The sequence below is a fragment of the Snodgrassella sp. W8132 genome, assembly GCF_016100865.1.
In the GTDB taxonomy this organism is placed as follows: domain Bacteria; phylum Pseudomonadota; class Gammaproteobacteria; order Burkholderiales; family Neisseriaceae; genus Snodgrassella; species Snodgrassella alvi.
Map to the genome: position 1 here is coordinate 1 of NZ_JACFRQ010000002.1, position 57,671 is coordinate 57,671.

Genomic DNA, 57,671 nt, shown 5'->3' on the forward strand with positions numbered 1-57,671 from the left:
CCTGCAATGGAATGGCGGTATTAGTGCATATGATGCCAGTCATGGAAGCGGAAGTGCACAAAGAATTACCCATGTAGCAGCCGGTGATGTATCAGCACATTCAACTGATGCAATTAACGGAGGTCAGTTCTTTGCTCTGTCCACCTCAGCTTCAACCGGTCTGAGCAGTCTGTTAACAACTGTTTCCTCAACTGTTTTCGAAAATGTTTCTCCTCAGATCTCCAGTATAAGTAGTTCTCTGTCCACCGGATATCAAGGTCTTTCAAAGAGTGTAGAAACCTTGGCAAGCACTTCTAAATCCATAAAGGGACGAGTGGATTATCTAGAAGAGCATACGATCACATGGAATAGTGATAAAGACGGATTTGATGCAGGCCAAACCAACAACGGTATGACTCGTGATGGTTCTACTCCTTATCGCAAAATTGTGAATCTGGCAAATGGTGATCTTACTCCAGGTTCGCATGATGCGGTAAATGGCGGCCAGTTATACGAAGTAAAAACTTCGCTGTCTACCGGTCTGAGTTCTTTGTCAACATCTTTGGGTGGCACAAACTTGGGCAGTATGAGTACCAGTATTTCTAATATGCTTACCAGTATCTCTGATCTGAATGCGAATGCGTTACAATGGAATAATAGTAGTAAAGTTTATGATGCTGCTCGCGGAAGTATTGAAGGACAGAGAATTACCGGTGTTAAAAGCGCTAGTATAGCAGCCGGTTCTCTTGATGCAGTGAATGCTGGTCAGTTGTGGGATGTACAACAAAGTATCAATACCTTGTCAACTGGTTTGTCAAGCCTGTCAACAGCAGTAGACGGTCTGCCCGCAGGCACTGGCACTATTTCTAGTGATGCACTGTCGAGTCTGTCAACTGCAATCAGTAAAAGAACAGAAAGTCAGCTTTCTAGTATAACTGCCGGTTTGGGTAAGCCAAGCGGATATGATCCAAGTACAGGTCAGATTACACCGCCTAAATATGAAACTACTACGCCGACAGGCAATATAGTAACTGCTGATAATGTGGCTGACGCTCTGCGGAATATTCAGGATTACGGCACTAAATATGCAAAGAGTAACTCAGCAAAAGCAGCCTCAATCGCTCAGGGAGTTGATTCAGTGGCAATAGGCGGTGCATCAATGGCCAGCGGCACCTCAGCAGTTGCCATCGGTGATTCTGCCAGCGCATCGTCAGCCAATGGTGTTGCTCTGGGCAGTCAGGCGAAAGTAACTCAGAACGGAGGCGTAGCACTTGGATCCGGATCGGTGGCAAATACAGCAGCCGGTAAAGAGGGCTATATACCGGTAACGGCAACGCAGCAGCAGGCAGCAGCAATCCGGGCAACGAAGAGTACAGAAGGAGCGGTATCTGTAGGAGATGCATCGAAAGGTGTATACCGTCAGATAACCGGGGTTGCCGCGGGTACGGCTGATACTGATGCAGTCAATGTGGCTCAGCTTAAGGGTGTGAATAATCAGATTACCAACATCAATAAGTATGTAAATCAGGTAAATGATCGTGTTCAGCGGACTGAACGCCGCGCCTATTCCGGTACGGCACTGGCCATGGCTCTGTCCGGCGCTTATCTGCCTTCTCTGAATGCCGGTGAACAGGCTGTCGGTGTGGGTGTAGGTACTTATCGTGGCTATACTGCGGTAGGAGCTAATTATAAAGCCATGAGTAACAGCGGTAATATTGGCTGGGGTGCAGGTGTTTCCACTACAGGCAAAGAAGTTGGCTTTAATGCCGGTGTCGGCTTTAAGTGGGGTCGAAATTAAACTGTTTTTACTCAGTAGTCTGACTAACTTCCGGATTTATCTGAATCCGGAAGTTTTTTTATGGTTTGGAAAAATGTTAAGAGATAAAAGATGGCGGATATACTGTATCTTCCCGGTTTACGGATGAATCAATTGGCATCGATTTTATGGATAAAGTGGTTCCCAAGCACAGGATTAATCTGAAAGTATTTAGTTATAATTGGTATGGTTCAGATTGAAAAAATCATAAAATTCTAGTGTGTGTACCGGATATTGGCAGGCTGATTTACACATACAGAAGCCGTAGAAGATATTAATATTTAGATACTGTGCGCCGGCTGGCTTTATTGATTTACTATAGTCAGTATTATATATTTAATAACATTAAAATATTATTACATAAACATAGGAATGCTAACATGCATGCTAATCAGCAGACAGCCGGAAAGCAAACTGCACTGGTTGTAGAAGGCGGTGGAATGCGTGCTGCATTCAGCAGCGGTGTTACTGATGCTTTCTTACAGGCAGATTTTAACCCGTTTAGTTTACTGGTCGGAGTATCTTCCGGAGCCAGTACTATTGCCAGTTATCTGGCCGGACAGGAAGGGCGTAATCTGGCTATACTGCTTGATCAGTCCTGCCGGCCGGAATTTATCAGCTGGTCACGCTTTATCCGTGGCGGCGACCTGATGGATATTGACTGGTTGTGGCAGGTTGTACAACAGGAAAATCCGCTGGATTGTGAGCGTATGTTTGCACGACAGCGTGATTTCAGAGTTGTTTTAAGTAATGCTGTTAGCGGTGAGCCGGAGTATGCTGTGGCTCAGCCCGATTCTTTTCTGGAAGTACTGCGTGCTTCGAGTTCAATTCCGTTTATGATTCGTAAACCGGTAGCAATTGGCGGAGGATTTTATTTTGACGGCGGAGTAGCTGATGCCTTGCCGGTACAGTGGACTCTGTCTCAGCCGGACATCGGTTGTGTGATAGTAATTCGTACCAGAGCGCACAATTATGTGAAGAAAGGTAGTCTGGGTGACAGTCTGCTGGCAAGGCGTCTGCCGGTCAGCGGGTTTGCTCAGGCATTACGGCAGCGAGTAAAGCATTATAATACTATCCTGACATGGATGCGGCAGCCTGAGAACTGCCGGTATATTATTGAAATTAATCCTCCGGATGATGGCAAAATGGCCGGACGTCTGTGCCGGGATGCCGGCCGTTTACGCTACAGTTATGCAGCCGGTCTGGAATGCGGCCGTGCATTATTGCAGCAATGGCCGGTAAATTAATAGTTTTTTTGCCTTAAAGGTAAACGAGTAATTTGGTGAAGTAATGAAAACGGATTCGACTGTATCGAAAACACAGCACCGGCTTAGTCTTTTTGTTGCTATTCTGGCTTTGGCATTTGTTTTACGCGGCCCGCTGACTGGTGTGGGTCCCCTGTTACAGAATATTCAGACGCAGCTGCAGATAAGCAGTACGCTGGCCGGCATGCTGACTACGGTACCATTGCTGACATTTGGTCTGTTTTCGATTTTTATCCCCAGGCTTGCAGCACGTCTGGGCTCGGAGCAGATGGTCTTTTTTGCTTTGTGGATATTAACGCTGGGGCTGGTGCTGCGCTGTGGTTCCGGGCTGTTTCTGCTGCTGACTGGTACGGCTTTGCTCAGCTGTGCCATTGCTGTTGGCAATGTACTGATTCCCAGTATGGTAAAGCAGTATTTTCCGTTTAAAATGGGACTGGTTACCGCATTATATGCACTGGTGATGAATATGGGCGGTGCGGCCGGTTCTGCTTTAAGTGCTCCGCTTGCTCACAGTAATCTGTGGGGCTGGCGCGGTGCTCTGGTAATCTGGGTACTACCGGCGCTGATGGCCATGGTTATCTGGTGGCTGCCTTTTAAAGCGGCCAATGCTGTGCCCAAGGCGGCTGTACGTGCACGTCAGGTAAAGATACACCTGTGGCGTAATCCGCTGGCCTGGCAGGTAACGCTGTTTATGGGATTTCAGTCGTTTCTGTTTTATTCTACCGTTAGCTGGCTGCCGCAGATTGTAGCCAAAGCCGGTGTATCAGCAACGGAAGCCGGTGGCTGGCTTGGGCTGATGCAGCTGGTGATGATACCAACCAATTTGCTGATACCGATTTATGCAGCCAGATTAAAGCAGCAGCACTGGATAGGGTCGATGTGCGGCGTAGCTTTAATTTTGTCGGTATTATTGCTGATGTCGCCATGGCGCAGCTGTTATTTTCCGGCAGTGCTGTTGCTGGGGCTGGGCATCAGCGGGGCTTTCTGTCTGAGCATGATGTTTTTCAGTTTGCGCAGCAGCAGTGTTACTGAAGGAGTGCTGCTATCCGGAATGGCACAAACCTGTGGCTATCTGTTTGCGGCTGTGGGCCCTGTCCTGATGGGCGCTCTGCATGACATGATGCATTCCTGGTTTCCGGCATTGTGTCTGATGTTTATTGCCGCGGTCGTTATTACTGTGTCTGGCTGGAATGCCGGTAAAGATCGCAAGTTATCTGATTTTCAGGAATAAAAATATCCACAGTTTTATCCACAAATTTCTGTGGATAAAACTGCCTGCCCGCATACCGGACAATCCAGATTGGCAGCCAGCTGCAGGCGCTGCCATTGAAAAGAACAGGCGTCAAAACAGTGTAGCCAGCAGCCGTCAGGGTGAATACCGGCAATTATCTGCAATGCTTCACTGGCCTGTGCCGCGCCCATAATACCGAGTAAAGGCGCAAAAACTCCGTTTTTGGCACAACTGGCTCCTTCATCATTCATTTCTCCTTCAAACAGGCACTGATAGCAGGGGCCGCGACCATCACGAAAATCATATACTGCCAGCTGACCGGCAAATACCAGTGCAGAGGCTGAAACCAGTGGTTTGCGTGCATTAAAACAGGCCTGATTAATCAGCCGGCGGCTGGCAAAATTGTCGGTACAATCCAGAATGATATCGGTATGCTGAACCAGTTGCTCTAACATGCTGGCATCAGCTCTGGCTACAATGGGCTTTAATCCGGTTTGCGGATATTGTGTATGTAGCTGCCGGCACAATATCGCGGCTTTTGCCTGACCGATATCTTGATCATTAAACCAGAACTGGCGTTGCAGATTACTGATTTCGATAGTGTCGTTATCCACAACGGTAATATGCCCTATTCCGCTGGAAGCCAGATAAGTCAGAGCCGGATGTGCCAGGCCGCCGGCACCGATTACCAGAGCACGGGCAGCAAGAATTGCTTCCTGTCCGGCAATATCCAGCTTATCCAGTAATATATGACGGCTGTAACGCAATAGTTGTTCATCAGTAATCATGATTGTCTCTGGTGGTTGGGTGGCTGTGACCGGTACGGGTGTAGTCTGGTTTATTCTGCCCTGCTATTATAATAGTTTAGTCCAGTTTCTCAGAATATTTATGCGCCATCCTGCCCGTCCGTCCGGCCGGTTTTTATATCGTCTGCGCAGCCATCTGCATCGTGGCGGTTTGATTGCTTATCCTACAGAAGGCAGTTATGGGCTAGGCTGTCTGCCTGATTGTGTGCCGGCGGTGCGTAAAGTCATTGCATTGAAAAAGCGACCGCAACATAAAGGGCTGATTGTTATTGCTGCTGATTTCACTCAATTACAGCCTTTGCTCGCACCTTTGTCCACAACTGATATAGCGGCTGTCAGCCGGCAGTGGCCGGCACCCAGAACTTTACTGTTACCGGTACGCAAACAGGTTTCACCTGTGTTACGCGGGCGTGGTCGGCAAACTCTGGCCGTACGGGTTCCGGACCTGGCAACTGCCCGGTTTTTATGCAGAGCAGCAGGTACAGCGCTGGTATCTACTTCTTGTAACCGGGCAGGAAAAAAAGCTTGTTGTACAGAGCGTGAAGTCAGACGCCAGTTTGGAAAACAGGTGATGATTCTGGGCGGGCGCACTGGCGGAAGAAAGCAGCCCAGCCAGATTATTGACTGGGCTTCCGGTAAGCGGCTGCGTTAGTTATTTTATGAATAAGCTGATCTGTAAATAAGTTATATCTGTCATTAACTGAATTACTGCGCAGACAATGTTTATATATTTGTAGTTTGCTGTTGCTTAGCACATTTTTAATGATTGCGGGCAACGACAAATTGCGCCAGTGCGCGAAGATGAGATGCACGCTGGTCAAAATCGCTTAAAGCATCAATAGCCTGTTGTACCAGATTTTCTGCATACTGGCGTGCTGTAGTCAGCCCCATCAGACTAACGTAGGTAGGTTTATTAGTCCGGGCATCTTTTCCGGCGGTTTTACCCAGTGTGCTGCTATCCTGCTCGTAATCCAGTACATCATCAATAACCTGAAAAGCCAGACCCAGATGAGCGGCATAATGGTCGAGTGCGGTTAATGCCTGCTGGCTGATATCCTGACAGCAAAGTCCGCCCAGTGTAACTGCTGCTCTGATCAGCGCACCGGTTTTCAACTGGTGCATGTGTTCCAGTTCGGCCTGATTCAGACCTACCCCTACGCAGGCTAAATCGATAGCCTGTCCGCCGGCCATGCCATGACAGCCGGCAGCCTGTGCCAGAGTCTGTATCATTTGCAGCTGACGCGCAGCGTCCAGACCGGTTGGACGGCTCAGCAGGCTGAATGCCATACTTTGCAGGGCATCACCAACCAGTAAGGCTGTTGCCGGTGTATATTGTATGTGACAGGCCGGTTTTCCGTGACGCAGACTGTCGTTATCCATCTCCGGCATATCGTCGTGCACAAGCGAATAGATATGTATGCATTCGATTGCAGCCAGAGCATGATCTGCGGCTTCTGTAACCGCATTACCCAGCTCCGCCGCCGCCAGAACCAGCATTGGCCGCAACCGTTTACCGCCATCCAGCGCCGCATAGCGCATAGCTTCAATCAGTGGTGCGGGAAGTTGTCCGGCCGGGGGGAGTAATCGGGTTAATGTCTCTTCTGTATGTGTCTGTACCTGTTTTTGCCAGTCGGCAAAATTACTCCCCTGTTTCAAGCTTCAGCTCCTTTAATTCACCATTATCCAGTACCTGTAGTTTTTGTTCTACCTCCGCCAGCTTCTGCTGGCAGTATTGCACCAGTTCCTGACCATATTCATATGCAGCCAGTGATTCTTCCAGGGGAAGATCATTGTTTTGCATGGATTCAGTTATTTTTTCCAGTTGCTGGATAGCTTCTTCATAGCTTTTGGGGGTTATTTTCTTCATATTATAGATCTTTACATGAATTTATGGCTATTGTAACACTCGCACTATGGCTATTGCTGCGGATATCTGTATCATACAATTAGTCAGAATTAGCTGATAACCGGATGAAGTATATTTCAGTTTGTGTTATTAAAAGTAATGTGCTTATATAATCAGTAATAATATTTTTATATGCAACAGAATTTATTCATGTAATGAATAATAGTACAGATATTTTATTCAGATAAGGGCAAATTTAAATCAATATCTGCCTCTCTAAATATAAAAATTGTTTTTTAACCGTAAGAATAAAAAGTTATTTGTAAAAATTAATATATTTATATATTAATTATATAAATTGTTATCTTATGCTGATGTTTGAAATAGCAGGCGGAAAACAGTTTTATGTAAAAAAATCAAATAAATTTTGATTTTTTGTATTATTTTTTTAGCATATGTTTTAATTTTCGGTAATACTTACTATTGTTGCCGGTTGTACGGTGTATAACTTTATATATATCGAAATATTTCCAGCATATTATGCTTTTGGAGTTTTTTAAAATTAGTTCATTATTATGGATTTTATTTGTCAGCAGGTATTTTTTTGCTGTTTATTTATCTGGTTTTAAAGCATAATGTTGTTTAAAGCATAATTATATTGTGCTAACTTTAAGTAATTGTTTTAATGGAAAATTAAAACATGGAATTATTTAATTTGTATGATTTGACAATCGGATATATGCAAAACAGGGAAGCCTGAGGAGGAATAATGGTGAACTATTTATACAGATACGGTTGTCTGGAACAGAGTAGCAGAGCAGGCATAGAAGCGAAGATTGAGTACTGTCGTTTATAATCGAATAAATAGTGGTTTCTGAATCTGTTTTACAGATTACTTGAGTAGTTTCTTTGTTTTAAGTAGGCGTTATGGGTAAACAAATTTTTTATGAGGAGTCAGGTCAGTTTAAAGTAGCGGAAATAGTTCAGGAAAATGATGCTACTTTTCTGGTTAATACACAACATGGTAAGCGGGCAAAAATCAAGGCCAGCCACGTTTTTCTGGTGTTTGATGGTGATGCTGCGCAATTTTTACAACAGGCTGCTGAAGCAGCTGCCGGTATTGATATCAGTCTGCTCTGGGAAGCGGTAGGCAATGAAAATGAATTTACCGCAGCCAGTGCAGCCAGTGAATATTTTGGCGATAGCAGCGGGAATATTGAGCTGGCAGCCACACTGATGGCTCTGTATGCAGCGCCTATGTATTTTTACAAAAAAAATAAAGGTGTATTCAAAGCTGCGCCGGCAGAAACATTACAGCAGGCGCTGGCAGCCATTGAACGGCGCAAACAGCAGGAAGAGCAAATCAATGGCTGGATACAGGAATTACTGGCCGGTCGCCTGCCGGATGAGATTGCTGCTGAAGCCAAAATGATTTTGCATGCACCTGATAAACAAAGTCTGAAATACAAAGCAGTGGTCAAAGCTGCTGATCAGAAAAAAACCTCACTGTTTGCCCTGCTCCGGAGTGTTGGTGCAGTACCGCCTCTGCCTGAATATTTTCTGGATGGTTTTTTACTTACCCAGTTTCCCAAAGGTGCGGATTGCGGTAACTATCCTGTACCGGTTATGCACAATCTGCCAGATGCCGATACCGCAGTACGCGCATTTTCCATTGATGACATTGAAACCAGTGAGGTAGATGATGCATTCAGTGTGCGTGACCTGCCCAATGGCAACAAACTGGTCGGAATTCATATAGCTGCCCCGGCTCTGGCAATAGATGCTGAGTCTTTGCTGGAAAAGCTGATATTTGAACGTTTAAGTACTGTGTATTATCCCGGCAGTAAAATTACCATGCTGCCGGATAACTGGATAGCTGCTTTCAGTCTGGATGAAGGAGCAGCACGACCGGCAGTCAGTCTGTATGCAGAAATCAATCCGCAGTTTGAGGTGATACGTTATGAATCACGAATTGAATCGGTGTATATAGACTGTAATTTACGTATTGAAAATATTGAGCAGGCATTTCAGCCTTTGCAGCCACGCGGTGATACTGAAGCTTTTGCACATCAGCATGAAATGAACTGGTTATATGATTTTGCTGTGGCCAGAATGCAGGCGCGGGGTAAATATGATCCGGAACGTTTACCGCAGTACGATTATGGAATTAAGCTTGGGACAGATAATACTGTACATATCAGTGTGCGTGAACGCGGAGCACCAATTGATACGCTGGTCAGTGAGCTGATGATTTTTGCCAACAGCACCTGGGCGCAGATGCTGGACGAGGCTGAAATGGCGGGATTATTCCGTGTACAGCCTACCGGCAGAGTACGGATGAGTACTCAGTCTGAACCGCATATTGGTCTGGGGCTGAAACATTATGCCTGGTTTACTTCACCACTGCGCCGTGCTACTGATTATATTAACCAGAAGCAGCTGATCAGTTTACTGGATCCGGACGCAGAGCCACGTTTTGAACCGCAGGATGCCATGCTGTTTGCGGTATTGCGTGATTTTGAATCGGCTTATGCAGCCTACAATGATTTTCAGCGCCATATGGAAGCATACTGGAGTCTGATATATATTCAGCAGGAACAGTTGCAGGAGCTGACCGCTCAGTTAATACGTGATGATTTAGTGCGTATTGAAGGCCTGCCACTGGTAAGCCGTGTTAACGGTGTACCGGTTGATGCCATGCCAAAATGCCGGATGAAGGTATCGATAACCGGAATCGATCCGATACAGGTAAGTGTCGGACTAAACTATATTAATGTTTTGCTGCCGGCAGATAATGCCAGCCAAATATCGGGCTGAATTATTTAAAATGCTTTGAAGATTACATGATGGATGGTGCACGATTAGATTGGCTACTTTGCTGATAGTATAAATATACGGGTGTGACCGTTGATTCTTTGTCTGTCTGATTGTTTTCAGGCCGTATATTGTGCTTCGGTCAGAAATAACTTTTACTTAAAACCTTGTTTTTATACATGCAGCCCATATATGGGTTGCATTTCTATTATCTATCCGGTTTTGCTGTTCAGGCATCCTGCTGTTTAAGAGCAGGTTGCCTGCAAACCTTTGGAATAAAATTATGACTGAAGTAGATTTTTATGAAGTACTGGGTATAAGCCGTACTGCAGGGGATGAGGAAATCAAAAAAGCTTATCGTAAGCTGGCCATGAAATACCATCCTGACCGTAATCAGGGCGATAAAAACGCCGAAGAAAAATTTAAAGAAGTACAGCGTGCTTATGAAGTATTGTCTGATTCTCAAAAACGTGCTGCTTATGACCAGTTTGGACATGCCGGTGTAGACGGCAATATGGGAGCCGGAGCCGGCGGCTTTTCCGGCGGTTTTGATTTTGGTGATATTTTCAGCCAGATGTTTGGCGGCGGAGCCGGCGGACGGTCGCAGCAGAATAATCAGGGCGCTGATTTACAATATAATATTGAAATCAGTCTGGAAGAGGCTGCGCGCGGTATTAAGAAAAAAATCACTATTCCTACTCATGAAGAATGTGATGTCTGTCACGGCAGTGGTGCTAAAGTCGGGACTTCAGCTACTACCTGCAGCATGTGTGGAGGCAGTGGTGTCGTTCAGGTACGGCAGGCCATTTTTCAGTTACAGCAGACCTGCCCGACTTGTCACGGCAGTGGTAAACAGATTAAGGATCCGTGTGTTAAATGTCATGGCGACGGACTGGTAAAAACCCGCAAGACTGTTGAGGTTTCTATTCCGGCCGGTATTGATGACGGTCAGCGTATCCGCCTGAGCGGTGAAGGTGAACCCGGTAAGCATGGTGCGCCTGCCGGTGATTTATATGTGATGGTGAACGTGCGCCCGCATCCGGTCTTTGAGCGTGACGGCATGGATTTGCACTGTGAATTGCCTATCAGTTTTACGATAGCAGCGCTTGGCGGGGAGGTTGAGGTGCCTACGCTGGATGGTAAAGTTAAACTGAATATTCCGAAAGAAACACAAACCGGTCGTCGCATGCGGGTACGTGGTAAAGGAATTAAATCTGTACGTTCGGCTGCTGTGGGTGATTTATATTGTCATATCGTGGTAGAGACACCGGTAAATCTGACCGATCGTCAGCGTGAATTACTGGAAGAGTTTGAAAAAATCTCTACCGGTATGGACAGGGCTCAGACGCCGCGGCAAAAATCATTCATGGACAAACTGCGTGATTTATTTGAATAAAATACGAAAGTACCACAGTTCAGAAGTGTTTATTCCGGATGTATGAATAATTAATACTGGTTATACTGTGTAAAAGCCCGCAGAGCATAATTTTTCTGCGGGCTTTTGTTATCAGAAGAAAAGATACAGGCCGGTTAAGGCTTGCTTCTGCTGAAACCGGCAGAAAAAAATGATTTGTCGCATTTCCTGTTGATGAAAAGCGTAAGCAGGCGTTTTAGTGAATTAAGTTCCGCTAAATATGCAGGATATGGCTAGTCTGTAATCACAAAGGCGTTTAAGCTGAAACTGACTGAACAATTTAATCTGTATTGACCAGGAAATAAATTATCGCTCCGTTTACCGAAAGGTGCAGGAGCGACAGGGAGATTTGGTACAACAACTGAATGATTGTGGACAAATTTGTAGTATTTAACTGGATAAAAATCAGTCTTTATGCTTAATTCCTTATAAAACAAGGGTTATAGCATAATAAATACTATTTATTTTACTGATTATCTGTGGATAATTCTGTGGATAATTATTGAATCAAAAAATGGTCAGGCCAGTTCTGCACGTAATTGTGCAGCCAGTTGCGCCAGTTCTGCCTGATCAGCAGCCACACTTTCATGTTTACCCAGTTCATGGATATGTCCGGGAATCAGATGAATGTGATAATGAAATACAGACTGACCGGCCTGTTCGCCGGACAACTGTAATTGCACAACGCCATTACGATGTAACACTTTACGTTGCGCATTAATAATCTTTTTGGCTGCACTGAATACGGCAGCAAGGTAATCTTGCGGCATGTCAGTTAACTCTATTGCTTCACATTTAGGAATCACCAGTACATGGCCGCGTGCCTGTGGCATCACATCCATAAAAGCCAGTGTCTGCTCATCCTCATAAACTTTATGGCAAGGAATTTCACCACGGATAATTCGGGCAAAGATATTGTTACTGTCGTATTGTTGCATGACTGTCTCCTCTCAGGCTTTTGCTTACCAGCCGTTACCTGAGCAATTGTTTAAGAAATAATACTTAGCTTGCTTTTGGCAAATACGGTATCCAGCTCTTTAATCCCCTGTTTACCGAAATTGATGGTCAGGCGTGCCCCTTCAGCTTTCCGGGTAGCATCTATGATGACACCTGTGCCAAAACGTTCATGATAAACATTCTGTCCTAGCTGAAAGCCGTCAAAATCTGTGCTCTCCTGTATTTCTGCCAGTTTGCTGCGGCTATGAAACGGATTGGTTCGCTGCGTGGACTGTTGCCGGGCTATCAGAGAGTTTCTGTGTGCAGACAGATATTGCAATACCTCTTCCGGTATTTCATCCACAAAGCGTGATGGCAGGGCAAAATGCGTTTGTCCGTGTAACAGGCGTTGTTCTGCCATTGTTAAATACAGGCGCTTACGTGCTCTGGTAATTGCTACATACATCAGGCGCCGCTCTTCTTCCAGCCCGTCGCGTTCGGCCATGCTGTATTCACTGGGGAATAAACCTTCTTCCAGCCCTGTCAGAAATACACCGTCAAATTCCAGCCCCTTGGCTGCATGTACAGTCATTAACTGCAAGGCGTCTTCACCCTGACCGGCCTGATGCTCTCCTGCTTCCAGTGAGGCAGTACTTAAAAAAGACAGTACCGGAAATAAAGGATCGTTTTCATCATACTCAGGTTCCATATCATAACCGGATTCCTGCGGTTTAAATGCCACTGCCGCATTCAGTAATTCTTCCAGGTTGTTGATGCGTTCCTGCTGTTCACCTTTCTGGGTACGGTAGTGTTCCATCAGACCGCTATCATAGATGGCAGCAGCCATCAGTTCCTGCAGAGAAACTTGCGCAGCCTGTTGCTGTAAATTTTCAATCAGGCGGATAAAAGCAGCAATTTTACTGTTTTTCGCTGACAAGCTGATGGCCGCCTGCCATAACGAAGTATGGGCTTCATTGGCTGCCGCCTGAATGTTTTCAACACTCCGCGCGCCGATGCCGCGTGCCGGCACATTGATTACCCGTAATAATGCATTATCATCATTGGGATTAACCGCCAGACGCAGGTAAGCCAGTGCATGTTTGATTTCCTGACGCTCATAAAAGCGCAGGCCGCCATAAATTTTGTAAGGTATACCGGCGCGGAACAGAGCCTGTTCCAGAACCCGCGACTGGGCATTACTGCGATACAGTACAGCCATCTGCATATAATTCAGCCCTTCGCGGTGTAAAGCTTTCACTTCATCAACCACAAACTGCGCTTCTTCAAGATCATTAATTGCCTGAAGCACACGGATTTTTTCGCCATCGCCGGTCTGAGTGCGCAGATTTTTACCCAGACGGCTGGCGTTGTGTGCAATCACCGCATTGGCTGCTGTCAGAATATTGCCTACCGAACGGTAATTTTGTTCCAGCCGGATGGGTTCGCCAACATGAAATTCATTCAGAAAGCGGGTCATATTGGCTACTTCGGCACCGCGAAAGCGATAAATACTCTGGTCGTCGTCTCCCACGGCGAAAACCGCTGCATGCTCTCCGGCCAGTAATTTTAGCCATGCATACTGTAATTTATTTGTATCCTGAAATTCATCAATCAGCACATGATTAAAACGGTTCTGGTAATGATTGCGCAATATTTCATTACTCTGCAGAATTTCATAACTGCGTAACATTAATTCCGCGAAATCCACTACCCCTTCATTCCGGCACAAACTGTCATAGGCGGCATAACATTCAATCATTTGCCGTTCATGCGGGTCGCGGGCCGATAAACGCGAAGCACGCAATCCGTTTTCTTTTTGTGCATTAATGAATCCTTGCAGACTGCGCGGTGAGATAATTTCTTCAGCAATATTCAGTTGTTTGAGCAAGCGCTTGACTACGGAAAGCTGATCACCCATATCCAGAATCTGAAATGTCTTGGGCAGTGCTGCTTCCTGATGGTGCAGTCGTAAAAACCGATGGCACAGCCCGTGAAATGTCCCCAGCCACATCGCCCGTACCGAAACCGGTAACAGCGTGCTCAGGCGCAATTGCATTTCTTTAGCCGCCTTATTGGTAAAGGTAACGGCCAGAATGCTGTGTACACTGGCCTGACCAGTCTGCAATAACCAGGCAATACGTGTGGTCAGTACTCTGGTTTTACCACTTCCTGCACCCGCCAGTACCAGTGCCGGTTGCGCAGGCCAGGTAACGGCGGCTAATTGTTCACTATTAAGACCGGTCAGCAGACCGGCAGAAGATAAAATTTCCATAGTGCTTATTGTAGCTGATTAAGCCTGAAAAATCGCTTTGAAAAATATGCTTATGGATTATTTTATGGTATTTATGCAGCACAAGAAGATTTATCTGACATCTGCACAAACTGAGCTTAAGCAGGACAATGGATGTTGCGTAAAATTCTGGCTGACGATACCAAACAAGAGCAGAGCAAAATATCAGCGCTTTGCCGAATATCTGCCCTGCTCCTTTAATAAATCAGATTGCCGGTTGCAGACTAGTCCGGCGTGCTGAGCGGGCTGAGTCCGGGTAAGTCGGCAAAGCTGCGTTCGCGCACAATCTGGCAGAAATTATCCAGATAGCTTTTATTACTGTCTGTTTCGCGCATGGCGGCATACAATTCACTTTGCAGCGGTATATCGCCAATCTGCCGTGCTACTACATAGCCTTTTTCCAGATACGGCATAACCGTCCAGTAAGGCAAAGCAGCAATGCCGCGCCGGCTGGAAACCAGTTGAATAATGGCTATCGTCAGTTCACTGTTACGCCGTGCCGGCTGTACCCCGGCCGGTTTTAAAACCTTACGCAGTAAATCCAGCATATCATCCGGTACCGGATAGGTGATCAGTGTTTCATTCTCAAAATCCTGAGCCTGCCACACACTTTTAGCCGCCAGCGGGTGATCCTTCGCGCAAATGCCGACCATTTCATAGGCAAACAATGGCTGAAAAATAATCCCCGGCTGCGGAGCATATTCGGATACGATTGCCAGATCAGCACGGTGAGTCAGCAATAACCCAACCGGATCGGCCTGAAAGCCGGAAACAATATCCAGCTCTACTTTAGGCCACAGCGCCCGGAAAGCATCCATGGCCGGCATCAGCCAGTCAAAGCAGGTATGGCACTCTACCGCTACCCTCAGCTCCCCTGCCTCACCTTCAATTATCTGCGCTATATCCAGCTCTGCTACTGTGACCAGCGGCGTGATTTCTCGTGCCAGCTGTAACAGCCGCATACCTACCGGAGTAAAGTGAATCGGGTTGGATTTACGTTCAAACAGGGGGGTACCATAGAAATGTTCCAGAACACGAATCTGGTGTGACAGAGCAGACTGGGTCAGAAAAACCCTTTTTGCCGCCATCGATACGCTGCCGGTTTCTTCCAGAGCCAGCAAAGTGCGCAGATGGCGCAGTTCAATAATCGACTCCATGTATTCCGCCTTTGATGAGTATTTTTAACTACAAATTCAAGTTAAAAAATTCATAAACAGCCAGACTGCTTATAAATATCATTTATATGAATAGAACAATAATTACCTTACTGATAGCCAGTTATCTATTTACAAACCGGACACCTGTATACCATATCATACTCTTGGATTACATTAGTCTGAAATATAGTATTAAAAAAATTCATACAGAACTGCAAAATTTATCGCTTGTCGTAATGTCATAACTCACGCACACTGGTCGTTATTGAAATCCATCATTCGTAATAGGGAGAAACAAATATGAATACATTCCATCTGTCTGGTTATCCGCGTGTTGGTGCCAAGCGTGAATTAAAATTTGCCGTTGAAGCATTCTGGAAAGGCGCAAAAAGCGAAGCCGAGCTGCGCCAGACAGCGGCAGATATCCGCCAGAAAAACTGGGCAACCCAGATTGCCGCTGGTGCCGATCTGCTGCCGGTAGGTGATTTTTCATATTACGACCACGTACTGGATACGCTGTGTGCACTGGGCGCTATTCCGGCACGTTTTGGTTTTGACGCAGATAAACTGACCCTGTCTCAGTATTTTGAACTGGCACGCGGTAATGCCAGTCAGGTAGCAATGGAAATGACCAAATGGTTTGATACCAACTACCACTATATCGTACCTGAATGGCATCAGAACACCAGTTTCAAGGCCAATGCAGCCAGTCTGATTGCCCAGATAGAAGAAGCCAAAGCCACCGGACATGATATTAAACCTACACTGGTGGGTCCGCTTACTCTGTTGTGGCTGGGTAAAGAAAAAGATGCCGGTCATAATCGTCTGGAATTATTGCCGCGTCTGCTGCCTGAATATCAGAAACTGTTACGTGAACTGGCCAATGCCGGTGTTGACTGGATACAGATTGACGAACCGATTCTTGCCGTAGATATTGCCCGTGAGTGGCTGGATACCTTTGCTCCCACTTATCAGGAGCTGGCGATTACCGGTACCCGTATTATTATCGGCACCTATTTTGGCAGCGTTGCCGAACATATTAATCTGCTCAAAAACCTGCCGGTTAACGGCGTACATATTGATTGTGTGCGGGCACCTGAGCAACTGGCTGAATTTGCCAATGCATGGCCGGAAAATAAAGTATTGTCGGTTGGTCTGATCGACGGACGTAACGTATGGCGCGCCAATCTGCGTGAAGTGATAGAACTGCTGGCGCCGGTAGCTACTCAGCTGGGTAATAATTTATGGATTGCGCCGAGTTGCTCACTGTTGCACAGTCCGCAGGATTTAAGTGTAGAGGAGAAACTTAACCCTGAAATCAAAAACTGGCTTGCCTTTGCTGCCCAGAAACTACAGGAACTGGGTATCATCAAACAGGCACTGGCACACGGTAAAGATTCCGTACAGGAAGCTCTTGCCGCTTCTGATGCTGCGGCTGCCGGACGCAAAACCAGTAAACTGATTCATAATGATAAAGTTGCACAGCGCGTAGCCAGCCTGCGCGAACATGCCGACCAGCGTCATAGCCCGTTTGCACAACGGATTGAAAAACAACAGCAATGGATGAATCTGCCTTTGCTGCCAACCACCACTATCGGTTCGTTTCCGCAAACACAGGAAATTCGTCAGGCACGCGCCGCCTTTAAAAAGGGTGAACTGAGCGCTGCCGATTACGAAGCGGCCATGAAAAAAGACATTGCCTACTGTGTTGAGCAGCAGGAACAGCTGGATATCGATGTGCTGGTACATGGTGAAGCTGAGCGCAATGATATGGTTGAATACTTTGGTGAACAGCTGGATGGTTACTGCTTTACTCAGTATGGCTGGGTACAGAGCTATGGTTCCCGCTGTGTTAAACCACCGATTATTTTTGGTGATGTGGCACGCCCGAAAGCCATGACTGTTACCTGGTCTTCTTATGCACAATCTCTGACCAAACGTCCGATGAAAGGCATGCTTACCGGACCGGTAACCATGATGAAGTGGAGTTTTGTACGCAACGATGTACCATTAAGTCTGGTGTGCAAACAGATTGCGCTGGCACTGAACGACGAAGTACTGGATCTGGAAAAAGCCGGTATTCGTGTTATTCAGATTGATGAACCGGCCATTCGTGAAGCCTTGCCGCTGAAACGTGCGCAATGGGATGAATATCTGGCCTGGGCATGTGAATCATTCCGCCTCACTTCCACTGATGCGGATGACAGCACTCAGATTCATACACATATGTGCTATTCTGAATTTAATGATATTCTGCCGGCTATTGCCAGCATGGATGCTGATGTAATTACCATTGAAACTTCCCGTTCTGATATGGAATTACTGGATGCTTTTGTTAAATTCAGCTATCCGAATGATATTGGCCCCGGCGTATATGATATCCACAGCCCGCGTGTGCCTACTGAAGCCGAAGTCGAACATCTGTTGCGTAAAGCACTGAAAGTCATTGATCAGCGTCGGTTGTGGGTGAATCCGGATTGCGGACTGAAAACACGCGGATGGCCGGAAACCAAAGCAGCACTGGAAGTTATGGTTAATGTAACCAAAAAACTGCGTGCAGAATTAACTGCATAATTCAGATTTAGCTTAACACACCGCCCCGGTTTGCCGGGGCGGTTTTGTATGCCTGATTTTCAGAATATACCAATAATATTAAGTTAATTTTACTTTTAATCAAACAAGATAATCAGTTATCTGTATGTTCTTATAAATTGAAATATATCTGAGTAAGTGCTCAGTTTATCATATAAATATACTTATATAATTATGTATATGGCATTAAATATTACTGATGGCAGATAAAAAAACATATTATTCAATATCAGACAAGACCTATTCTTTATTGTTTGTTCTAAATAACAAATTTTAATTTAATTAAGTTAATATAAAATAATAATTGTTTATTATTGTTGTAAAATTTATTTATAAGTAAATATAATGTTAAATTTACGTTTGTCTGATGAAATTTTTTAATTACTTGGAGAAATAAAGTTGGCTAAAGGATATTTTTTAAGAGTTGGGGATCGTACGACTTGTGGCGGTAAAATTATCAGTGGTGACAGTATGATCTTATGGCATGGTAGCGCTGCCGCATGGGAGGGCGATTGGGTTACCTGTGGAAGACATAGCGGAACCTACCGTATTACCGGAGGAGTCGGCAATATGTTTAATCCATCAAAAAAATTAGCTGGTTCAATCAGCAGTATCAGTACTTGTCCATGTAAAGCACGCTTAATTCCTTCCATAACTGACAGCTATATTGAAGACAGACTAACTAAATCTGTTAGCAGTATGCCGTATTCCCGCAGCTTTCATATTAAAACCCCGGAAAACGTTAATACTTATGGTGTGGCTTATGCTATCAAAACAGCTTCGGGTATTGTAACGGGAGAATCAAACCGCGATGGACATATGCATACCGTACAAACTTCGCAGCCTGAGCAGGTAGAAGTAAGCTATTTAGTTCAAACTAAGTTAGGAATTTAATTATGGCAGAATTAAAAACCCACACTATGAAATCAGCGCCCAAGACTACTCTGAATGCAGATATTTTCACCATAGACCAGATTCCTGCTGCTATGGATAAAATGGGCTGGAAAGTTGCCCCACAACTGATGCGGCACTGGTTTAGCGGAAAACCGGCTAAAGCTTTCACTGAAAAGGAAAAACATCTTTATGTAAGAGGACCGGCAATAAATATACCATCAAAACATGTAAATGATTCTATTGTAAAAATGCAATGGGCAAGGCAATTTAAACCCGTGCAGAAGGGGCTTAATATATTATTGAATAATTGGGCAAGTTATAAAGGAAAAAAAGAACTGATAAATCAGCTTGCTAAGAGTAATGGTATTCTCACGAATCGTAGAGATATTAGGGAAATTGATACATTTAATTCAGTAAATTCAACTACGATAGGCGATTATTTAAAGGGTTTTGGAGAAACCATTGATGATTATTTTGGTGCAATAGGCAAGGCTAATTTAAAACTTGCGGTTCAGGGGTATCAGGATAGATCTGGGGGAAAAAATGTCTTTATTACGAAACAAATTGGTTTTTATATAAAAGATACCTATGATTTTCTCGGTAATGAATTTTTAGGTGTCTGGCATAAAGATGGAGTACTTAACAAAAAACAGATGCTACTATATGTAGGCTATCAAGGAAGTCAAGATTGGGTAAGCATTGCTAATATGAATATGCAGTGGGCTGCGCAAGTTTATAATAGTGATTTCAGGAGATGGCAGCAAGTGAGAAATACCGGTGTTGATTTTATGGTTTTTTCAGATGTTCTCTGGCTTCCTCCTCTAGAAAACCACAGGCGTATTGATTTAAACATTAAAGAATAATCTAGAAAGATTTTTTCAATTTTATGGGTGGTTTTGATTTTCTGTACCTTTTACAGGAAATTTAATCAGAAATTTTTAATTCTATGCTGAAATTGAATGAGAATGTAAATTGTTTATTTATAAATATTTCCACAGAGTTGGAGCTTATTCAGTTTGGCTGTTTCCTGAATAGATATTGATGCCGGGTTTAAATCTTCCGGGAGTAATGAAAAATATTTAGCTTTTTAGAAAAAGTGATGGTTATGATGGTATTAATATCAATATAAAATCAAATAAAACCATAGGAAATAAAATGAAACATAATATCCATATATTTTTTGAAAATATACTACGCAAAAATGCTGTATTTAAAAAAAATATATTAGTACTAATTATGGTGCTGTGGTGGTGGTTTTTCTCGTCCTCCAGTTTTTATGGTGATTTTAATCTGTGCGAGACAATAAACGGTGAGGATCGTGAGTATTACATAAATGTATATGAGCATCTGCCAACAACCCCGTTGGCGGTCTATGAATTGATACAGGGGGATCGATATTTTTATGTTTTATATAACAAACAAGGTAAAAAAATTTGGCGTTCACCCCATTATGCTTATCTATACGATAATGTAGATAGTTTTTCGATACCGACTAAAAAAAGTAATTCATTCAAATATTATGATAAAGAATGGAAAACAGTTAATATAACAATAAAATAAATTAAGTATACAGTAATATAGAACACAAACAGTATTAAAGATGGAAGCCAGTCTATAATAAAAGTATGGAGCGACGGATTATGAAAAAAAGCATAAAATGGATAAAAATGATAGGTTATTTTGCATTTTTCTATTGGCTATGTCTGTTTTCGCCATCCAGTTTTTACGGAAATTTTAATCTTGATTCAACAGTAAAAAGTGAAGATGGTGAGTACTATGCCAATATATACAAACATCTGCCCACTTCACCAATTTCAATTGTGCAAATATTAGGCGGTGATAAATATTTCATTGTCTTATACAATAAAAAGGGAGAAGAGCTATGGAGAGTATCTTATTTTGAATATATTAGCGAAGAAGCACTGTCTACTATGATGTCTTTTCCTGATAAAACAAATAACACTTTTATTTGCCCGACAAATCATGGCGTAGACGGACACGATTTTTCTACAACCATACGTAATCATAAAGTAGTGCCAATCAAGTAATTTAAACCGGGTTAGCAAAATTCTTGGATGCAGGATAGAATTAAGTTAATTTAACTCAAAAATCAAACGAGATAAAATATTAAATAATAAAAGCCTCCTTTTTTGCTTGCATATTTCATATCATAACAAATGACAAAAATTTATTTTATACGATAAATATTTGTAGTAAGTTGGAGCTTATTCAGTTTGGCTGTTTCCTGAATAGATATTGATGCTGGGTTTAAATCTTCCGGGAGTAATGAAAAATATTTAGCTGTTAGAAAAAGTGATGGTTATGATGATATTAATATCAATATAAAATTAAACAAAACCATAGGAAATAAAATGAAACATAATATCCATATATTTTTTAAAAATATACTACGCAAAAATGCTGTATTTATAAAAATTATATTAGTGTTAATTATGGTGATGTGGTGGTGGTTTTTCTCGTCCTCCAGTTTTTATGGTGATTTTAATCTGTGCGATACAATAAACGGTGAGGATCGTGAGTATTACATAAATATGTATCAGCATCTGCCAACAACCCCGCTGGCAGTCTATAAATTGATACAGGGGAAGCGATATTTTTATGTTTTATATAACAAACAAGGTAAGAAAATTTGGCATTCACCTTATTATGCTTATGAATCCGATCATTTAATAACTGATTTTGTGCTACCTACTAAAAATAGTAATTCATTTAAATATTATGATGAAGAATGGAAAACAGTTGATATAACAAATCAAATAAATTAAGAATGCAGTAAGAGCATAATCAGCATTAACGGTGAAACCAGTCTATAATAAAAGTATGGAGCGACGGATTATGAAAAAAAGTATAAAATGGATAAAAATAATAGGTTTATTTGCTTTTTTCTATTGGCTGTGTCTGTTTTCGTCATCCAGTTTTTACGGAAATTTTAATCTTAATTCAACAGTAAAAAGTGAAGATGGTGAGTACTATGCCAATATATACAAACATCTGCCCACTTCACCAATTTCAATTATGCAAATATTAGGCGGTAATAAATACTTCGTCGTTTTATACAATAAAAAGGGAGAAGAACTATGGAGATGCTCTTATTTTGAATATCTTAGTAAAGAGGCGATATTATATCAAGAAATTTTTTTTCCTAATAAAACAAGAAATGATTTTCTATTTTTTACAGATCATGGTTTAGAAGGACACGATTTTTCTACAACCATACGTAATCATAAAGTAGTACTAATCAAGTAATTTAAATCGGGTTAGCAAAATTCTTGGATGATTATTTATTTTTGTTTCATTTATAAAAAATCATCTTAGCTTAAGAAGTTTCTTAAATGTAGGGCAGTAAATATAAACTCTGGTTTAACTGATATAGAGGATATACAAGTATCAATAAAGCAATACCAGATGAATCAATCATTAAAATATCGATAAAACCAATTTGTAAATTGTGAAGTTAGATATATTCATTTTGATATTGCTGATATAACACAGATAGCAGCAACTAAGACATAGCATTAACCACAAATTCAATAAAAATATTGTGTTTTGACGGCCGTTGTCTGTCGGCTGTATAAAGCAGATGTACTTCTTTTTCCGGTGGTAAAAAATCTTGTAATATGGGGAGTAACTTATTTTGTCTGATGGCATCGCTAAGCATGGATTCGGGCAACATAGTAATACCCAGTCCTTCAATTGCGGCTTTTGCTAATACCAGAGTCTCATTGCTTTGTAATGAACCTGATATAGAAATGTTAACTTTTTTTCCATTTATCATAAATGGCCAAAGGTAATCATTTTTATTTGGATTCATATACTGATAAATAAGACAATTGTGCTTCTCTAAATCTTTTGGTACAGACGGAACACCATGCTGAGCCAGATAAGAGGGAGAAGCAGCAAAAGTGAGTTGATAGGGTTTTAATTTTCGCGCAATTAAACCTGAATCAGCTAACTGGCCAATACGAAACACAACATCAAAATTGTCCTGAACCAAATCTACATAGCGATCACTTAATTGAATATCAACTTCCACTTTGGGATAGCGTTTCATAAAATCGCTGATTACCGGTATTAAATTGTAATAACCATAGCTTACGGGAGCACTAATTCTTAAATTGCCTTTTGGCTCTTCACTGAATTGTTGTGCAAGTACTTTAGTTGCCTGGATTTCCGCTAAAATAGATAAGCATTTCGGGTAATATTGTTTGCCGAATTCAGTCAGATTTTGTGATCGTGTGGTTCGGTTAAGCAGTTTTAATCCTAAATAATTTTCTAAAAATGCTATGTATTTAGCAATCATTTGCGGTGATGTATTTAATGAAACGGACGCTGCGGCAAAAGAACCGGTTTTTACGGTCAGAATAAATGCTTGCATACATCGGAATAAATTCATATTGCCAACTTTCAGTTGTTAATCAATCAATTTTATTTGTATTTATTGCCTTTTAATTTGTACTGATAATACAGCGCACTATTTAGAAAAGGAAATATTACGATGAAAAAGATTGGCATTATCGGAGCAGGATTTATCGGTCAGGCCTGGGCAAAGCTATTTATGCAGGCTGGCTATCAAGTGATGGTGAGTAATTCCAGAGGGAAAAATACATTGTTCAGTGTGGCCAGCAGCATAGGCTGTGAAATTGGAAGCCAGGAGGAAGCTATTGAGTTTGCAGAAATTATTCTGATTGCTATTCCATTTAATAATTATCTGCAACTACCTGCTGAATCAATGAGTAATAAAATAATATTAGATACCATGAACTATTATCCCAATCGCGACGGGCACTGGCCGCAATTAGATAAGCGTGAAATTACAACCAGTGAATTGGTTGCTCAGCATTTTTCGAAATCCAAAGTGGTTAAAGTTTTTAATGCGATTCTGGCAAGAGATGTTATTAAAGATGCCAGACCAAACGATAAATTAAACAGAAGAGCCATTCCTGTGGCAGGCAATGATTTAACTGCTAAACAAACTGTATTTAAAATATTGGATCAGGTCGGTTATGATTTTGTTGATGCCGGCCTGCTGTCTGATAGCTGGCGATTTGAGCGGGCTAAGCCTGCTTATTGTGTTCCGTTAAATATCCGGCAATTACAAGAGGCACTGGAGCAAGCTCAAAGAAATATTGATTTACCTGAAAATTCATGGAAATAAAAAAGTGAATGTTACTAAGATATAAACAGGCTTCATTATTCTGCTATTCTGATTGAATTTGGTAATTAAACAAATTAAAAAGCCCGTAATCATCGTGCTTTTTATGAGTTATATAAATTCAGAAATAGTATTCGATTAGCTTTTTTGCTATCAGCCAGTAATCTTTTCTATGGTTAAAATTCATTAAATCAGCAGTTATTCAGTTTGCAATATTTTAATTAGTATTAACCAGAATAAAAACGCAGACTGCCACACAGGCAGTCTGCACAGGTTGCTCACTGTTTTATATGGTTTAGTTAACCTGATATTTCGCCAGTGCCGCACGAATTTGCGGTAAGGCTGCTCTGGCAGCCTGTTCACCCAGCCGGATAGCCTGAGTTTTCTGGTCAAAACCGCCTACTGTACCCAGTTTCTGTACCTGAGGACGGATTACGACCTGAGCTTTGCTCAGTTCGCTGTTCAGGGCTGATGCGCTCATGATATTCAGGCTCTGGTCAAGATAAGAAAAAAATCCCTGACTGGTCAGACGTGCCGGTTTAGCAGATATATCTACCGCGATAACTACATTGGCGCCCAGCTGTTTGGCTGCTGTGACCGGTACCGGAGCAACCAGACCGCCATCGACAAAACTTTTATTGCCGATTACTGTGGGCTGAAAAACATTGGGGATACTGGCCGATGCGCGTACTGCCTGTCCGGCATTACCACTGTTGAAAACAGCCATGCGGCCGGTACCGAATTCAGTAGCCACTGCGCCGAAACGGATAGGAAACTGCTGAATCGGTTTATTGCGAACTTTATTGTTGATGTAATCCTGCAGTTTTTGTCCTTTGATAAAGCCGGATGTAGACAGTACCGGATCAACTAAATCGGTTTTATTCAGTATTTCAGCCTCAAGCTCCAACCTGTCCGGACTCATGCCGGAAGCATACATGCTGCCAACCAGCGCACCTGCACTGGTACCGGTAACAACCCGTACCGGAATATGGTTTTCCTGTAAGACTTTAATTACCCCTATATGCGCAAAGCCTTTAGAAACTCCGCCACCAAGTGCCAGCCCGATAACAGCGCGAGGTTTGGCCGGAGCAGGAGGGGTAACCGGTGTGGTGTTTTTGCAGGCAGTGATGGTAACGAATGTAGTAATAATAAGTATGCTATTACGCAATAATGCCGAGAATTTCATATTATATTAATAATGTTCGGATTCTAAATTGTAGTTGAGGGATAAAATTGTACTGGTGCTGTATTGTCGGGCAGTACCTGTTTTTTAACACCATGTCCGTACACCAGCTCAAGTGTAACATTTTGAATATCATTGCTCTGCCATGCATTAGCCAGAATACGAACTGCATCGATTTCACTGTTAAATTGCAGACTTTGCCATAGTCCGGCTGTGCGCATGTCATCAATAAAGCGCTCTGCATTGGTGTATTGCAGAGTCAGCATATCCATATCTGTTACCGGATCATAAAAACCGTGCTGAAACAACATGTCCCCAAGATCGTGCATATCGATCAGATTCGGTGTTTTCACTACTATACCCTCTGTACGCCAAAGTGTCATGACTTCTTTCAGGGTATCCGGACCAAAATGGCTGAAAAAAAGCAAACCATCCGGTTTTAAAGCTTCGGCCCAGTTTTTGATAACAGCCACGGGATCATTCTGGTGAATCAGACCAAGGTTACTCCAGACCATATCAGCAGACTGGTTGCCGGGAAGCCGGTCGGAAACGGTTTGTGCTGGCAGATTGCTGTGGAGTTTTTGCCACCAGTTTTGCTTGGCTTTGCGAATAATCTGTGCTGCCTGTAAATAAGCCTCACGACTGTCATACTCCTGAAAATGCGCATGCGGATAACGCATGCTGAGCAAACGGTAACTTTCATCACCGTCTGCTGCTGCGAGGATAATCTGTTCCGGCGGTTGTTTCAGAATACACAGACGTTCATCCAGCGTAGCGGCCAGATGTGCATGGAGAAACCAGTCTGGCTTGTGTGGCAGAGTTGTCATGTGTGTCGCTCCCAAAATTGGCACAGTGCACGGGCAAATTGATCAGGATGGCTTAAAAACGGTGTATGTGCAGCCTGTGGCAGGAGGCACCATTCGCTTTGCGGCAGCCGCTGATGAATGTATTCACCCATACGTGGCGGAGTAATGGCATCGCGATCACCATAAACCAGTAATACCGGACAGTTTATGCTAGAGAGTAAAGGGCGTAAATCAGCCTGTTCTAACGCATGCAAAGCCGCGTTAAGAGCAGCAGGCGGTCCATACTGACAGATAGCCGGTATCAGGCTGTTAACACTGGCTTGTGCTGAAGTGTCTGCATACAGCATCTGTAATTGTAGAAACTGCTGCATGTATTTGGGATAATCTTCACGAAATTTATCGGCCATAATATTGAGGCTGGTACGTTTCAGCCCTTGCGGATAATCGCTGCCGGCCAGCAGTCTGACCAGACTGGCAGTCAGACACAGTGTGGCTACTTTCTCCGGATAGCGGGCAGCCAGAGTCAGTGCCACCATCCCGCCCAGTGACCAGCCAAGCAGATGAGCGGGAGCCGTAAGCTGTGCGGCCAGCTGGTCTGCAATACTGTCTATACTGAAATTGCCGTTAAACGGTGCACAACCATGCCCGGGCAGGTCCGGGGTATACCAGTTTTGTTGCCATGGGGCTGGCAGATATGCCTGTAAAGGGTCGAATATATGGTGGTTAGCGCCCCAGCCATGTATCAATAACGTTCGCGAAGGTGTGATCATGAGTATAACTTCATTGCTTACTTCATTCTGGCACGCCTGCATCGGCGCACCGCACTGTTTATTATGCCACGATTGTGCGGATGTCTCAGGTTTGTGCCGGTCATGCAGGCAGGATATGGCTGCTTTGCGGCGTTCTGATACTGATATCTGTCTGCGTTGCCGTGCCGGCGGGCTGACAGCCGGAGTGTGTGAACAGTGCGGCCAGAAATGGCCTTTTACAACTTTATATGCCAGTTACCGTTATGCCGCACCATTACAGCAAATGCTGCGTGCATTTAAGCATCAGCGGCAGCTTGCTTTACTGGATACGCTGGCAGCACTGATGCTGGCACAGCCGCCGCAGTGGCTGGAGAAGGTAAAAATAGATGCTGTACTGGCTATGCCGCTGAGCCGCAGGCGCCTGTTTGAGCGTGGTTTCAATCAGAGCCAGTTACTGGCTGCAATCGTTGCCAGACACTATACCTTGCCAATAGTGACACCAGACTGGATAGAGCGTTGTCACCGACCACCGCAATCAACTTTAAAAAAATCAGCACGTTTGCATAATGTGCGCGGTGTATTTCGCCTTAATAGCGCAGTTAAAAAACGTAACTTGTTGTTAATAGATGATGTTGTGACCACCGGCGCAACAATTTTCGAATTGGCTCAGACCCTTAAGAAATCAGGTGTTGCGCAGGTTTATGTCTGGACACTCGCACATCCGGAATGAAAAAATCTTTGACAGACTGAAGTCTGTTTGGCATAGTGTCGCCCAGTTAAATAACTGATTCAATTGTTAACTGCGTTACAATCAAGGCGATTTTGCCGGTTAGTAAGCAATTTTCAGAACCCGCCAGTGTGCTGTTTTAATCACAGCCGGTGTTTGTTCTTGCCAATTGAGGCACCAGCCTCTTCTGCCACATTTTAAGTGGCTGCCACTGTTTTTTGCTGTCTTAGTAGAAATTCAGTCTTTACCGGACTATGTATTGTTTACCCGCAAATGGTAATTGCGTGTCTGGTTTTTGCGTCTTTTACTCAAAGAAACGGAAATACGGTTTGATCAGAATTAAATTGTTATTTATTAGTGTTGCCATGGTACTTGGATTGAGTGCGGCATATGCCGGACCATCAGGTAATTTGTCTGCACCAGTTTATCATCCCAAAAAATCAGTATCTAATCTTACAGTAGTACCCGCAGAGCATCTGCATAAAACAGCTAATCTTAGCTATCAGGTAGCGGGCAAACGTTATTATCCGCTACAAAAAGTGGCCAGTTTCAGTCAGGTAGGTAAAGCTTCCTACTATGGCAAAAATTTTCATGGCCGTAAAACTTCATCAGGCGAGCGCTTTGACAGCCAGATGCTGACAGCCGCCCATCCGACTTTACCTATCCCCAGTTATGCACGGGTAACCAACCTGTCCAATGGAAAGACAGTGGTTGTGCGTATTAATGATCGCGGTCCCTTTCATGCTAACCGGGTAATGGATGTATCCTATGCTGCCGCACAGCAGTTAGGTTTTGTACGTGCCGGTACTGCTCAGGTACGGGTAGAGCAGATTCTGCCCGGAGAGCGTCTGCAACCGGCAGGTACCAGTGGTAATATTTACGTGGATCTGCAGAAATTTGACAGTAAGGAGCAGGCTCAGAAATATCTGAAAACCACTTCACGTCATTTACAGAGTGCAGGAAGCGAACAGCAGGCTAAGCTTGTGAAAGTTCAAAACAGCTATGTTGTCCGCATGGGTCCGTTTAAACAGCAGCAGCGTGCCGATGAGGCCAAAAAATCAATGCTGACTGTATTGTAAAATTGCTCAGGCTCAGAAAAAAGCCCGTGATATGATGCACGGGCTTTTATATATCTGGCTGTTGGGAAGGGAATATCATGATTAGCCGTTTACGCGGAATCATATTGGAAAAAAATCCGCCGGTAGTGGTACTGGATGTTCATGGTGTAGGCTATGAAGCTCAGGTTTCCATGCAAACCTTTTATACTTTACCGGCCGCAGGTGAAGAAACTGCACTGTATACTCAGCTGGTCGTGCGTGAAGATGCTCATCTGCTATTTGGTTTCGGCTCCCGCGAAGAACGGGAAACATTCCGTGCATTAGTAAAGGTAAGCGGTATCGGAGCCAAAAGTGCTCTGGGTATTTTATCCGCACTGACCAGTGAGGAGCTGGCTGCCGCTATTGCTACTGAAGATATCAAATGCCTGACAGCTGCACCAGGCATCGGTAAAAAAACCGCCGAACGCATGGTACTGGAATTGCGTGGCAAACTTGCCGCCGCCAGTGATGATGCTACCGGTTTGTTTACACAGAATACAGCCGGCAATAACGAAGATATTATTAATACATTGCTTGCTTTAGGCTATACCGATAAAGAAGCCCGTACTGCCTGTAAAAATATACCGGCAGGTACAGACGTCAGTGAAGGTGTACGGCTGGCTTTAAAAAACATGCTATAAATTAATTTGCTTTATAATCATATACGCCACCACGGGAATTTGTATGGCATCTAAATTGATTTTGCTTGATCAGGATGGTGTTCTGGCCGACTTTGAGCAGGGAGTAAGACAACTATGGCAGCAAACCTATCAGCAAGCGCTGCCTCTCAAAGAACGCAGACATTTTTACCTGCGTGATGATATGGCTCCCGAATTTCACCGGCAACTGGCGCAAATTTATAGCAGTAAAGGTTTTTTTGCTTCATTACCGCCTATGCAGCATGGTATTTCAGCAGCTAAGCGCCTGCTGGAGGCCGGCCATGATGTGCGTATTTGTACCTCGCCTATACAGGATTATCACTATTGTGTATCCGAAAAATTTGACTGGGTATGCCAGCATCTGGGTGAAGACTGGATGCAGCGCATAATTCTGGCCAAAGATAAAACCTGGGTGCGCGGCGATATTCTGATTGATGATAAACCCCAGATAAGCGGCAGTCTGGTGCCGCAATGGCAACACTGGATTTATGATCAGCCCTATAATCGGCATCAGACTGAATTATATCGGATAAACTGGGAACAACCGGAAACATGGTCTGAATTACTAAATAATTAAGTTCGGTGACCGGACTATATAAAACAGAGAGGCTGGAAACTACAATGCAAACGATTTTTTTAACATCTTATATTGCCGGAACCGGTCAAAAGCTAGCCGATTTTATGCAGAACAATAAAATTAATAGCAAGCGTGTTCTGTTTATCCCTACAGCCGGTAATGTTGAAGGCTACACAAAATATATAGATGAAGGTAAATCAGTATTAACACAGCTTGGATTGAAACTTGATTTACTGGATATTGCCACAGCGGATATCCGCCAGTGCCATACTGCTTTTTCGGCAGCAGAAATTATTTGCATAACCGGCGGTAATACATTTTATTTATTGCAGGAACTGAAAAGAAAAAATCTTGACCGGCTGCTTGCTCAAAGAATTGCTGAAGGCTGCGTTTATATTGGCGAATCTGCCGGTGCAATTATTCTGGCAGCAGACATAGAATATAATAGAATAATGGATGACAGCAGCCTGGCTCCGGAACTGAACAATTATACAGGTTTAAACTGCATCGATTTTTATCCTTTGCCGCATTATATTGACGAACCTTTTGTCCAGTCAGCCCGGCAAACCTATGCAGAATATAGTAAACGTTTGAATTTGGTAACTTTTAATAACTCTCAGTCTATTGTTGTTATTAATCATAATTATGTGGTGGTGTAAATTCAGAGCTGTCAATACGCAGCCAGCCCAGTTTGTTCTGTCTGATTTTTAGCCTGTACAGAAGTACTTTAAGGCAAAACTATCTGAATAAAATAAATAATAGTATCGCAGCACATTATCAAATAAACCTCTGTAAGCTACAATAGCACAATTATTCCAATGCCAAAGATCGGTTGTGATTCAGCTTTGGCCTTATATCGTATTCAGGAAAGCCCATGTTTGGATTTTTTAAACGAAAAAAAAATACTGAGCCAGTTGCTGAGCAGCCCGTACCGGCCCCTCACCAGCAGGAAAACTCAGAACAATTACAGAATATAGCTGATGATTCTGTTCAGACTGAAGTAATACCGCAGCCTGAACCGGCTATCAGTGATCCTGTTGCAGAAAAACCTGAGCAGGCAGACACCGCTTCTGTTCAACCACAGGCCGAAACGGAACAAGATATTATTGTACCCACAGCAGTAGATGAACCGGCAGCCATTGCTGTAACAGACGATACTGCCTCACCCGTTCAGACACCTGTTGCTAGTGAAAACACAGTTGTGATAGCTGCTGAGCCGGATACAGTGAGTGAGCAGACAGAAAAACCGGCTAAACTGAGCTGGGCTGCACGACTAAAACAGGGGCTGAGCAAATCCCGCAATCAAATGGCCAAATCTCTGGCTTCTGTATTTGGCGGCGGTAAAATCGACGAAGATTTGTATGAAGAACTGGAAACCGTATTGCTGACCAGTGATATGGGAATTGAAGCCACAGAAAAACTGCTGGCGCAGGTGCGTCAGCGGGTTACCCTGAAAGGGCTGAAAAACGGAGATGAGCTGCGCAGTGCTCTGAAAGAAGCCCTGTATGAATTACTGTTGCCACTGGATCAGCCACTGATTTTACCGGATGATAAAAAGCCCTTTGTGATTATGATGGCTGGTGTGAACGGTGCCGGTAAAACTACCAGTATCGGTAAACTGGCGAAATATTTTCAAAGTCAGGGTAAAAGCGTGCTGCTGGCTGCCGGTGATACCTTTCGTGCAGCAGCCCGCGAACAATTGCAGCAATGGGGTGAGCGCAATAATGTCACCGTGATTGCTCAGGCTTCCGGCGATTCAGCAGCAGTCTGTTATGATGCTCTGGAGGCGGCCAAAGCACGCGGTATTGATGTGGTACTGGCAGACACTGCCGGTCGCCTGCCTACTCAGCTGCATCTGATGGAAGAAATCAAAAAAGTAAAACGCGTCCTGCAAAAATCCTTGCCTGATGCTCCGCATGAAGTCATGCTGGTACTGGATGCCAATGTGGGTCAGAATGCCATCAATCAGGTTGTAGCCTTTGATGATGCGCTCGGATTAACTGGTCTGATTGTTTCCAAACTGGATGGTACAGCCAAAGGCGGTATTCTCGCGGCACTGGCAGCCAAGCGACCGGTTCCGGTACGCTTTATCGGCGTAGGTGAAGGTATTGATGATTTACGCCCGTTTGATGCCCGAGCATTTGTAGATGCATTAATTGAGGATGAATAATAAAATGTCAGATAAAAGCCGGCTATAAGAATGAATAGACGGCTTTTTACTATTTCAGTATAAACTGATGTTTTCGAGAAAGTATAATTATAGAAATAGCAGCCGGAACATTGAGCAGAATGCATCAAAAATACTATAAGACTCAATTAGTCTTACCATACAAATTTATTGATAGTAAAATAAATTAATAAAGCAGCTAATTATTAAAGTGGAGATACAAATGGCCGAAAATGAAACTAGATTAAACAACAACTTATTCAAACAACATCAGAAGTTTGGTTTCGATATCATGGAGTATCTGGCTGATTTTTTTGAAAAAGCGGAGTTAGAAGAAGTTGATGAGGAGGCCGTAGACAGTGTAGATGGTTGTTATCAGCAACTAACTTTTCCTGATCAGTCTTCTATTCGTTATACTTCCTGGAATAATGGACAGCCGTTTTACGTTATTTTATTTAACTCACGCGGTGATTATATTTTAGAGTTGGACTTAACCAGACTGGTTTGTATTGAAGACAGATTTACCTGGTATCTGGCCAAGCCGGTTAATCCTGAGTCAAGAGAAGTGTTAGCAGCACATCTGGACTTGGTACAGATTCCTTCTGATTATAGAGCATGGGTAATTAATCAGAAAAAAATGTTGAAACAAGGTGAAAAGGTTAATAAAGAAGGTTTTTTACTGGTAAAAGATAGTAACTGGAAAGAATTAGTAGAAAAACTGGCTGCTCTTATTCAGGTATATCCAAAAAATACGTGATTGGCGGATAGGTAATCAGGGTAGATAATCTAAATTATTTATTATTGGTAGGTATACAATTACACTGACTTAATAAACGCAGAAGATTTTTTCTGATTAGTTTGGAATCTTCCTGTAAATTGATGGTAGAAAATCTGATTGTGTGGTTTTGAATAATGACATGTTCATTTATGTTCTCATCAATAGCCGGATACAGTAACATCCCGGTTGCATGACAAGATGGGGCATCAGTAGTGTTTTCCTGACTTCTCAGGTAGGCATAAAGCTGATAAATATGTTCACTTTTAAACTTATCCTTTTTAGAACGTGATTGTCGAACAATAGAGGTACATTTTGTATCGATAATCATACGATGCTGACAGGCAGTGTGTTCAATAATTAAATCTGTTTGCATATCGGGCAGAAATTTATTTATATGGTTACTTGCAGACTCCTGCTGCCAGGATAACTGTTTGCCGGAACTGATTTTCCATCTGCTGGCAGGCAGATTAACCCGGGCAAAGCCTATTGTAGCCTTTTCAAATAATTGCCGTAACCAAGTATCAGTTTTATTAATTTGTTCGGCTGACTGCACACCGGCCTGTTCTGTAGGAATAGCCATCTTAAAAATAAGACGGCATAAGGTGAGTAAATATCTATCCTGTGTGCCGGACCGATCAAAATAGTCGGCTTTGAAATCATAATGAGTTGACTGGCCTATTTTCAGTGTATTAAAGTGGCTGATAATTTTCTGACATCGGATTTTTAATTTTTCATCCTCTATCAGAGGCAATAAAGTGTGAGCGGCTGCATGAATATAGCGGTTTTTTGGTGTATCAATAGTTAAAACCTCAAACTGACATTGTATTCTGCCTTTTTCCAGTAAATGCTGTCGTACTGTAGCAAGAATATCTATTTTTCCTCTGACACGATTCAGTATTTGCGTCTGTTGTATATATCCGCAGGATAATGATCGCATGAGTTTTTCAGTAACATCACAATACAATTTGGCAGCCAGCTTAATCAGATCTTCAGGATTATTTTCCAATTGAATCCGTTGCTGTTTACCCAGACTCCGATATAAATTAGAAGCATAAAGTAACAATAACCAAATATTTTTAATCGGTATCTTGGCTACTGTAGTACTGGTTTCTTGCTTATTAGACATATATATTTTTTAATTAGTTGTTTTGCTGTAATAATATATCCTTGGCTTCCTTAATTTGCTCGGTTCCACGAAACCAGTATTCTTCCAATAAAGGCATAATTTCAGTTTTAACGATAGTGGTAAACCATTTATCAGCTTGATCATCTTTTATGCTTTGACTGGTGGTCAGGTAGCTGTGTCCAATGGTAAATGCAGGACCAAGTGCTTGGTCATCGCTAATTTTTTTATTCAGTTCAATCATACAATTTTGCCATTTCTGTAATTTTTCCTCTGAAATACCTGATTTGTCTTTCATATAATCCAGCCACTTATTACCGAAATTTGGTACTAAATCAAAAAATGCAAAGCGGCGCCGCAATGCAAAGTCAACCATGGCCAGAGAGCGATCGGCAATATTCATGGTACCGATGACAAACAGATTATCCGGAATATAAAAGCCTTTTTCATTTCCATAGGTTAACTCCAGTGCTTCCTGAGGATTACGTTTACTGGCTTCGAGCAGTGTTAACATTTCTCCAAAAATCTGTGCCGGATTTCCGCGATTGATTTCTTCAATAACAATCACATAGTTTGCGTCAGGATCATTTTTTGCCTGATTGGCTATATTAAGAAAAGGGCCGTCAACTAATTCAAGTTTGCCGTCGCTGGAAGGGCGATAGCCTCGGATGAAATCCTCATAGGATGTATTCGGATGAAACTGGATTGCTTTAATATTGTCAGAATTACGATAGCCAACGATTACACTGGCCAATCGTTTTGCCAGCCAGGTTTTACCGGTACCGGGCGGTCCTTGTAAAATTATATTTTTCTTTTCTTTTAATTTTGTCTGAATACTTTCTAATTCATCTTTGCTGATGAAACAGCCTTCTTCTATTAAATCATCCAAAAGATAAGGTTTTCTGGCTATATTTTTTTGGTCTGGATTTTCCTCACTACTAATATTATTTTTATTTGATATATCTGAATCATAACTTGCTAATTTATATTGACCATTATTATTCAAAAAAATCAAAATATCTTCATCACGTAACTCTTGAAAAGTGCGACTGATACTGTATTTTATTGTGTTATTTTTCGGAAATCGTTCTTGCAGTAGTTGTTCATACTCTTGCAGGAATTGTTGACGGGTAAAAATACTACTATTATTTTTTTCACATAATTCCTGAATCAAATAATGTACTGTTGTTTGCCATCTGGCATTATTATTAAGCTTCTGCTGATTTTGATTATTCATATCTGAGTCATAATTTGTATTATTAAAACGTTCCTGCCAATAAGGCATCTGACAAAATTGATCAATAGCCTGAGGCTGATCATCAAAGGTGAAATTAATCAATTGCTCCGATTGCCAGTTGGTATCTTTATTTACCGGCCAGATGGTTTTCAGACTGGTGTAAAAATACCATTTTTTTTCAGGAATAGATTTTTGCCAGCTGACTTTCAGAGATTTACCATCATCCGGATTTTCAATAACAGTACCGATGGCTTTAATTTGTGTTACCGGTACAGGATAGCCTTTGTTTTCGAAAGGCAGATCAGATATCTGAGGAGAGACGGATTTGATTGCTACCTGATCGCCGGCAGCTATCAAATGAATTTGTTCAATATCCTTCTTATTATTGCCGGTATATATCCATTCATTATTACGAATAAAAATATCACTCCGGTTATTATTTGCCTCTAAAAACCAGTAGTTTTGCTTTGTATTATTCATTTTCCCCATCTTTGTAAATGATTACCGGTTGCTGATGAATCATAGCACAGCAATTAAATTAATTAATATTAACTTTAAATGACATTAGATATGATTAATGTTAATCATAATAAAGTTTAAATACAAACTTTTTTTGAAAATAACATTTATAGGCAATAACAAACAGCCGCCGATAAAATAATTAGCTGTGATATACGCAGATGCCGGTAAGTTATCTTTTAATCTGAATGGTTATTATATTTTAGTTCAAGAAATTGCGATAAAAAACGCGATGTAATCATCGCGTTTTTTATTCTTTACTGAAACTCAGGCAGCCTCATGAAAGCCGCAGTGACGTAACAGTGCATCGATTTGCGGTTCACGGCCGCGGAATGCTTTAAAGGATTCCATCGCCGGACGGGAGCCGCCGACAGCAAGTACTTCGTGCCAGAAGCGTTTGCCTGTTGCCGCTGCATTCGCTTCTTCTTCAAAAGCAGCATAAATATCCGCAGAAAGCACTTCTGCCCAGCTATAGCTGTAATAACCGGCAGAATAACCACCGGCAAAGATATGGCTGAAAGAATGAGCAAAGCGGTTAAAATCTGGCTGAGGCATCACGGCTACCCGACGGCGTACTTCCTGCAAGGTTTGCTGCCAGTCACAACCCGGATGGCTGTAGATTTCCATATCAAACTGAGCAAACTCCATCTGGCGCAGCATCCAAAGCCCGCTCTGGAAGTTTTTTGCAGCCAGCATTTTCTTATAAAGCTCCTCAGGCAGTACCGCGCCGGTATCCTGATGGCAGCTCATGCCGGCAAGCACATCATATTCCCAGACAAAGTTTTCCATAAACTGGCTGGGCATTTCCACTGCATCCCATTCCACGCCATTGATACCGGAAACCCCCAGTTCATCTACCTGAGTCAGCAGATGATGCAGGCCATGACCGGTTTCGTGAAACAGAGTCAGGATTTCTTCGTGGCTCAGGCGTGCGGTATTGCCGGCTACAGGCGGCGTGAAATTGCACACCAGATACGCAATAGGTGTTTGCAGCTGGCCGGCATGATCGCCTGTTATAAAACGACGACGGCCGCGGTAATCATTCATCCATGCACCGCCGCGCTTACCAGCTCGTGCATACAGATCCATATAAACGCCACCGATGATGGCCCCACCCTGTTCAAGCTCATAATAGCGAACATCAGGATGCCATACCGGTACCTGTTTTTCAATGAAATGAACGCCATATAATTTATCAATCTGGGCAAACAGACCCGCGAGAACACGATCAGCCGGAAAATATTTTTTTACTTCAGTCTGGCTGAATGCATATTTAGCCTGACGCAGCTTTTCGCTGGCATAGGTCATATCCCATGGCTGTAAATCATCCAGACCGAGATGTTCTCGTGCGTATGTTTTAACTTCAGCCAGATCTTTTTCAGCAAAAGGTTTGGCTCTGCTCGCCAGATCCTGAAGAAAGGTCATCACCTGTTGGGGTGTATCAGCCATTTTGGTTGCCAGCGATAATTCTGCATAATTTTGGAAACCCAGTAACTGAGCTTCGCGTGCGGCAATCTGCAGAATCCGGTTGATATTGGCGGTATTATCCCATTTAGCCTCGCCAAGCTCACTGGCCCGGGTTGAATAGGCATGATACAGCTGCCGGCGCAGTTCGCGATTGTGGGCATATTGCATTACCGCCAGATAATGCGGCATTTGCAGCCCGATTTTATAGCCGGCTTTACCTTTTGCCTGTGCCGCAGCGGCAAACATGGCCAGTGCCTCTTCTGTTAATCCGCTGATTTCGCTATCCCGTGCAAAATCGGCATCTGTGCCGGTCTGACCGGATGTATTTTCCTGACCAGCCAGTTCTGCGCCATTAGCAAAATACAATGCAAATGCATCAGTGGCGTCCAGAACATTCTGACTAAAGGCTGCGGAAAGCTGCGCACCTTCTGCCTGTAAGGCTGCAAACTCCGCCTGTTCCTGTTCCGGCAGCTCGGCACCGCTGAGAACAAAATCTCTTAAATCATGGTTCAGTTTGGTTTGCTGTGCCGGGCTCAACTGTGCATATTCTGCACTGGCTTTGATGCTTTTAAAGCGCTCATATAAGGCAATATCCTGACTGATCGCAGTAAAGAATTCGCTTACTTTAGGCATCAGTGCATTATAGGCCGCACGTAATTCAGGTGTATCTGCCACGCTGTTTAGATGGGCAACAACACTCCAGATACGACCGACACGTTCAGTAATACTGGTTAAAGCTTCTACGGTGTTATTCCAGCTGGCATCAGGCTCAGCTTTCAAGGCGGTGATAGCGGCAGCAGCCTGCTGCATAGCTTCGGTCATTGCCGGCTCAATATCTGCAGCCTTAATGGCATCGAAACGGGGTTCACTATCCAGATTCAACAAAACATTTTCAGACATAGTATTCTCAAGAGAAAAATACCTGTAAATTTGCGGTTTTTCAGGTAAATCGGGTGGAAAGAGCAGGAGCTTATACTTATCTTCTGCTATAAATAATATTGCATAATGTAACAGGATAAGGTCAAAAACATGAAAAACAATATTCGTTCTTATTTAGATACGCAACCACAAATTGCCGATAGTTGTTATATAGATGATATGGCTGTGGTTATCGGGGATGTAATTTTGCAGGAAGAAGTATCTGTGTGGCCGTTTGCGGTGATTCGCGCAGATGTGAACAGTATGCGTATTGGTGCCAGAAGCAATATTCAGGATCACTGTATGCTGCATGTCAGCCACAAAACAGCAGCCAAACCGGATGGCTCACCATTGGTGATTGGTGAGGATGTTACTGTAGGTCATCATGTTAATCTGCATGGCTGTACGATTGGTAACCGGGTGCTGGTGGGGATTAATTCGATTGTTCTGGATGATGCGATTATTGAGGATGATGTGATGATTGGTGCCGGCAGTCTGGTACCCCCGCGCAAACGTCTGGCGAGCGGTTATCTGTATCTGGGTTCTCCGGTACAGCAAATCCGCCCGTTAACGGAAAAGGAGCGAAAATTTTTATTATATTCAGCATCGCATTATGTTAGACTCATGAAGAGTTATTAAGTTAACCCTCTAATTAAAGGACTATAAAAAATGAAAAAATTCTTGTCTTTAGGTTTATTATGCAGCCTGCTGGCGTTGACAGGCTGTGTCAGCGATGGCGCAGCTAAAGGGAAAGGGCAAACCCAGGTGTACGGAGAGGTCACCACCGGTGTGGAAACGTCACATACCAGTCATTAATTTATTTGGTCAAGTTAATTTGATGTAAATGAGTAGCAGAGTAATACTAAAATAGATGAGTGTCGTAAAATGGGTATTATATGCAGTTGGAAAATGCAAAATTTGCACGGAACAATTGTTATATTAATGAAGTTAAGCTAGATTGTGAAAATAGTTTTTCAAACCAACCGTTAAAGGACACAATGATGAAAAAGCTATTGGGAATTGGTGCCGTACTGGCTGCTCTGTTACTAACTGCCTGCGCTACTACAAATTCTGATACTAAAGCTGCTCCGTACAGTGATGTACAGGCAGCCGTAGAATCTAATTAAGCCGTAGTAATTAAATAAGTGGCTGGATTTGCTGGATAAATAATTCCGGCAAATCCAGCCACTTTTTTGTATAAAGTAAGCGGACAAATGCCGGAACAAAAAAATTGACAGATATCATCAGAAACGAAATAGGATTGAATAAAGAGATATCAGCACTCAGAGAAGTGCCGGTTAGCTCCAAATGAGGCATGTTATAGATATGCATGATTGAGTGTCTGTAACACTCAAAATTTGTTCAGAAAGAATCTTTTATTTTAAAGTTAATGATTTTTTCCGGACTAATTTGGCCAGATATGAGCTGGTCAGAAATAGCCTGAATGCAATAAATATATTATTCACATTGGCGGAAGATCTGCAGCGTATACCAATTCAAACCATTACCTTTAACTTTCAAAACATATGGCTGATAAACATACGCAGTTAAATCGACAGAATTTTGGATATTGGTCTCATCAATAATCTGATAGTAAACAGAAAAATATCACAATACTCTATTGGTTGTACTGATACAGACAATTAAATTACTTGAATAATGTTGGATTTAATATCAGCAAATAAAAATTTTTCCAGCCTTCAGCAAAATGCTTGTAAGGCTGGAGCAGAGCATGATTACCCCGTTGTATTCCGGAACTGATAAAAGGCAGTCAGACTGCCTTTTATATTGGTTGGCGATTTTAGCAGATCGCTTAATCACCCTTAATAAGTGATGTAGTTGTGCCGTCCGGATGCACTTCTTGCAGAATAACCCCGCATTGAGCTGATGCAGATGCCGCGATAGCCTCGTAATCTTTACCCGGTTCGGCTACAAAAGTAAGTTTGTTACTCTGGCAGGAGGGCTGATAGGAAATGATTTTCCCATCGTTATGAGTATTATTAACATTGGTCAGACCAATAATGGCATTGGATATGGTAATCGGTACATTAGCTGGAATAGTGAATTCACGGTAGTACAGCTTAGACAAATTATGATTATGTCGTTTCATAGTATCCAAAGTAGCCGTTGCCGGTATACCAATGGTGCTGTTACGAGCCAGACCTAATGATGAAGCAAATGCCCCACCTAAGGTACCACCGGTTGATTCTTTTACCTCATGTCCCTGAAAACTGTATTTCATATTAGTCGGTTTGCCATTCTGCCCGAAGATGCGTATCCGTGCCTGTTGTGCACTATCATCTGAAGCATCCTGTGCCATGGCCAAATTAACATTGAAACTTAAGAAAAAACTGATTATCAGGAATTTTTTCAGGCTGAGTCTGGATTTGTTTTTTTTGATAAAAAACATATGAGTACTTTCTGAATAAATGAGGGTAGAAAAGTTAATAATAAAGTGATGTATCAGAATAATTAACTGATATTACTCTATATTCACATAAATAAATATTATTTATCTGCATAATTTTTTTATAGCTGAAACGGCTCAGCCTGAAAGTGTGATTCAGATTAGTGTTATGAAATGTGTAATAAATTATAATGCAGATTGGTATTAATGCCAATAGCATAATAATATAAATCTGATACCAACCGGATTGCTGTTTTCCGGTTATTTGCTGCGCAGCACTGGCGGATCATTGTAATCAATAACTGATACCTGAAAAAAGCAGATTTGATTTCAATAAGTGCAAAGAGAATATGCATATTAATATCGGGAAATTCAGATGTAATTTACGATAAATAAATATATATCCGCATAAATAAACACCATAACGGACACAGTAATTTGTCTCCGTTATGGTGTTTGCTGTTCAGGTGAATTATGTCTGGCTGCCGCCCACAGTCAGACCGGCATCAATACGCAGCGTGGGCTGTCCCACACCTACCGGCACGCTTTGCCCGTCTTTACCGCAGATACCTACACCACTGTCCAGACTACTGTTATTGCCTATCATACTAACGTTTTTTAACACTTCCGGACCGCTGCCAATAATGGTGGCTCCTTTTACCGGATATTGCAGCTTACCGTTTTCAACCCACCAGGCCTCTGAAGCACTGAATACAAATTTACCACTGGTAATATCTACCTGTCCGCCACCAAAATTAACCGCATACAAGCCTTTATCGACAGAAGCAATAATCTCTTCCGGATTAAGCCGGCCGTTTTCCATATAAGTATTGGTCATGCGCGGCATCGGTGCTGAGGCGTAATTTTCACGCCGGCCATTACCGGTCACGGGGACACTCATTAAACGTGCATTGGTTTCATCCTGCAAATAGCTGCATAAAATACCATCTTCAATCAGTACCGTACGCTGTGTAGCATTGCCCTCATCATCAATATTCAGTGAACCACGGCGTTCGGCAATATTACCCTGATCAACAACAGTCACCCCTTTAGCTGCTACGCGTTCACCCAGACGGCCGGCAAATGCACTGGTTCCTTTGCGGTTAAAATCACCCTCCAGACCATGACCTACAGCCTCATGTAACAATACACCCGGCCAGCCACTGCCCAGTACCACCGTCATCTGACCAGCAGGTGCCGGACGGGCTTCCAGATTGGTTAGTGCCTGAGCAACAGCTGTATCTACATATGATTTGAGCATGGCTTCATCAAAATAACCCAGATCAAAGCGACCGCCTCCGCCACTGCTGCCCTGCTCGCGCCTTTCTCCCTGTTTGGCAATCACAGTAACAGATAAACGGACAAGCGGGCGGACATCAGTGTGTATCCGGCCGTCAAGTCGCGCCAGGTAAATCAGTTCATGCTCGCATACTAGCCCGGCCATTACCTGCACAATACGCGGATCAGCAGCTTTTGCCAGTGTCTCCACACGCTGTAATAAGGCTACTTTCTCTCCGGCATCCAGACTGAGCATCGGATTAGCCATTGCATACAGCGGTTTGACTGACGGCAGAGAAGTTAGTCCCACTGAGCGCTGCTGACCGGCCTGCCCAATTGCCCGTACAGCCTGTGCTGCATCTGTTAATGCCTGCACATTCAGATTGTCGGCGTAAGCAAATGCAGTTTTTTCACCACTTACCGCACGAACACCGACGCCCTGCTCAATCTGAAAACTGCCTGATTTGACCATGCCTTCTTCCAGATGCCAGCTTTCATAGGTACTGCGCTGGCAGTAAATATCAGCATAATCAATATGGTGTGCTCCCATTAGGGAGAGTGCACGGGTAAAATCAGCTACAGCCAATTCGTTTTTGGCCAGTAGCTGTTGGTGAACAAGTTGCGCGGTTTGAGTAGAGATAGGCATGAGCTGTCAAAAATTAAGTTGTGACAAAAGCACAGACAGAGAAAGATTTAATCAGAAAAGCAAATTGTGGGCAATTATACCGAAAACAAGCTTTGTCCGGGCGAATGCAGGAATACTTATTATACGCAGATCAGGTGTTAGAATAGAGACCAGAAAAACAAATTGTAAAAATTACCAAATTGTTATTGATAATAATTCTCATTATATTATAATGTGACTCACCAGTTAGTTAGAGATAGTTAACCGGTAATGACCTCAAACATCTTTTATCTAAATCTACTTTCAGGAGCGGCGTAACGATTAGCGTTAAATTTTTGCATCAAAACTCAAAAACCGAAAACACTTAACCCACTGAAATATCAGTGGGTTAAGTGTTTATAATAAGCTGATATTCAGTAATTAGATTTCATTGTGGCTGTTGTAACCCTGCGGATTGAGCTGTTGCCAGTGCCATGCATCAGCCATCATACTGGTCAAACTGCGCTGAGCTGTCCAGCCTAGTTGTTCGGCTGCGCATTCAGGATTGGCATAGCACACAGCAATATCTCCTGCCCGGCGCGGGACAATCTGATAAGGAATTTTTTTTCCGCTGGCCTGTTCAAACGCATGTATGATTTCCAATACCGAATAACCCTGCCCTGTACCCAAATTATAAATATGTACACCGGGCTGATTATTGGTAACGCGCATGGCACTTAAGTGGCCGTCCGCCAGATCCATTACATGGATATAATCACGGACACCGGTACCATCAGTAGTAGGATAATCGTTACCAAATACCGATAGCTGTGTCAGCTTGCCAACAGCTACCTGACAGATATACGGTAATAAATTATTCGGAATGCCATTCGGATCTTCACCAATTAATCCGGATTCATGTGCGCCCACCGGATTGAAATAACGCAGTAATGTCATACTCCAGCGCGCATCTGCTGCCTGTATATCCGTTAACATCCGCTCTACCATATATTTAGATGTTCCGTACGGATTGGTGGTTCCGCCGGTAGCCGCATTTTCATCAATCGGAACCGAAGCCGGTGTACCGTAAACTGTAGCTGAGGAACTGAAAACCAGATTGAAAATACCTGCTTTGGCCATTTCTTCAACCAGAATCAGGCTGCCACTGACATTATTATCATAATATTTCAGCGGCTCCCGTACACTTTCACCGACTGCTTTTAAGCCGGCAAAATGCAGCACATGCTCAATACTGTGCTGTTTAAATACCTGTTGCAGCAACGTACGGTCGCGAATATCGCCCTGATAAAAAGTTACCTCTTTACCGGTAATCTGTTTTAAACGCTCGAGTACCACTGGCGATGCATTACACAGATTATCAATAATAATCACATTGTAGCCGGCATTAAGTAATTGTACAGTTGTGTGAGAGCCAATAAAGCCGGCACCACCTGTTACCAGAATAGCCATAAATTATCCGTAATGATTTTTCATCGAAATACAACAAATAACCGGTATGTAAATAACCAGAAATCCATAAGTATATCTTGTTTATAATCATAGTTAAGCTAACGCGGGATAGAAGATATACAAAAAGAACCGGTATCTGCTGTATCTTTACAACAGTAAAGTGCTGAGCCGCACAGATGAGGTGACACAACAAAAAATATCCGGTACCTCTGACAAAAGTTATTTCTGTTCAAACGGCAATAACTGAACTGGACAGGAGTGATAAAACAGAAATCTGATAGAAATATGACTTGAAATACAGCGGCAAATAAAACCAGATAAACCATTATGCAGATATAGCAGATAAAAAATCAGATTGAATATTTGCTGAAAACCGGCTACTGATAAATATATAACTAATTAATAAATTGAAAGTTTATATTTATTATTTAATAATATACATTTTAAAAACTAAAATAACTTTTTTGATTTTAACAATGTTCTTCATAATCGGAAGATTGAGACATTAATATTTGTGCATGATATTGCGGCTGTTAATAAGCAAGTTAAGGATAAGTCATTTTTCTATCGGTTAACTCTTAATACTCATCATTATTCTGAAAAAGATACACAAAGTGAAAATAACTATGATTGTAAACAGCCTTTATTTAAAGACCGGCAAAATGTCTGTCTCAATTTAAATCTGCAGAATCAGTTTTTTAGATTTTAGCTAGCGAAATCAACACTAGTGCTTTTAAAGATATACAGAAATTGTGGTACAAGGCGATCATAGCTCGCCTGCGTCTGTTGTATTAGATGAATTTAAAGATAGCTTTAAACCGGATTCGGCACTATTTATACACTTCGGATAAATTAAGCAATTTGTAAATAGCAGGATCGGTCTATATTATTTAACCGATTTTTATATCAATGTTGTATTTAAACTAGTTTAACAGTATAGTATGCAAATATTGTGAATACCAAATATCAGCTTGTGATTATTAGATTAGCATTTTGTATTTAGTCATCTACTTAATAATATGGAGTATTTAATTATGCAGATGTATATGAAAAAAATAATATTTTTAATAACTTCGTTGTTGATGATTTTTTTACTAAGTTCTTGCTCTAATTTATTAGACCGATATTTTTTATTTTAATAATATCAAATATTTAATTAGTTGACTGTATATGAAAAGAATAATATTTATAATAACCTCGTTGCTGCTGGCTTTTTTACTAAGTTCATGTGCTAAACACTACAAAAGTGTAAGTATAGCTGAGAACCAGTTAATAAATAGTTCTGACGCCAAGGAATCTTTACATGTCAGTTTACAAATTGATGATTTTTATAATCCTTATTTAACTCATGCAGAAAATGAAGATATTAAACAAAATTTTCCGAAAAAGAATATTAAAATAATAGCAAATTATGAGCCTATAATTGATAAAACAGGCTCCATCATCAAAAAAAAGACAACAAATAGGCCATCACCATTTTTATCATTAAGGGATATTTTGGGAATTGATAATAAGGATATTGTGTATAACAAAATAAATCAATATGCAATTGCGACAAATTTAAAAGTTGATAAAAATAATCAAATTATAAACTTTGATATTCCTAAACCTACTAAGAATAACAAGCAAAAGTATGTTCTTAAAGGTATTTATCTTTATTATCCAGATTTTCAATTATCAGAAAGTCATAAATTTGGTTATTTTAGGGACGGATCAGATTATTATTTACCGATTTTTAAAAATCAAATCGATATCAATAAATTGAAAGGTTCTGTAAATAGATTTATGAACGTGGAACCATTAAATCTTGAAATAAAAACCGATAAGTTTTTTGACCTTACTTCTAATTATGGTAGAACAGAGTTAACTAAAAAAGACTATTTAGCCAGAAATATTGCCTTAAATACCAGTGTTTGGTTTTCAAATGATAAACCAATTAAAAAGAAAGTATTAAGTAATGAAGAAAAAGGTGATTTATTTGATGAAATGACTATCTCCATGGATGGGCAAAAATATGAACATATAGTTATTCCTGACTCAAAATTAAGTTGGTCTGATGCTGAAGATATATATGGTTCTTATGTTAAAGGCAAAACATTTGAAGTTTTACAACTTAAGGGACAACTTTCAAAGTATTCAAAAAAGGGTTATTACGACGGACGACGTGGAAAATGGGTTAAGCAAAAAGGGGATATGGTATATATTGACCAAAAATATGCGGATGATAATGGTTGTAAATTTCATTATCGAATAGTTTTTGAAAAAGATAATCAACCTAGAAGATATATTTTACACTCATATAAAAGGTCTGAATCAAATAATAAAGAGTTTACAATATTTTCTAATAAAACTTATATATCACAAGAAAATTTGAACTTCTTTGAAAAAACAAAGCAGCGAAAAAAAGAATCCTTTGACTATAGCTTGAGACAAATTCCTGTATTTTATAAAAATTCGGATAAAGAATTTCGTGATCAACTCATACTTGAAAATCAAGACTTAGCACAAGCATGTATGAAGGAAATAGATCATATGAAAAGATTGATGACAATGCCAAAAGAAAATTTAATGCAAGAATTTGAGCAATACAAAAAAATCATCAATAAAGAAAACTCGAAACAACGCTAATATAGCTGCATATTAATACAAATAAAGTAAATATATGGGTATTTCATCAAAATTTAATGAATATTACGATTCAGGTTACAGTTTGATTGGGCTGATAAATTAATATATTAGTAAATTACTTACCCTACTGGAGATGATTAATTTTATAATATAGTCTTATTTAATTTTTTATTACTTTTATTTTAACCACAAAAACAGCTCTGGCTCTGGTCAGAATATTTGTATTCGTTTTATTAATTTTTATTAAAAAACATATGTGCTGAAAAAATCATTAAAACAATGTATACTGAAACTGTATGTAATGATAATTTCAATTATTTATCAGTTAATGCTGCTCTAAGTAGATTGAATCTGAATATTTACAGTTAAGTTATGGTTAATAAACCTTGCCAGTATGATTAACATACTAAATCAATGAAAAATTTTATCGAAATATTAAACCAAAAAGATATTAACTATACAGTTGAAAATGAGATTATCCGCATAGCGGATAATCTGTGCTTTTATCAAAATCCACTTAAATCACTGCCGGATAATTTAATTATTGAAGGTGATCTGGATATCTCCCAAACAAAAATCAGCCAGTTACCGGATAACCTGATTGTCTGCGGTAATTTGGATATCTCCCATACTAAAATCAGTAAACTGCCGGAAAATATGATTTTTCGCCGGGATCTGAATATATCCGGTACACAAATCAGAGTGTTACCGGAAAATTTGGTGGTTCAGGGCAAATTTATCGCCTCTCGTACCGCAATACAAGTTTTACCGGAAAAGCTAATCGTTGGTGGTGCGCTGAATTTATCCTCTAGCAATATTCAGTTGCTTCCAGAAAATCTGACAATAAACGGTAATTTATATTTACAGAATAGTTGTATACTGGAATTACCGGAAAATTTAGTTATTACCGGGGATCTGGATGCCTCTTCAACCAGAATAACCCGATTACCGGAAAAATTTACGATAAAAGGCAGTCTTTGTCTGGAAAAAAGCGGTATCAATACTCTGCCTGCTAATCTGCATATAACGGGCGATCTTGATTTGGGTTATACCCCTATCACAAAGTTACCTGAAAATCTGAAAGTAGATGGTAGTCTGATTCTGGGATCTTCCAAAATTAAGAAATTACCAAAGGATATTCAGGTTAAAGCTAATCTGGACTTAAGTTTTACAGAAATCAGAAAATTACCGGATAATCTGACGGTGAACGGTAATCTGGGTTTGTCAGGAACAAAAATTAAAAAGTTACCGGATAATTTAATTGTAAATGGTTGTTTAGCATTGGGAGGACGCAAAACAATAATCAATCAATTACTTAAAAATTTTAGGGCAACATGCACTAGTCTGGATTTGTGCTGTAATAAAATCAAGAAAATACCAGAGAATTTAAAAATCCAATCCAATCTGTATTTGAATGATTGTAAAATCAAAAAATTCCCCAAAAAAATGAATATAAATGGAAATCTGAATCTGAATGACGCAAAAATTAAAAAATTGCCCGAAAATCTGCGTGTTGGTGGCGATTTATCTCTTTTGCTGGCACCGATTAAAAAACTACCTAAAAAACTTTCAGTAGGAGGTGAGCTGTATTTATGGGGTTGCCGAGTTAAAAAAATTCCCAGTCATGTTAATGTAGTCAATGGGCTGGATTTAACTTCGACTAAAGTAAAAAAATTACCTCAGAATCTTACCGAGATAAAAAAACTGGCAATAGAGGAAACTAAAATTAACCGTTTGCCAGATAAGCTCAATGTTGAGGATTATCTGGATCTGAGAAATAGCCGAATTAAAAAATTACCTAAAAAATTACAGGTTGGTAATACATTGTTGTTAAGTAATACCCGGATTAAAAAGCTACCGAATAACCTGAAACTTAATCATGGTATAAACCTGAAAAAAACTTCAATCAGATATTTGCCGGAAAATCTGGAGCTCAAATGGTTAAGCCTTGATCTTAAAAAGATTAAAAATATTGCTTACCGGAAAAATTGTACAGCTAAAAGAAAAACTATCTTTGCAGCTTATTTGAATGGTGAATACAAAATCTTTCAGAATGAATACCTGATTGGTACCCTGCAAGAGTATGAGCAATTTGTTAACCAGAGATTTATTGATCCGCAGGCTGGTAAACTTAAACAGGCAGCCAAGGATTGCGTAGAGCAATTGCAGAAAAAACTCAGTACTCATAAAACTTAATATATTGAATACTGGCTGACAATAAAACCAGACCGGATAAAGTCAAAGTACTTATTCAGCTTTGTAATTTTTTAATTAGAAATAGATATTTATACTGAAAATATATACTGAAACTGCATGATATTAATACCAGCTTTCTGGAAATGTATGCAACTAAGTTACCTTCCCTTAATTTTTACCAGTATGCTAACATACTAAATCAATGAAAAAATTTATCAGAATATTAAATCAAAAAAATATTAAATATACAGTTGAAAATGACATTATCCGGGTACCAGATAATCTGTGCTTTTATCAAACTCGCCTTAAATCGCTACCTGATAATTTAATTATTAAAGGCAATCTGGATATTTCTGAAACAAAAATCAGAAATTTACCGGATAATCTGATTGTCTATGGGGATCTGAATCTATCCGGTACAGAAATCAGTATATTACCGGACAATCTGGTGGTCCATGGACAACTGAATGCCTCTTATACCAAAATAATTACATTACCGGAAAAGCTCATTATAGGCGGTGGGCTGGATTTATCCTTTAGTTATATTCAGTCGCTACCAGACAATTTAATGATAGACGGCAATTTATATTTACAGAATACTTATATAGTGAAGTTGCCAGAAAATTTGACTGTTGCCGGGGATTTAGATGTCTCTTCAACCAGAATTACCAGATTACCGGAAAGGTTTAGTATAAAAGGTAGTCTTAATTTGGGAAGTTGCGCTATCAGTACCTTGCCCGCAAATCTGCATATAACCGGCGATCTTAATGTAAATAGTACTCATATTACCAAGTTACCTGAAAACCTGAGAGTGGATGGTAGTTTAAATCTAAGTTATCTAAAAATTAGGAAATTACCAAAGGATATTCAGGTAAAAGATAATTTGAAACTATGGTATTCAGAAATTAAAAAATTACCAAATAATCTTAAAGTTAACGGCGATCTGGATTTAGCAGAAACAAAAATCAAAAAATTGCCAAAAAATTTAAAAGTAAAAGGCTGTTTGATATTAAAATCAACTAAAATCAATAAATTACTTAAAAATTTTAAAGGTACTTGCTCTAGTCTGGATCTGAGTAATAATAAAATTAAGAAAATACCAGAGAATTTAAAAATAAAATCTAATCTGTATCTGAATAACTGCGAAATCAAAAAATTACCGGATAATATGCGTATAAACGGAAATCTCAGTTTGTCTGAGGCGACAATTAAAAAATTGCCTGAAAATCTGCGTGTTGGTGGTCAATTATCTGTTGATTATACATTGATTAAAAAATTACCTAAAAGTCTTTCTGTGAGAGGTGAGTTAGACGTGTGGGGTACCAAAATTAAAAAAATTCCCAACCATTTTAATGTAGTTAATGGGTTAAATTTAACTCGCACTAAGGTAAAAAAACTACCTGAAAATTTTACTCAGATAAAAAATTTATTTATGAATGTAACTAAAATTTCTCACTTACCGGATACACTTTATGTTCAGGATTGCCTGGAGTTAAGCTATAGCCGAATTAACAAGTTACCCAAAAATTTGCAGGTCGGTAAAAAACTGCTGTTAAATAATACCAAAATTAAAAAAATACCCGATAATCTGAAACTTGAAGAAGGCATCGACCTGAGAAAAACTCAAATCAGATATCTGCCGGAAAATCTTGAGCTTAAATGGTTAAGTCTTGATCTTAAAAAGATTAAAAATATTGCTTACCGGAAAAATTGTACAGCTAAAAGAAAAACTATCTTTGCAGCTTATTTGAATGGTGAATATAAAATTTTTCAGAATAAATCCCTGATTGGTAATCTGAAAGAATATGAGCGATTTGTTAACCAGAGATTTCTTGACCCGCAGGCAGGTAAGCTTAAACAGGCAGCCAGAGATTGCGTAGAGGAATTGCAGAAAAAAATCAGAATTAATTAACTTAATGTACAAAGTACTGGCTGGCAGCTGCAAAAAATGCTGAATTTGCCAGTACGTGACTCAGATATATTTGGCCGGCAGTAATTTATTAAAAATAGCATAAACATATTTTGTACTGTTTTTAATTCAACTCCATCCAATTGATTTGTATTAAGTGACTTAAGCTAAAAACACAGAGAAATAAGTTATGGAACAATTTATCACATATTTAAATACACAGCAGATTAAATACAGTATTGGGGATAATTCAATCACAATATTGGAATCTCTTAATCTGGCTGAAGTGAGAATCAAACATTTACCGGATAATCTTATTATTAACGGTAATCTCAATTTGCGATTAACAACAATAAAAAAATTGCCGGATAATTTAACCGTAAATGGTGATTTATGTGCGCGCGCAACTAAGATTAAAGCGTGGCCGAAAAATTTAAATGTAAAAGGCTCTATAGATTTATTACGTACCAGAATTGCATCATTACCAGATAATTTAACCGTAAATGGAGATTTGAATTTAGAACAAACACCTGTTAAATCCTTACCTGATAATCTGAAAGTAAAAGGAAATTTGGATTTGAGTGATTCGCATTTTTGCTATATACCGGAAAGATTCGATGTAGCTGGCTCTTTAAATTTGTCAGATACGAAAATTGACAGATTGCCGGATAATCTTAATATACAGGGTGATCTGAACATTGCCCGTACCAGAATTAAAAAACTACCTGAAAATTTATCTGTAAGCGGCAATTTAAATTTATGCGGAACCAAAGTAAAAAAATTGCCAGATAATTTTGACATTATGGGTGATTTAGATTTAAGTGATACCCGAATTAAAAAGTTACCTGGAAATTTAAAGGTTGGGGGTAAGTTGGATTTATACGGTACCAGAATACAAAAAATACCAAAAGATTTAACAGTAACTGGTGGCATTGCTTTAGGAGGCTCTAAAATTAGAAAGTTACCAGATAATTTAACTGTTAACGATTATTTGGATTTGGGTTTTACAAAAATCAAAAAGTTGCCGGATAATCTGATTGTAAACGGATATCTGGGATTGCGCGCTATTAAAGTCAAAAAATTATTAAAGCATTCAAATGTACAATGCACAAGTCTGGGTTTAGATGGTGCCAAGATAAAACAACTGCCTGCCAATATAGAAGTAAAAAACAGTTTATATCTGAGTTATACCGAAATAAAACAGCTACCGGATAATCTTGAATTAAAAGGTGATCTGACTTTACGTTATGTCCCTATAAAAAAGTTGCCGGATAATTTGACTGTTGGCGGATATCTTGATCTGAGCTGTACCAGAATCGAAACATTGCCTGAGAATTTAAAAGTTGCCGGTAATCTTAATTTAAGTTCTTCAAAACTAAAAAAATTACCGAAAAATTTACATATTGGCGGTGATTTAGACTTACATAATACAAAGATTAAAAAAATTCCGGATAATTTAAATGTGAATGGAACTTTAGATTTATTCAGAACGAAGATTAAGAAGCTTCCAAAAAATTTATTTGTAAAAAATGAGTTGTTTTTGAGTAATACCAGAGTTAAAACATTACCTTCTGATTTAAAAGTAGAAGGAGATCTCTGGCTGAGTTCTTCCTCAATTAAAAAATTGCCAGACAATTTAAAATTAAATGGCGATTTATACTTGCAAGACACTAATATTAAGCAATTACCAAAAAATTTATTTGTAAAAAGGCAGTTATCTATCAGGAATACTAAAATCAGTGTATTGCCGGAAGATTTAATGTTTGGCTCAATTGAACTGGATATAAAAAAAATAAAAAATATAGTTTATAAAAAATGCCATTCAATAAAAGCCTTTATTTTTACAGTTTATTTACAGGGAGAAATAAAACTTGTTTACAATGGGAGTCTGATAGGTAATTTGGAAGAATTTGAACAATTTACAGATAAACTATTTTTAAAAGCTGAAGCTGATGAGTTTAAACAGATGGCCAGAGATTGCGCAGCGCAATTGAAGCAAAAGCTGTCTCTTGAATAATCATGGTAGTTTTATCAGCGGTTATCAATTAATAGCAGGAGACAGGAATTATGTTTGGATATTCATTGCAAAACTATGACTAATAAAATCGTAGCTGTTATTGTGGATAAAATGCTGATTAGTTGCTATAGTTCCTGGCATATTTTACGTTATAGCGTTATTTGTTTTCAATTTATAGAACTGATTAACAATTATTTTACGGATAGTTATGAATAAAAGCATTATGAATATTTATAAATTGGTTCATTGGTTTGTAATAATTGTTTTAGCTTATTTTATTATCTGTAATGTCATTATTCATCTCTACGCCCGGCAAAAAGCAGCAGACAATGCTGATACTATGGTTATCTTAGGTGCTCAGGTAATGGGTAATCCTGCAGTACCTCATCCTGTTTTAAAAGGGCGTTTAGATAAAGCTCTGGTTTATTTGAAAAATAACCCTAATACCAAAGTAGTTGTTTGCGGAGGACAAGGAGAAGGGGAACCGGCAACAGAAGCAAGTGTTATGGCTGGTTATTTAATTGATAACGGGATTGATGCCTCAAGGGTTTATCTTGAAGATAAATCAACACGTACTGCTCAGCAGTTTGTTTATGCGAATAAAGTATTACCATTAGGTAAAACCGTGGTAGTTACCAATGATTTTCACTTATTGCGTTCTATCATGTTAGCTAAAAGATCAGGAATAAAAGATGTATCCGGCTTATCTGCACCTTTAAGTTTCAGAAATTACAGGAACTATATTTCTCTTATTAGAGAACCATTAGCTCTGATTAATTCATGGTTGTTTGATCATCCCCTGAATAATGATAATTAGAATACAGATAATTAAAACATTGAAAATACTGGGTGGATGATAGTCAGTTTATAGTATTGAATTTAGAGTAGATACGGTTATTAACCGGTATAACTATCAGCTGTCTTAGGGATATTAAGAACGGAAATACTGTTGAAGTATTCCGTGCAAGAAACTTGTGTCTATGAAATTGAATCTATTTGTGCAGTTTGACATAATTACTTTTTAGTAATTTTCGAATTAGAATCGGTAACTGATATATATTAAATTTAAAATTTCATAGCTTAACTGGAAATATATCGGAATTGATTCTTTGTCAAAATAGATTGTATGTAAAAAATAATCTTTTAGTATATTGATTTTCAGTATTAAATTGTTAAAATATAAATTAATGTATAATTGTATAAATAATTCAATATGTCTGACGTTAAGCATAAATCATGGTGTAAAAAGATATATGGATGGTGGTTGAAGGCTAAAAATAAAATTAATAGTAATAAGTCGAAGTCATCGTCAGAACAAAATGAAAAAGCAGAATATGAGTATCAAAAGTTAACACCCTACACCGAGGTTGATTTAAAGGAAAGTAAAAAAGCTTTTGATTATGTTTTTCAACATGATGATGTTAGAAATATTGCAATTTCAGGTGCATATGGTTCAGGTAAAAGTAGTTTGATTGAATCATATGAAAAATATCTTCAAACTACAAATACGAATAGAAAACCAGTTAGAAAATTTCTGCACATATCACTGGCTCATTTTCGTACAGAAAATAATCATTTATCTGAAGTTTTGGACAAAGAAGCAAATTCCAAAAATGAAAATAATGAATTATCAATCCTCGAAGCTAAAATTCTGAATCAGCTGATTCATCAGATTTCGGCAGAACAAATACCACAAAGCAATTTTGCTGTTAAAAGAATTACTAGTAAAAGAGATTTATTGGCAATTACAATAAGCAGTATTATTTTCTTGCTCTTTATGCTGGATATTATATTTTCTGCAACATGGAAAGAATTTGTTTTGTCCCTGGAGTATAGTGGCTTAAAAGATTTATTACTTGGGTTGACTACTAAGATATTTCTTCTGAGCAGTGCTATCTGGAGTATGGGTCTGTTTGCAATATTTCTTTACTATATTATTAAGATTCAGAAGTATAAAAATATATTCAGAAAACTGAAATTTCAGGGCAATGAAATAGAAATTGTTACAGAGTCCAGTGATTCTTTTTTTGATAAGTATTTAAATGAGGTTGTTTATCTTTTTGCTAATGCTGATGTAGATGTAATTGTCTTTGAGGATATTGACCGGTTTGATAATGTGCGTATTTTTGAACGATTACGGGAAATCAATAAGCTAACGAATAATCAATTAAAACAGTATCAAAAAAAGGAAACAAAAATATTAAGGTTTTTCTATTTGTTACGTGATGATATATTTTGCACCAAAGACAGAACAAAATTTTTTGATTTCATTATTCCTGTGGTTCCTGTAGTTGATAGTTCAAATTCCTATGATCAACTAATAACAATTTTAAAAATCTATATAGATGGAAATAAAATAGAAAATGGTTTTTTAGAACGAATATCGTTATATATTGATGATATGAGATTGCTAAAAAACATCTGTAATGAATTTCATTTGTATTATTCAAATATAAATAATAATAAACTTGAACTCAATGCTAATAAAATGTTTGCGATAATTGTCTATAAAAATTTATTTCCTTTAGATTTTACATTATTGCAGATGAATCAGGGGTTTGTATTTTATATATTTAATAATAAACCAATTTATATTAAGAAAGAAAAGGATAAATTATCAGCAGATATAACTGATTGTGATTTAGAGATTAAAAATATTGAGGGTAATTATCATAAATCTATAGAAGAAATAAAAGCAAGATATAAAGCGGAACAAGATGAAGTTAAAAGAGGATATAACCATTATGGATTAGTAAGAACCGATGAGAAACTTAATGAATTAGATAATCGGAAACAATCTGAACTTGATCGTTGTCAATCAGAATATAAAAAAAACATAGAATTAATAAACAAAGAAAAAGAAAATATTCAGAATGCAATCGTGCGGCTAACAAGTAAAAAATTAAAATATATCCTTAATAAGACAAATATTGACCAAATTTTTGATAAATATCCGAGTAATTCTAATAATATAGAAAAGAATGAAAAAGCTTTAGAAATAAAAAATAGTCCATACTTTTCTTTAATAAAATATTTAATTCGCAATGGCTATATTGATGAAACTTATGCTGATTATATGACTTATTTTTATCCTAATAGTTTAACTATAGCTGATAAAACTTATTTGCGTAGTATTATGGATGAAATCAAGAAAGAGTATGAATATAAACTGAATAATCCTGAATTAGTTATTGGGAAACTTCAGCATCAGATAGATTATTTTTCAAAGCCAGAGATATTGAATGTTGATTTAGTTAATTATCTATTAACTGAATCAGAAAACTATGCAGAAAAACTAAAAGCTATCTTATGTCAATTCTCGGTGGTAGAAAATATAAAATTTATTAATGTATTCTGGCCAGTATCAAGCGAAGAAAATTTACAAAAATTTGTAAATTTATTAAGTGAATATTCACCAAATTTTTTTAAGATTGCGTTATCTAGCCAATTAGTTCCAGATTATATACTCCAGAATTTGTCTTTAAAAATTTTATATTGCTTACCTCAGGAAGTTATTAAAAAAATTAATGAATATGATAATTGTCTCAGTAATTATATTGCTAATAGCAGTGATTATTTAAATATAGCAGCTCCTGATGTAGAACAATTAGTAAAACAATTTTTATTTCTTAAAATTAAATTTGCACAAATCAAATATGAAACTGCAAATAAAGACTTGTTCAATGAAGTTTATAATAACTCATTATACAAGCTGAATTTTGCTAATATTAAATTAATGTTATCTACACAATATTCTATTGTAGATGAGCAGGATATTATTCATAGAAATTATACCTGTGTTCAAAATAAACCTGATTCTCCATTGGCTGCTTATATTGCCCAAAATATAGATGTTTACCTGCATCTGATCTTGGCCAATTGTAAACAGAAAATATCTGATAACGAAACTGAAGTGCTGTATTTGTTAAATCATGACGATATTTCTCAGGAGCATAAGCTGGAGTATATAAAATATTTACAAACCCCTATTACCAGCTTAGATAAGGTTGAGAATACTGAGTTTTGGCAAAAATTATTGTGTTCGGGTAAACTTGCTTATAACGAAGAAAATATTCTTTGTTATTTCCAGCATATCAAAGAAACGGATGAATCTGTAGATGAAAATTTGATTGAATTTATTAATAGTAATGAAACACGATTAGATTTTAAAGATGAAGATGAGGAGGTAAGAGATGAATTCTTTGATGTAATAATCATTAATCAAAAAATAACTAATTATAAATACAAAGAAATATTATCAACTTTAGGTTTTCATTATGAAGAATTTGATATTGAAAATATAGCTATAAATAAGTTTAAAATTTTAGTCGATAATAAAATAACTTTTTTAAACTATGATAAATATAAAGAAAAAAGTAGATCTACTCTGGATTTTATTAAATTGAATTATGATAATGAAGCGATTTTATATTTTATCCAAAAAAATCTCACAGATTATCTTGATTTAATAGAAGAAGATAATGAATTATTTGATTATGAAGAAGCATTAAGCCTGATTAATAAACCAGTTGATGACGATAGTGCTATCAGGTTACTGAAATGTACTGATAACCCGGTATCTATTTGTGAGCAAAATTTTTCACCGGCAGTAATGGTATATGTTCTGGAGTATAATTTTGATACTAATGATTTAACTGGGCTGATTAATAATTATCAGAGTTATGAAGCTGATATTCAGAATCTTATTGTCAAACAGGTAAATAATAATATTGATTTTGTTTCAATTGAGAGAAGCCCACAGGCATTGAAATTTATAAGAGCTCATTGCGATGGAGAAATTGCTTTAAAATATCTACAGACACATATTGCAGACTATCTTAATTTAATATCTGAAGAAACCGAATTGTTTAATTTTGGGGAAGCACTGCAGCTTCTTGGATTAAAACTTAGTGATGATGATGCAATTAACTTGTTGAACTAT

At 39.8% G+C, this 57,671-nt stretch carries 47 protein-coding genes (1 of these 47 running past the window's edge); 30 read left to right on the top strand and 17 right to left on the bottom strand.

Features of this window, described 5'->3' with window-relative positions:
• From H3U82_RS07630 to H3U82_RS07640, 3 genes are all read left to right on the top strand, one after another.
• A partial coding sequence (locus H3U82_RS07630) for a YadA family autotransporter adhesin (RefSeq protein WP_198210023.1) occupies positions 1–1,777 on the top strand: 1,777 nt, incomplete at its 5' end.
• Positions 1,778–2,175: 398 nt separating this feature from the next.
• Complete coding sequence (locus H3U82_RS07635) at positions 2,176–3,042, top strand: patatin family protein (RefSeq protein ID WP_198210025.1); 867 nt, start codon at positions 2,176–2,178, stop codon at positions 3,040–3,042.
• A gap of 43 nt (positions 3,043–3,085) precedes the next feature.
• Complete coding sequence (locus tag H3U82_RS07640) at positions 3,086–4,291, top strand: MFS transporter (RefSeq protein ID WP_198210027.1); 1,206 nt, start codon at positions 3,086–3,088, stop codon at positions 4,289–4,291.
• Between the two features lie 14 nt (positions 4,292–4,305).
• On the opposite strand, the gene H3U82_RS07645 is transcribed toward H3U82_RS07640, so the two are convergent.
• Positions 4,306–5,079 (bottom strand): HesA/MoeB/ThiF family protein, encoded by a 774-nt coding sequence (locus H3U82_RS07645; RefSeq protein WP_232336144.1) that lies wholly within the window; start codon positions 5,077–5,079, stop codon positions 4,306–4,308.
• 100 nt (positions 5,080–5,179) lie between these two features.
• Here H3U82_RS07645 and H3U82_RS07650 point away from each other — a divergent pair, with 100 nt between their 5' ends.
• Complete coding sequence (locus tag H3U82_RS07650; RefSeq protein WP_084554445.1) at positions 5,180–5,749, top strand: L-threonylcarbamoyladenylate synthase; 570 nt, start codon at positions 5,180–5,182, stop codon at positions 5,747–5,749.
• A 107-nt stretch (positions 5,750–5,856) separates the two neighbouring features.
• Here H3U82_RS07650 and H3U82_RS07655 read toward each other — a convergent pair whose 3' ends face one another.
• Positions 5,857–6,753, bottom strand: a complete 897-nt coding sequence (locus H3U82_RS07655; protein WP_232336145.1) for a polyprenyl synthetase family protein — start codon at positions 6,751–6,753, stop codon at positions 5,857–5,859.
• Positions 6,737–6,964 (bottom strand): exodeoxyribonuclease VII small subunit, encoded by a 228-nt coding sequence (locus tag H3U82_RS07660; protein WP_025331809.1) that lies wholly within the window; start codon positions 6,962–6,964, stop codon positions 6,737–6,739. Before H3U82_RS07660 ends, H3U82_RS07655 begins: the two co-directional genes overlap by 17 nt.
• A 906-nt stretch (positions 6,965–7,870) precedes the next feature.
• On the opposite strand from H3U82_RS07660, the gene H3U82_RS07665 reads away from it, so the two are divergent.
• Together H3U82_RS07665 and dnaJ are read left to right on the top strand one after the other, a co-directional pair.
• A complete protein-coding gene (locus H3U82_RS07665) occupies positions 7,871–9,760 on the top strand; it encodes a ribonuclease catalytic domain-containing protein (RefSeq protein WP_198210029.1) in 1,890 nt (629 codons plus the stop codon).
• Positions 9,761–10,040: 280 nt separating this feature from the next.
• Positions 10,041–11,153: a molecular chaperone DnaJ gene (gene dnaJ, locus H3U82_RS07670; protein WP_037392221.1), complete on the top strand. Its 1,113-nt coding sequence runs from the start codon at positions 10,041–10,043 to the stop codon at positions 11,151–11,153.
• A gap of 536 nt (positions 11,154–11,689) precedes the next feature.
• On the opposite strand, the gene H3U82_RS07675 is transcribed toward dnaJ, so the two are convergent.
• From H3U82_RS07675 to H3U82_RS07685, 3 genes are all read right to left on the bottom strand, one after another.
• Entirely contained in the window at positions 11,690–12,109 is a 420-nt protein-coding gene (locus H3U82_RS07675; protein ID WP_025331807.1) for an HIT family protein, read from the bottom strand.
• A 50-nt stretch (positions 12,110–12,159) separates the two neighbouring features.
• Positions 12,160–14,379, bottom strand: coding sequence for a UvrD-helicase domain-containing protein (locus H3U82_RS07680; RefSeq protein WP_198210031.1), 2,220 nt, complete (start codon positions 14,377–14,379; stop codon positions 12,160–12,162).
• A gap of 242 nt (positions 14,380–14,621) precedes the next feature.
• Positions 14,622–15,554: a LysR family transcriptional regulator gene (locus H3U82_RS07685; protein ID WP_198210033.1), complete on the bottom strand. Its 933-nt coding sequence runs from the start codon at positions 15,552–15,554 to the stop codon at positions 14,622–14,624.
• Positions 15,555–15,854: 300 nt separating this feature from the next.
• Here H3U82_RS07685 and metE point away from each other — a divergent pair, with 300 nt between their 5' ends.
• The 7 genes from metE (at position 15,855) to H3U82_RS07720 (ending at position 22,307) form a co-directional block, all read left to right on the top strand.
• Positions 15,855–18,128, top strand: a complete 2,274-nt coding sequence (gene metE / locus H3U82_RS07690) for a 5-methyltetrahydropteroyltriglutamate--homocysteine S-methyltransferase (protein ID WP_198210035.1) — start codon at positions 15,855–15,857, stop codon at positions 18,126–18,128.
• Between the two features lie 417 nt (positions 18,129–18,545).
• Positions 18,546–19,040: a PAAR domain-containing protein gene (locus H3U82_RS07695; RefSeq protein WP_198210038.1), complete on the top strand. Its 495-nt coding sequence runs from the start codon at positions 18,546–18,548 to the stop codon at positions 19,038–19,040.
• Between the two features lie 2 nt (positions 19,041–19,042).
• Positions 19,043–19,903 (top strand): DUF6402 family protein, encoded by an 861-nt coding sequence (locus H3U82_RS07700; RefSeq protein WP_198210040.1) that lies wholly within the window; start codon positions 19,043–19,045, stop codon positions 19,901–19,903.
• A gap of 292 nt (positions 19,904–20,195) precedes the next feature.
• Positions 20,196–20,600, top strand: coding sequence for a DUF6201 family protein (locus H3U82_RS07705; protein WP_078475245.1), 405 nt, complete (start codon positions 20,196–20,198; stop codon positions 20,598–20,600).
• A gap of 80 nt (positions 20,601–20,680) precedes the next feature.
• On the top strand, positions 20,681–21,088 hold the full coding sequence (locus H3U82_RS07710) for a DUF6201 family protein (RefSeq protein WP_198210042.1): 408 nt from the start codon (positions 20,681–20,683) through the stop codon (positions 21,086–21,088).
• A gap of 324 nt (positions 21,089–21,412) precedes the next feature.
• Positions 21,413–21,826, top strand: a complete 414-nt coding sequence (locus tag H3U82_RS07715; RefSeq protein ID WP_198210044.1) for a DUF6201 family protein — start codon at positions 21,413–21,415, stop codon at positions 21,824–21,826.
• Positions 21,827–21,896: 70 nt separating this feature from the next.
• Positions 21,897–22,307 (top strand): DUF6201 family protein, encoded by a 411-nt coding sequence (locus tag H3U82_RS07720; RefSeq protein WP_198186471.1) that lies wholly within the window; start codon positions 21,897–21,899, stop codon positions 22,305–22,307.
• A 256-nt stretch (positions 22,308–22,563) separates the two neighbouring features.
• Here the strand turns inward: H3U82_RS07720 and H3U82_RS07725 are convergent, their stop codons facing one another.
• On the bottom strand, positions 22,564–23,436 hold the full coding sequence (locus H3U82_RS07725; RefSeq protein ID WP_172396999.1) for a LysR family transcriptional regulator: 873 nt from the start codon (positions 23,434–23,436) through the stop codon (positions 22,564–22,566).
• Positions 23,437–23,556: 120 nt separating this feature from the next.
• On the opposite strand from H3U82_RS07725, the gene H3U82_RS07730 reads away from it, so the two are divergent.
• On the top strand, positions 23,557–24,216 hold the full coding sequence (locus tag H3U82_RS07730) for an NADPH-dependent F420 reductase (protein ID WP_198210046.1): 660 nt from the start codon (positions 23,557–23,559) through the stop codon (positions 24,214–24,216).
• A 292-nt stretch (positions 24,217–24,508) separates the two neighbouring features.
• On the opposite strand, the gene H3U82_RS07735 is transcribed toward H3U82_RS07730, so the two are convergent.
• The 3 genes from H3U82_RS07735 to bioH are packed head-to-tail and all read right to left on the bottom strand — an operon-like array spanning position 24,509 to position 26,972.
• The gene (locus tag H3U82_RS07735; protein ID WP_078475239.1) at positions 24,509–25,399 is read right to left on the bottom strand and encodes a patatin-like phospholipase family protein; all 891 of its coding nucleotides are present in this window, start codon (positions 25,397–25,399) and stop codon (positions 24,509–24,511) included.
• A gap of 23 nt (positions 25,400–25,422) precedes the next feature.
• Positions 25,423–26,223, bottom strand: coding sequence for a methyltransferase domain-containing protein (locus H3U82_RS07740; RefSeq protein ID WP_198210048.1), 801 nt, complete (start codon positions 26,221–26,223; stop codon positions 25,423–25,425).
• Complete coding sequence (gene bioH / locus H3U82_RS07745; protein ID WP_096765626.1) at positions 26,220–26,972, bottom strand: pimeloyl-ACP methyl ester esterase BioH; 753 nt, start codon at positions 26,970–26,972, stop codon at positions 26,220–26,222. The genes H3U82_RS07740 and bioH overlap by 4 nt, the downstream gene beginning before the upstream one ends.
• Between bioH and H3U82_RS10890 the strand changes: the two genes are divergently transcribed.
• The 7 genes from H3U82_RS10890 (at position 26,971) to H3U82_RS07780 (ending at position 32,935) form a co-directional block, all read left to right on the top strand.
• Complete coding sequence (locus H3U82_RS10890; RefSeq protein WP_232336146.1) at positions 26,971–27,681, top strand: ComF family protein; 711 nt, start codon at positions 26,971–26,973, stop codon at positions 27,679–27,681. The genes bioH and H3U82_RS10890 overlap by 2 nt on opposite strands.
• A 326-nt stretch (positions 27,682–28,007) precedes the next feature.
• Positions 28,008–28,757, top strand: coding sequence for a septal ring lytic transglycosylase RlpA family protein (locus H3U82_RS07755; protein ID WP_269146745.1), 750 nt, complete (start codon positions 28,008–28,010; stop codon positions 28,755–28,757).
• A gap of 77 nt (positions 28,758–28,834) precedes the next feature.
• Positions 28,835–29,416 (top strand): Holliday junction branch migration protein RuvA, encoded by a 582-nt coding sequence (gene ruvA / locus H3U82_RS07760; RefSeq protein WP_198210050.1) that lies wholly within the window; start codon positions 28,835–28,837, stop codon positions 29,414–29,416.
• Between the two features lie 43 nt (positions 29,417–29,459).
• Positions 29,460–30,011, top strand: coding sequence for a 5'-3'-deoxyribonucleotidase (locus tag H3U82_RS07765; RefSeq protein WP_198210052.1), 552 nt, complete (start codon positions 29,460–29,462; stop codon positions 30,009–30,011).
• A 44-nt stretch (positions 30,012–30,055) separates the two neighbouring features.
• Positions 30,056–30,670 (top strand): Type 1 glutamine amidotransferase-like domain-containing protein, encoded by a 615-nt coding sequence (locus H3U82_RS07770; RefSeq protein WP_084548557.1) that lies wholly within the window; start codon positions 30,056–30,058, stop codon positions 30,668–30,670.
• Positions 30,671–30,885: 215 nt separating this feature from the next.
• A complete protein-coding gene (gene ftsY / locus H3U82_RS07775; protein ID WP_198210054.1) occupies positions 30,886–32,181 on the top strand; it encodes a signal recognition particle-docking protein FtsY in 1,296 nt (431 codons plus the stop codon).
• A gap of 220 nt (positions 32,182–32,401) precedes the next feature.
• Positions 32,402–32,935 carry a hypothetical protein gene (locus tag H3U82_RS07780; RefSeq protein ID WP_025331786.1) on the top strand — a complete coding sequence of 178 codons (534 nt, stop codon included), beginning with the start codon at positions 32,402–32,404 and terminating at the stop codon, positions 32,933–32,935.
• A gap of 34 nt (positions 32,936–32,969) precedes the next feature.
• Here the strand turns inward: H3U82_RS07780 and H3U82_RS07785 are convergent, their stop codons facing one another.
• The 3 genes from H3U82_RS07785 to H3U82_RS07795 all read right to left on the bottom strand — a co-directional run bounded on the left by H3U82_RS07785 (position 32,970) and on the right by H3U82_RS07795 (position 38,202).
• Positions 32,970–34,082 (bottom strand): hypothetical protein, encoded by a 1,113-nt coding sequence (locus H3U82_RS07785; protein WP_025331785.1) that lies wholly within the window; start codon positions 34,080–34,082, stop codon positions 32,970–32,972.
• A gap of 13 nt (positions 34,083–34,095) precedes the next feature.
• Positions 34,096–35,796: an AAA family ATPase gene (locus H3U82_RS07790; RefSeq protein WP_198210056.1), complete on the bottom strand. Its 1,701-nt coding sequence runs from the start codon at positions 35,794–35,796 to the stop codon at positions 34,096–34,098.
• A gap of 306 nt (positions 35,797–36,102) precedes the next feature.
• The gene (locus H3U82_RS07795) at positions 36,103–38,202 is read right to left on the bottom strand and encodes a M3 family metallopeptidase (RefSeq protein WP_198210059.1); all 2,100 of its coding nucleotides are present in this window, start codon (positions 38,200–38,202) and stop codon (positions 36,103–36,105) included.
• Positions 38,203–38,331: 129 nt separating this feature from the next.
• Between H3U82_RS07795 and H3U82_RS07800 the strand changes: the two genes are divergently transcribed.
• From H3U82_RS07800 to H3U82_RS10940, 3 genes are all read left to right on the top strand, one after another.
• Entirely contained in the window at positions 38,332–38,859 is a 528-nt protein-coding gene (locus tag H3U82_RS07800) for a gamma carbonic anhydrase family protein (RefSeq protein WP_025331782.1), read from the top strand.
• A 30-nt stretch (positions 38,860–38,889) separates the two neighbouring features.
• Positions 38,890–39,036 (top strand): hypothetical protein, encoded by a 147-nt coding sequence (locus H3U82_RS07805; RefSeq protein WP_180296362.1) that lies wholly within the window; start codon positions 38,890–38,892, stop codon positions 39,034–39,036.
• A gap of 185 nt (positions 39,037–39,221) precedes the next feature.
• Positions 39,222–39,347: a hypothetical protein gene (locus tag H3U82_RS10940; protein ID WP_255454304.1), complete on the top strand. Its 126-nt coding sequence runs from the start codon at positions 39,222–39,224 to the stop codon at positions 39,345–39,347.
• Positions 39,348–39,357: 10 nt separating this feature from the next.
• Here the strand turns inward: H3U82_RS10940 and H3U82_RS07810 are convergent, their stop codons facing one another.
• The 4 genes from H3U82_RS07810 to galE form a co-directional block, all read right to left on the bottom strand.
• Positions 39,358–39,552 (bottom strand): hypothetical protein, encoded by a 195-nt coding sequence (locus H3U82_RS07810; RefSeq protein ID WP_025331780.1) that lies wholly within the window; start codon positions 39,550–39,552, stop codon positions 39,358–39,360.
• 481 nt (positions 39,553–40,033) lie between these two features.
• Entirely contained in the window at positions 40,034–40,630 is a 597-nt protein-coding gene (locus H3U82_RS07815) for a hypothetical protein (RefSeq protein WP_084554519.1), read from the bottom strand.
• Between the two features lie 469 nt (positions 40,631–41,099).
• Positions 41,100–42,551: a metalloprotease TldD gene (gene tldD / locus H3U82_RS07820; RefSeq protein ID WP_198210060.1), complete on the bottom strand. Its 1,452-nt coding sequence runs from the start codon at positions 42,549–42,551 to the stop codon at positions 41,100–41,102.
• 399 nt (positions 42,552–42,950) lie between these two features.
• Complete coding sequence (galE, locus tag H3U82_RS07825) at positions 42,951–43,979, bottom strand: UDP-glucose 4-epimerase GalE (protein WP_198210063.1); 1,029 nt, start codon at positions 43,977–43,979, stop codon at positions 42,951–42,953.
• Between the two features lie 1,170 nt (positions 43,980–45,149).
• On the opposite strand from galE, the gene H3U82_RS07830 reads away from it, so the two are divergent.
• The 6 genes from H3U82_RS07830 to H3U82_RS07855 all read left to right on the top strand — a co-directional run.
• Positions 45,150–46,607 carry a hypothetical protein gene (locus H3U82_RS07830; protein ID WP_084551682.1) on the top strand — a complete coding sequence of 486 codons (1,458 nt, stop codon included), beginning with the start codon at positions 45,150–45,152 and terminating at the stop codon, positions 46,605–46,607.
• Between the two features lie 414 nt (positions 46,608–47,021).
• On the top strand, positions 47,022–48,803 hold the full coding sequence (locus H3U82_RS07835) for a hypothetical protein (protein ID WP_198210065.1): 1,782 nt from the start codon (positions 47,022–47,024) through the stop codon (positions 48,801–48,803).
• A gap of 202 nt (positions 48,804–49,005) precedes the next feature.
• Positions 49,006–50,715, top strand: coding sequence for a hypothetical protein (locus H3U82_RS07840; protein ID WP_198210067.1), 1,710 nt, complete (start codon positions 49,006–49,008; stop codon positions 50,713–50,715).
• Positions 50,716–50,902: 187 nt separating this feature from the next.
• A complete protein-coding gene (locus H3U82_RS07845) occupies positions 50,903–52,729 on the top strand; it encodes a hypothetical protein (RefSeq protein ID WP_096765663.1) in 1,827 nt (608 codons plus the stop codon).
• 208 nt (positions 52,730–52,937) lie between these two features.
• On the top strand, positions 52,938–53,546 hold the full coding sequence (locus tag H3U82_RS07850) for a YdcF family protein (protein ID WP_084548570.1): 609 nt from the start codon (positions 52,938–52,940) through the stop codon (positions 53,544–53,546).
• A gap of 396 nt (positions 53,547–53,942) precedes the next feature.
• Positions 53,943–57,671 carry the 5' portion of a P-loop NTPase fold protein gene (locus H3U82_RS07855; RefSeq protein WP_198210070.1) on the top strand. The gene runs 501 nt beyond the window's last position, so the window shows 3,729 of its 4,230 coding nt (coding positions 1–3,729); the start codon lies at positions 53,943–53,945; its stop codon lies beyond the right edge, outside the window.

Bases quoted from the DNA above. Each gene is read 5' to 3' on its own strand.
- H3U82_RS07780 (WP_025331786.1), top strand. From the start codon at position 32,402: ATGGCCGAAAATGAAACTAGATTAAACAACAACTTATTCAAACAACAT.
- ftsY (WP_198210054.1), top strand. From the start codon at position 30,886: ATGTTTGGATTTTTTAAACGAAAAAAAAATACTGAGCCAGTTGCTGAG.
- H3U82_RS07740 (WP_198210048.1), bottom strand. From the start codon at position 26,223: ATGACAACTCTGCCACACAAGCCAGACTGGTTTCTCCATGCACATCTG.
- H3U82_RS07810 (WP_025331780.1), bottom strand. From the start codon at position 39,552: ATGCATATCTATAACATGCCTCATTTGGAGCTAACCGGCACTTCTCTG.
- H3U82_RS07830 (WP_084551682.1), top strand. From the start codon at position 45,150: ATGAAAAGAATAATATTTATAATAACCTCGTTGCTGCTGGCTTTTTTA.
- H3U82_RS07705 (WP_078475245.1), top strand. From the start codon at position 20,196: ATGAAACATAATATCCATATATTTTTTGAAAATATACTACGCAAAAAT.
- H3U82_RS07675 (WP_025331807.1), bottom strand. From the start codon at position 12,109: ATGCAACAATACGACAGTAACAATATCTTTGCCCGAATTATCCGTGGT.
- H3U82_RS07850 (WP_084548570.1), top strand. From the start codon at position 52,938: ATGAATAAAAGCATTATGAATATTTATAAATTGGTTCATTGGTTTGTA.
- H3U82_RS07640 (WP_198210027.1), top strand. From the start codon at position 3,086: ATGAAAACGGATTCGACTGTATCGAAAACACAGCACCGGCTTAGTCTT.
- H3U82_RS07840 (WP_198210067.1), top strand. From the start codon at position 49,006: ATGAAAAAATTTATCAGAATATTAAATCAAAAAAATATTAAATATACA.
- H3U82_RS07845 (WP_096765663.1), top strand. From the start codon at position 50,903: ATGGAACAATTTATCACATATTTAAATACACAGCAGATTAAATACAGT.
- H3U82_RS07710 (WP_198210042.1), top strand. From the start codon at position 20,681: ATGAAAAAAAGCATAAAATGGATAAAAATGATAGGTTATTTTGCATTT.
- H3U82_RS07785 (WP_025331785.1), bottom strand. From the start codon at position 34,082: ATGTCTAATAAGCAAGAAACCAGTACTACAGTAGCCAAGATACCGATT.
- H3U82_RS07680 (WP_198210031.1), bottom strand. From the start codon at position 14,379: ATGGAAATTTTATCTTCTGCCGGTCTGCTGACCGGTCTTAATAGTGAA.
- H3U82_RS07765 (WP_198210052.1), top strand. From the start codon at position 29,460: ATGGCATCTAAATTGATTTTGCTTGATCAGGATGGTGTTCTGGCCGAC.
- H3U82_RS07685 (WP_198210033.1), bottom strand. From the start codon at position 15,554: ATGGAGTCGATTATTGAACTGCGCCATCTGCGCACTTTGCTGGCTCTG.
- H3U82_RS07790 (WP_198210056.1), bottom strand. From the start codon at position 35,796: ATGAATAATACAAAGCAAAACTACTGGTTTTTAGAGGCAAATAATAAC.
- H3U82_RS07800 (WP_025331782.1), top strand. From the start codon at position 38,332: ATGAAAAACAATATTCGTTCTTATTTAGATACGCAACCACAAATTGCC.
- H3U82_RS07730 (WP_198210046.1), top strand. From the start codon at position 23,557: ATGAAAAAGATTGGCATTATCGGAGCAGGATTTATCGGTCAGGCCTGG.
- H3U82_RS07650 (WP_084554445.1), top strand. From the start codon at position 5,180: ATGCGCCATCCTGCCCGTCCGTCCGGCCGGTTTTTATATCGTCTGCGC.
- H3U82_RS07665 (WP_198210029.1), top strand. From the start codon at position 7,871: ATGGGTAAACAAATTTTTTATGAGGAGTCAGGTCAGTTTAAAGTAGCG.
- H3U82_RS07700 (WP_198210040.1), top strand. From the start codon at position 19,043: ATGGCAGAATTAAAAACCCACACTATGAAATCAGCGCCCAAGACTACT.
- H3U82_RS10890 (WP_232336146.1), top strand. From the start codon at position 26,971: ATGAGTATAACTTCATTGCTTACTTCATTCTGGCACGCCTGCATCGGC.
- ruvA (WP_198210050.1), top strand. From the start codon at position 28,835: ATGATTAGCCGTTTACGCGGAATCATATTGGAAAAAAATCCGCCGGTA.
- H3U82_RS07635 (WP_198210025.1), top strand. From the start codon at position 2,176: ATGCATGCTAATCAGCAGACAGCCGGAAAGCAAACTGCACTGGTTGTA.
- H3U82_RS07795 (WP_198210059.1), bottom strand. From the start codon at position 38,202: ATGTCTGAAAATGTTTTGTTGAATCTGGATAGTGAACCCCGTTTCGAT.
- dnaJ (WP_037392221.1), top strand. From the start codon at position 10,041: ATGACTGAAGTAGATTTTTATGAAGTACTGGGTATAAGCCGTACTGCA.
- H3U82_RS07645 (WP_232336144.1), bottom strand. From the start codon at position 5,079: ATGATTACTGATGAACAACTATTGCGTTACAGCCGTCATATATTACTG.
- tldD (WP_198210060.1), bottom strand. From the start codon at position 42,551: ATGCCTATCTCTACTCAAACCGCGCAACTTGTTCACCAACAGCTACTG.
- H3U82_RS07735 (WP_078475239.1), bottom strand. From the start codon at position 25,399: ATGAAATTCTCGGCATTATTGCGTAATAGCATACTTATTATTACTACA.
- H3U82_RS07725 (WP_172396999.1), bottom strand. From the start codon at position 23,436: ATGCAAGCATTTATTCTGACCGTAAAAACCGGTTCTTTTGCCGCAGCG.
- bioH (WP_096765626.1), bottom strand. From the start codon at position 26,972: ATGATCACACCTTCGCGAACGTTATTGATACATGGCTGGGGCGCTAAC.
- H3U82_RS07815 (WP_084554519.1), bottom strand. From the start codon at position 40,630: ATGTTTTTTATCAAAAAAAACAAATCCAGACTCAGCCTGAAAAAATTC.
- H3U82_RS07720 (WP_198186471.1), top strand. From the start codon at position 21,897: ATGAAAAAAAGTATAAAATGGATAAAAATAATAGGTTTATTTGCTTTT.
- H3U82_RS07835 (WP_198210065.1), top strand. From the start codon at position 47,022: ATGAAAAATTTTATCGAAATATTAAACCAAAAAGATATTAACTATACA.
- H3U82_RS07805 (WP_180296362.1), top strand. From the start codon at position 38,890: ATGAAAAAATTCTTGTCTTTAGGTTTATTATGCAGCCTGCTGGCGTTG.
- metE (WP_198210035.1), top strand. From the start codon at position 15,855: ATGAATACATTCCATCTGTCTGGTTATCCGCGTGTTGGTGCCAAGCGT.
- galE (WP_198210063.1), bottom strand. From the start codon at position 43,979: ATGGCTATTCTGGTAACAGGTGGTGCCGGCTTTATTGGCTCTCACACA.
- H3U82_RS07660 (WP_025331809.1), bottom strand. From the start codon at position 6,964: ATGAAGAAAATAACCCCCAAAAGCTATGAAGAAGCTATCCAGCAACTG.
- H3U82_RS07770 (WP_084548557.1), top strand. From the start codon at position 30,056: ATGCAAACGATTTTTTTAACATCTTATATTGCCGGAACCGGTCAAAAG.
- H3U82_RS07715 (WP_198210044.1), top strand. From the start codon at position 21,413: ATGAAACATAATATCCATATATTTTTTAAAAATATACTACGCAAAAAT.
- H3U82_RS10940 (WP_255454304.1), top strand. From the start codon at position 39,222: ATGAAAAAGCTATTGGGAATTGGTGCCGTACTGGCTGCTCTGTTACTA.